We start from the raw sequence: 55,163 nt of genomic DNA, 5'->3' as shown, positions 1-55,163 counted from the left end.
ACCCGGACGGCATCGAGCCCTGGATGGTCAAGCTGGACGCCGACCCGGAGGCCGGCGGGCTGAGTGTCGACGAGCGCTTCTTCCCGCACGGCGCCGACTTCCGGGGCCTGCGCGTCCACCAGACCCACCTGGCGGGCGGCGACGCCTCCTCCGACTCCTACTGCTTCCGCTGAGCGGTCGTCACCAGCTGAGCCGACCTGACCGGACGGGCAGGCGTCACCGGTCAGGCGGGCGTCACCGGAACAGCGCCTGGTCGAACCGCACCTGCGCCGACGGCAGCCCCGCCGCCGTCAGCCGGGTGCGGACGGAGCCGACCATGCCGGCCGGCCCGGTGACGCAGGCCAGGTGCTCGCGCCAGTCGCCGGCCGTCGCGACGGCGTCGGCGAGTTCGCCGACGGTGACCGGGGTGACGGTCAACCACGGCTTATGCAGGCCGAGTTCGGACAGCGACTGCCAGTCGTAGAGGTCCCGGCGGTCCCGGGCGCCGACGAACAGGTGGACCCGGCGGCCGGTCGGCCGGTGGGCGGTCTGCTGCTCGATGATCGCCTTCATCGGGGCGAGGCCGGTGCCGCCCGCGACCAGCAGCAGGTCGCGGGCGTCGCCGTCGGGCAGCAGGCTGCCGCGCGGCGGGCCGAGGCGCAGCCGGTCGCCGATGCCCGTGTGCTCGACCAGGGCGGCGCTGACCCCGCCGGGGGCGGTGCGGCGGACGTGGAACTCCAGCTCGTTGTCGGCGCGCGGGGCGCAGCCCATCGAGTACTGCCGCCAGGTGTGCGGCAGCGCCGGGTGCTCGACGGTGCCGTACTGCCCGGCCCGGTACGGGTACGGTTCGCCGGTGCGCACCCGCAGCACGGCGAGGTCGGGGCGGCGGCGCTCGTGGCCGGTCACCACGGCGTGCCAGTACGGGGGTTCGGTGAGCGCGGAGTCGGCGCCGGCCACCATCGCGCCGACGGCGAAACGCAGCATCCGCACCCAGGCGCCCTCCAGCTCCTCCGTCCAGCGCTCGCCGGCCCGGTGCCGGACGGCCGCGCACAGGGCCTCCTCGAAGGCCTCGTAGTGCACCGGCCGGACACCCAGTTTCCGGTGGTCGCGGCCGAGTTGGCGGAGCGTCTGCTCCAGTTCGGCCGGCCGGTCGAGGTGGTCGATGAGATGGTGGAAGATCCGTTCCAGGTGGAGCTGCTGGAACTCCATCGAGGCGGGGAAAAGCGGTCGCAGGTACGGGCGGTGGCTGAACATCACCGCGTAGAGGTGGTCGATCAGGTCCGCGAGCGGGGAGATCAGGTCGAGGTCGCGCCGGATGACGTGCTGGTCCGCGGCGCCGTCGTAGCCGCCCTCCTCCCCGTACGCGTTGCACCCGAGGTCGCCGCCGGCCGAGGTGGAGGGGGCGAGGAGTTGGCGTCGCAGGCGCATCGCGTGATGGCGGGCGATCAGGCGGTCGTACTCGGCGGTGGCGGTGGCGGTGGCGGTGCCAGTGCTCATGCTGCTGCTGTTGTCCATGTCCCGCCCAGTGAACTGCCGGGCCGCCGGACACGAGAAGGGCCGATCGCCCCGGAGAGACCCGGGACCAACGACCCCTTGCGGTGGTACGTCCGGACCGGGACGCTTTTCGGCCACAGCGCGCACGGACCCCCACCGCGCGCACGCACCCCCACCGCGCACGGGCCCCATCGCGCGCACGCCCCCCCGGAACGGGCGGGGAGGACGGAAGGGTGCCCCGCGCCCCGGTGCTCTCCTACCACCAGGACCCGGGGCACCGCCGTCGTCAGACTCCTGCCCGGCGCGCCTCCCGGCGCTCCAGCCGCCGCTGCCGGCCCTGGCGCAGCGGCTGGTCGGGCAGCCACCCGAAGGTGAGACAGGCGCCGACCACCCCGAGCAGCATCCCGATCACGAAGCCGCCCAGGTTGGAGGTGACCCAGCTGGCCAGCGAGGCCAGCACGGCGAGGATGGAGTAGAACAGCCGCTGCGCCGGGTTGAACAGGATCAGCAGGCCGCACAGCAGCATCACCGCGGGCACCAGGTACCCGGCCAGCCCCTGCATCCCGATGTGCAGGATGACGGGCAGCGGGGCCTTCAGGGTGAACAGGACCTCGGCGCCGCCGAGTGTCACCAGCAGCCCGCCCCAGAACGGTCGCCGGCCCCGCCAGTCGCGTGTGACCGGGCGTGCGGCGGGCTCGGCGACGGGGGCCGCCACGGCCTGGGCGGGCGCGGCCGCCGTCCCCTCGGCGGCCACCCCCTCGGCCCGTGCCGCGGTGCCCTCGCCGGTGCCGGCCGGCTCCGGTACGGACTCCGCCATGCTCAGCAGCCCGTGGAGCTGAAGCTCAGCCGCAGGTTCGGCAGTTTGAACCCGACGGCGGTGCTCGCGTAGTTGTGCTGGTTCAGGTGGGTCAGCGTGACGTGGTCGGCCTGCTGGCCGAACACGCCGGGGTTGCCCTTCCCGACCGGGCCGGCCTTGGTGTACGTGCTGGCGTCGCCGCCGATCTCGATGTTCTTGAACTCCGCGTCGCCGGACAGCATGTCGGAGTCGGTGGTGAGGTCGGAGGCGGTGACGGGGGTGCCGCCGTCGCCCGCGTGGATCACCAGGTTGATGCCGCCGAGGTCGACGCTCTGGCACAGGTTGGTGATCTCGGCCTTCTTGATCGCCGACACCGCGACCAGCACCTGGCCGCCGGTGGAGCCCGCGTTGGGGCTGTCGGGGATCATCGAGTCCAGCGAGCCGAACTGGGCGAAGCCCTCGCCGTCCAGCTTGTCGGCGGTGATGGTGAACGGCATGCCGGAGATGGAGAACTGGGCGGCGAGCACGCCCTGGGCGGTGAGCGCCATCAGGACGCCACCGGCCGCGATGGCCGGTACGGCCATCAGGGCGCTGCGCTTCAGCCGGACCCGTCCTCTTCTCGGCCCGCTCGGCGTCTGCGGGGTCTCGGCCGCCGTGGCGGCGTCCTCGGACATGGCCATGTGTGTGCTCCCTGTGGGTGGAATGGGTGTGCAGGCACTTGGCACGTTGTCCTGGCGCGGACAGCGTTCCCCGGCCCGACCGGGCTGTCCGCCCCTCGGCAGCGGGGCGGACCGGTCGGCGCCGGTAGGTAACTGGGAAGCTACTGCCCGGTATTGGCCGGGTCAATACAGGTGCACGAAGGATCTTCACCAATCCGCGACCCGCTTCGGCCAGTCCCGCACCCCCAGCCGCTCGGCCGCTTCCGCCGGGCCGAGGAAGGGCGACAGGCAGAACAGGCTCAACAGCGGTAGGAGCTCCAGTAGTTGTTCGGTCCGGCCGGAGTCGATCCGCCGGTAGATCGCGCTGTAGACGCCGCCGACCACGGCGTCCACCATCTCCTTCGACCCGACCCCGCCCGGAAGTTGGGGCACCTCTGCGAAGAACGAGCGGAACCTGGTCAGCAGTTGGGCCCGCTCCCGGCGGCCGGCCGGACCGACAGCCTCGATCTCGATCACCGCCATCGTGGCGAACGCCGGTGTCCCCGCCAGCAGTTGCAGCATCACGCCGAGCGCCTTCCGGATGCCCCGGCACCAGTCGGATTCGGCCGCGAAGGCGGCCGCCATCCGCCGGATCACCACACCGGTGCCGTGCCGGTGCGCGGCCAGGAAGGCGTCCTCCTTGCCGTTGAACAGCTCGTAGAAGACCGGCCTGGTCACGCCCGCCGCGCGGCAGATGTCGCTGATCGTCGCGTGCTGGTAGCCGCGCTCGGCGACGGTCCGCACCAGCCCGTCCAGGAGTCGATCGCGCTGGGTCGCGGCGACCACGCCGGCGGGCAGCCGGCGCGGGCCCGGCTTGATCGAGCGGGCCGGATCGCGGCCGGTCCGGGCACCCGGCAGCAGGACCACGTCGGCTCCGCGGAGGTGTTTCCGATCCATCACCAACTCCTGTGTCCTGTATTGACATTGATGGAACACCGGGTTTACAACACTGACAGGTTTCCAACCGGCGGGCCAGCAGGCGCCCACCGGCCGGACCTCCGGGGGCTCCGCGGACCGGGGCGAAAGCCCGGGCCACGGGACCACGGCGGGGACGGGACCGCGACGGTGGCAGTCGTCGAGGGCCCCGACGGCACCGCACGTCCCCGACCGAACGGCGCGGTGCCGCGGTGTTCCACGCCGCCGTCCGTACGCAAGGCCGCACCGCAGCTCCACCGCACCGCCGTACCACCGCAGTTCCACCGCACCGCCGTACGCCCACCCTCGCGTACGTCCGCACCGCCGTACCGCACGGACGGGCCCGTGGCGCCGGGCCCGCCCGCCCTCGGCATGGGCCGAGGCATCCGGTGTGAAGACCGGAGCGCGGCCCGGAGCGCGACCCGGGGAACGGTACGAAATCTCCGGTGCGAAGCCTCCGGCACCCGCCACGCCCCTCCCCCGTCGTGCACACCACCACACCCGCACGCCGGGTTTCCCCCACCCCCGTCCACCGGACGGAGAGAGGTACCCTCATGCGCATCAGCCGCACCCTCGCCACCGCCGCCCTGGCCGCACTCGCCCTCACCGGCGCGGCCGTGACCCCCGCCCAGGCCGCCGGCGCGGTCCTGACCACCGGAAGTCCGAGTGGCCCGGACGTCGCCGTCGGCGACGTGCTGACCGCCAACCTGGTCTCCGGCACCACCGCGAACTTCAACAACAGCGCCACCGGGTCGACCGGCGTCAAGTGTGCCGCCTCCTCCTTCTCGGCGACCGTCACCGCCAACCCGGCCGCGCCGGGCAGCGCCGTCGAGCGGCTCGACACCCAGACCTTCGGCTCCTGCACCTCCAACGTCATCGGTGTCACCGGCGTCAAGAGCGTCACGGTCACCAGCCTGCCGTTCACCAACACGGTCAGCGACGCCCCTGGCAACCCGGTCAAGCTCACCCCCGGCGCGGCCGGCGTGATGGGCACCACCGTGGTGCTCAACACCATCCTGGGCAGCATCAGCTGCAACTACCAGAACAGCACCGGGATCAACGGCACCACCTCGAACACCGGCAACACCATCGGTTTCGCCGGCCAGCCGTTCGCCCTGGTGTCCGGGCCGAGCCTGTGCTTCTCGACGGGCTACTTCAGCGCCACCTACGGCCCGGTTCTCGACAGCTCCGTCGCCGGCAGCCCGGCGCTCTTCGTCAACTGACGCCGGGGCCCCCGCGGCCCGTCCTGACGACGGCGGCGTACGGCACCCTCACCGGGCCGTACGCCGCTGCGCCGGACCCGTCCCCGAACCGGAACGCCCGCCCCCGACCCCGGACGCCCGCCCCCGAGACAGCGAAGTGACCGGCCGGTAGGGTGGCGCCGCACGGAGACGGCGAACCGGATCGGGGCAGACGGATGAGCGACGACGGCGGGCACGGCACGGGCTTCTTCACCTCGGTGGCGGACGCCGCCGAGCAGTTGGCCGCCACCGGCTACCTGGCCTCCACCTCCGTGGCCACCACCGTCTTCCTCGCCGACCGGCTCGGCAAGCCGCTGCTGGTCGAGGGCCCGGCCGGGGTCGGAAAGACCGAACTCGCCAAGGCGGTGGCGGCGATCGGCCGCGCCCGGCTGGTCCGGCTCCAGTGCTACGAGGGCATCGACGAGGCCCGCGCGCTCTACGAGTGGAACCACGCCAAGCAGCTGCTGCGGATCACCGCCGGCCGCGACGAGGGCTGGCAGGAGGCCCGCACCGACATCTTCGGCGAGGAGTTCCTGCTCGCCCGCCCGCTGCTCACCGCGATCCGCGGCGAGGAGCCGACCGTGCTGCTGATCGACGAGATGGACAAGGCCGACGTCGAGGTGGAGGCGCTGCTGCTGGAGGTGCTCAGCGACTTCCAGGTCACCGTCCCCGAGCTGGGCACCATCACCGCCGAGCGCCGCCCCTTCGTGCTGCTCACCTCGAACGCCACCCGCGAGCTCTCCGAGGCGCTGCGCCGCCGCTGCCTCTTCCTCCACCTCGACTACCCCGAGGCCGAGTTGGAGCGCCGCATCGTCCGGCTCAAGGTGCCCGGACTGGACGAGACGCTGGCCGAGTCGCTGGTCCGGGTGGTCGGCGCGCTGCGCGCGATGGAGCTGCGCAAGGCCCCGTCCGTCGCCGAGACCATCGACTGGGCCCGCACCCTGCTGGCGCTCGGCGCCGGCACCCTGGACGAGACGGTCGTCCGGGACACCCTCGGCGTGATCCTCAAGCACCAGGACGACGTCCGCAAGGCCGCCCAGAAGCTCACCCTCGCATGACGACGCCCCGGGAGGCCGACACCGCCGCCCGCCTCACCGGCCTGGTCCGCGCCCTGCGCGGGCACGGCCTGCGGATCGGCCCGGCCGAGACGGTGGACGCCGCCGCCGTCCTGGACGTCCTCGGCTTCGCCGACCGCGAGCAGATGCGGGCCGGCCTGGCCGCCGCCCTGCTCCGCTCGGAAGCCCAACGGACCGTCTACGACGCCGCCTTCGACCTGTTCTTCCCGCTCGGCGTCGGCACCCCGGAGGCCGTCCGGGCCGACCCGCCGCCCGTCCCCGACGACCCCGAACCGCCGCGCTTCGGCCGCCCCGACCCGCTGCGCGAGCAGCTGCGCGAGCGCCTCGCCGCCGCGCTGGCCGCCGACGACCGCGCCGCCCAGGCCCGGCTGGCCGGCGAGCTGATCGAGGCCTTCGGCCGGTACGGCGCCGGAGGCTCCCCCGGCAGCGGGGGCTCCCCCGGCTCCGGCGGCTGGTCCGCCCAGCAGGCGCTCGGCCGGCTCGCCCCCGAGACGCTGCTCGCCCGCGTCCTCGCCGCCCTGCGCGAGCGGCCCGGCGCCCGGGACCCCGCCGACCGGGACCTCTCCGACCGGGTGCTCGCCGACGAGATCCGCCGCCGCATCCGGGACTTCCGCGCCATGGCCGCCGGCGAGGCCCGCCGCCGGGTCGCCGAGCTGCGCGGCCCCGAGCGGATCGCCGAACGCGCCGTCGCCCCTACCGCCGACCGGGTCGACTTCCTCTACGCCGGCCGCGACCAGCTCGCCGAACTGCGCCGCACCGTCCACCCGTTGGCCCGCAAACTGGCCACCCGGCTGGCCGCCCGGCGCCGGCGCGCCGCCCGCGGCGAGATCGACCTGCGCCGCACCCTGCGCCGCTCGCTGGGCACCGGCGGGGTGCCGCTGCGCCCCGCGTACCGGCGGCGCCGCCCGGCCCGCCCGGAGCTGGTGCTGCTGTGCGACGTCTCCGGCTCGGTGGCGGGCTTCGCCGACTTCACCATGCTGCTGGTGCAGGCGATGGGCGAACAGTTCAGCAAGGTCCGGGTGTTCGCCTTCGTCAACCGCACCGCCGAGGTGACCGGCCTGCTGCGCGGCGGCGACGACCCGGCACGCCTGGCCGCCCGGATCCTCGCCGAGGCCGAGGTCACGGGCTACCACGGCAACAGCGACTACGGCTCCGCACTCGGGGAGTTCGCCGAACGGCACCTGGACGCCGTCGGCCCGCGCACCTGCGTGCTGGTCCTCGGCGACGCCAGGAACAACCACCGCGACCCCAACCCGGACGCGCTGCGCCGGATCGCCGCCCGGGCCCGCCGGGTGTTCTGGCTCAACCCCGAGCAGCCCTCGCTCTGGCCGACCGGCGACTCCGCCGCCCTCGCCTACGCGGGCGTGGTGGAGATGCACTCCTGCCGCAACGCCCGCCGCCTCGGCGAGCTGATCGCCCGCCTGCTGCCGGTCTGACACCGGGCGCGGCCCCCGAGGCCGCGCCCGGTGCCCCGGCCGGCTACTTGTCCAGGTGCGCCAGGAAGTCCAGCAGCGCCTCGGTGACCTCGGCCGGGCGCTCCTGCTGCGTCCAGTGGCCGGTGTCCGGCAGCCGGACGTGCCGGTGCAGCCGGGGCGTCAGGTGCGTCAGCAGGTACTGGACCGCCTCCGGCGCGATCATCGCGTTCACCAGGTCCCGCTCGCCGACCACGAACAGCGCGGGCACGTCGATCCGCTGGCCGACGAACGCCGTCATCAGCTCGCTGTTCCGGTCGATGTTGCGGTACCAGTTGAGGCCCCCGGTGAAGGCGTTCTCGCCGTGCCGGGCGTAGTCGGCGGCGAACACGTCGAGGTCCTCGTCGGTGAGCCAGTCCGGCAGGCTCTCCGGCTCCGGGACGGTGTCCAGCAGCTTCTTGCCCTCGGGGACGATCCACGGTCGCGGCTCGCCGTCGGGCTGGATGCCGCAGAGGATGCGGCGCAGGCTGGACTTGACGTCGGCCGCCAGCTCGGCGTCGGCCCGGCCCGGCTCCTGGAAGTAGATCTGGTAGAAGCCCTCGCCGAAGTTCTCCCGGGCCGCGGACAGGGTGCCGGGCCCGGCCGGCAGCGGCGGCACGCTCAGCCCGGCCACCCCGCGCACCAGGTCCGGCCGCAGCGCCGCGGCGGCCCAGGCCACCGGCGCGCCCCAGTCGTGCCCGACCACGACGGCCTTCTCCTCGCCGAGCGCGGCGATCAGCGCCGTCACGTCGCCGACCAGGTGCAGCAGGGTGTAGGCGTCGATCCGCTCGGGCTGCTCGCTGCGGGCGTACCCGCGCTGGTCCGGCGCGACGACCCGGTAGCCGGCCTCGGCGAGCGGCGCGAACTGGTGGCGCCAGGAGTACCAGCTCTCCGGGAAGCCGTGCAGCAGCAGGACCAGCGGCCCCTCGCCCTGCTCCGCGTAGTGCAGCCGTACGCCGTTCACCACGACCTCGCCGTGCTTGATCGCGTCGTTCAACTCGCAACTCCCCATCCGGTGACAACATCCGGTGACAACATCCGTTCACTCCCGACCCTGCCCAGTCGGCCGCCCCCGGAACCCCGGCCGCCGAACGCGGCCGAGGCCGCCCCGGAACCCCGGGACGGCCTCGGCCTGACGTCGGCTGACGTGGCGTCAGTTCACGGTGTAGCTGTACGGGATCGCCGCGAGCACCGAACCGGTGGTGTTCAGGGCGTTGTTGGCGGTGGCCACGCCGGTCGGGCCGGACACCAGGTACAGCACGCCCTTGACGGTGCTGCCCTTCGGGCCGGTCGGGGTCAGCGTCACCTGGAGCGTGCCGGTGGCGCCGGGGGCGACGGTCACCGGGGTGGCGGCCGCGGCCGAGGCGTTCACCGAGGCGGCGTACGGGTCACCGGTGCTGGAGGTCAGCGCCGGGTCGAAGGCCTGGGTGTGCGCGGTGGCCGTGATGGTGGAGGTGCCGGCCGGCGCGCCGCCGGTGCCGAACGGGCCGATCTGCTGGACGAAGGTGCTCCAGGTGCCGGGGACGACCGGCTGCTCGGCGGTGCCGTTGTCGGTGACGACCGAGACGGTGGAGCCGTCCTGGGCCTTCTTCAGGTCGCCGAACAGGTCCGGCGAGCCGGTGGTGGCGCTCAGCTCGATCTGCGCCGGCGTCGAGGACGCCGCCACGGCCTTGAGCCGGTCGGTGCCCGGCGGCACCAGGAAGGACGGCACCGCGGAGCTGAGGCTCAGCGGCAGGGTGACGGTCGCCGAGGTGCCCTGCGGCACCAGCGGCACGTCCACCCGGCGGTCCAGCCGGCCGTCGGCCGCGATCCGCTGGGTCGCGACGGTGTTGTTGGTGTAGTTCACCTGGACGGTGACCGGCTTGCCGGCCGCCAGCTTGCTGCGGGCGTCGTTGGGCAGACCGGCCGCGGTGGCCTGGTTCTGGTTGAACGCGATGGTGCCGGTGAAGTCCTGGGCGAGCTCCTGGCCGCTGACCGGGCCGAGCACGTTCAGGACGAACCGCCAGCGGCCGGCGGCCGGGTTGACGGCGGTGGCCGAGACGCCGTTGCCGGTGCCCGCCAGGTTGCCCTGGGCGTCGAACTGCCCGTTGCCCTCGATGTCGACCGGGGTGCCGTTCGGGCTGATCAGCGCACCCTGCATGAGCAGCTTCGGGTCCTTGCCGACGGTCAGGCCGACCCGCAGGTCCTTCTGGCCCTTCGGGACGTCGAAGGCGTACGAGAAGCTCTGCGTCGGCGAGGCGCTGCGGCCGTTGCCGCCGGTGATGGTGCCGGTGAAGGTGCCCTTGCCCTGGTTGACCGGGACGAGGCTGCGCAGCACGACCGGGACGCTGGTGGTGTTGCCGTTGGAGCCGGAGACCAGGACGGCCTCGCTGGAGTCGCCGCTGGTGGCCGGGGTGGTGAGCTGGACCTTGAGGGTCTTGGTCTGGCCCGGCTTCAGGTCGGTGGTGCCGGGGCTCACGGCGCCGGCCGGCACCGCGCGCTGGGTGGCGGTGCCGAGCTCGACGGCGCCGTTGTAGCCGGCCTGGCCGGCCGGGGTGTAGAGGACGGCGGTCCACTCGCCGGCCACCGGGTGCGGGACGTCCACCAGGCCGAAGTTGGCCGGGGTGGCGCCGCCCTGCGGACGGGTGTTGGTCTCGAAGCGGCCCGAGGGGTCGAGCAGCGTCATCCGGACCACCGGCCCGTTGGTGACCGGGTTGGGCGCGCCCTGCCAGGCGATCGAGGCCGCGAGGCGGTCGGCGCCGGCCGGGACGGTGAACTTGACCTGCTTCTGCACCCAGTCCGCGCCGTTGGTCGCGTACTTGAAGGTGTCCTTCGAGGACGGGTCCAGCTGGACGGTCTGCCGGTTGCTCGACTGCGGCGCGAAGCCGCGGGTCGTGGCGCTCACCGTCTGGGTGCTGTCACTGGTGTTGGTGACGGACACCTCGGCGGTGTGGGTCGAGCCGGGGGCGCCGGCGATGTCGACCTGGCCGGTGTTGACCACGACGGTCTTCGCACCGTCGGTGCCGTCCCCGTCGTCGTAGCCGCGGGCGGCCTCGACGGCGGCGCGGACGTTCAGCAGGCCGGCGCCCTGCTCCTCGGCCGGAACGCCGAGGTCGGTGGCGGTGCCGGTGAGGAACTTCTTCACCAGCGCCGGGGCGGGCGAGTCGCCGCCGTGGGTGTCGCGGTAGGCCTGGATGACCAGGGCCGCGGCGCCGGTGACGAACGGGGCCGACTGGCTGGTGCCGCCGAACGGCTGGATCGGCGAGGGCTGCCCGTTGTAGCCCGTGCAGTCCGTGTACTTGCTGGTGTCGGGCGTGCACAGCGCCCAGTCCGACTCGCCCGGCGCGACCAGGTCGACGGTCCGGCCGGCCTGGGTGAAGCCGCCCGAGGAGAGCGCGGAGATGCGACTGTTGCTCCAGGTCTTGTTGGAGAACTGGGAGGCCGCGTAACCGGTCTGCTGGTAGTTCTGGTTGTCCGTCGAGGCGCCGACCGCGATCACGGACGGGTCGGTGGCCGGGGTGCCGATCGTGCCGCTGAGGCCGGCGTCACCGGTGGAGACCGCGACGGTGACACCGGCCTTGACGGCCTGCTCGTTGAAGAGCGAGATGGTGTCGTGCGCGCCGCTGTCCGGGGTGACGTTGCCGCCGAAGGACTCGTTCAGCACGTCCACGTGGGCGACCCGCACCGCGTAGTCGATCGACTGGAGGATCGACGAGTTGGACATCATCTCGCCGCCGGCCTTCAGCGCGACCAGGTCGGCGTCCGGGGCGAGGCCGCGGATGCGGATGTTGCAGCCGGCCGGCAGCGGGTGCGAGGAGTTGACGAACTTGGAGACGTCGTAGACCTGGCGGCCCTGGGCGATGACCGCCGAGGCGTCGCCGAAGGCCTCGGCCGCGCCGGTCGGCGCGTCCCAGCCGTCGCCCGCGAAGTCCTGGTAGTCGACCACGGCGTGCGAGCCGTCGGCCCGGATGAAGTCCGGGTTGTTCGGGTCGAGGCCGTCCGCGATGTAGGCGACCTTGACGCCCTTGCCGGTGGCCAGGTCCTCAACGCCGGGCTTGCCGTTGCCGGTGACGGCCCGGGTCGAGTAGAGGCCCTCGGGCTCCAGCAGCGGCTTGGCCGGGTCGGCGGGGCAGACCGTGTTGGTCGCGTTCTCCTCCGCCCCCTGGCCGTTACTGCCCGAAACGGCCTGCGGAGCGGCGTCGGCCTTGGGCGCCTTGGCGGCGGCGGTGTCCTTGGCCGCCTTCGCCTTGGCGGCGGCCGGCGGGGCGACCTGGACCTGGGCGTCCGCCACCACGGAGGAGACGGCCGGGTCGGCCTGGAGCTGGGCCCGCAGGGCGGGGCTGACCGTGGCCGAGAAGGCGTTGCCGACCACGAAACTCTTGATATCGGTGCCGCCGCCGGCCTTGACCTTGTTCAGCAGCGGCGCCTGTGCGTCGGCGGTCTTCTGCTGCCGGGCGCCGAGGTGGCCGTGGTCGGCCGGGGCGTCCGCGATCTGGTCCTTCATGATGACGATCACCGGCACCGGGGACCCGTCCGTGGACGCCGCCTGGGCGTTCTGCGGTTCGGGGGCCGGGGCCGCGGTCGCGATGGTCCCGAGGCTCAGGACCATGGACGCGGCGGTCACCGTGACGGCGGCCGCTAGCTGGGTTTTCCGCCAGCCGATCATATAAATCCTCTCGTCAGATGGACAGCTGACGCATTCCAACGCACCTGAGAGGATCACGACAAGGGGGTAAATCCCCATCAGAAAGTAAAGTTGACCATCAATCAGTAAAATTCGGAGAGGAAATCGGGTCGAATCCGCATCTTTCAGCCGATCGGCCCTTACCGGATCCGGACGGCCGGCACGGGAGAGCCCCGGCGGACTCCCTTCCCACGGCGCCGCCCGGCGAAACGGCCGCCACGGCGCCCGGGCGTCCCGCGGCGGGAGCCGCGGCGGGACGCCCGGCCCGGTCTCAGGTGCCGGCCAGCCGCTCCTGAGCGTCCGCCAGGTCCTCGGCGGTGGGCGCGTCATCCTGGGTCAACCGGTGGCGCCAGTAGCCGGTGAAGTCGATGTCCTCCTTCGGCACCCCCTGCTCCTCGATCAGGAGCCGGCGGACCTCCCGGACCGCCCCCGCCTCCCCGGCCAGCCAGACGAAGGGCTCACCCCCCGGCAGCACGCCGTCCCGGAACGCCTCGGTCAGCACGGTGCCCGGGGCCGCGCCGTCGCGGTACAGCCACTCCACCTCCAGCTCGGCGCGGCTCTCCAGCTCCTGGCGTTCCGCCTGGTCGGCCACCTCGATCCACACGTACGCCCGCACCCCCTCGGGCAGCACCCCGAGCAGCGTCGCGAGCGCCGGCAGCGCGGTCTCGTCGCCGGCCAGCAGCACCCAGTCGGCCTCCGTGGCGGCCTCGACGAAGGGGACCTGCGGGGCGTACAGCGCGGAGGGGCCGACCATCCCGAGCCGGTCCCCCGGCGCGGCCCGCTCCGCCCAGGCGGCGGCCGGGCCGGAGTCCCCGTGCAGCACGAAGTCGATCTCGACCAGCCGGGTGCCGGGCCGCCGGCCGCGCAGGGTGAAGCTGCGCAGCAGCGGGCGCTCGGCCTCCGGGATCGCCAGGTAGGCCTGGTACCAGCCCATCGGGTCGTCCTGCCGGGCGGGCAGCACCGGCTCGCGCTGCCCGGGGCGCGGGAAGCAGAGCTTCAGCTGCTGGTCCGGGGCGGTCCCGACGGCGTCGGGGAGTTCCTCGGCGGCGAAGGTGATCCGGGCGGTGCGCGGTGTGATCCGGCGGACCTCGACGACCTCGACGAAGGTGACGGGCAATGTCATCGCGAAACCCCTTCGATTGGTAACCTTACGGCATAAAGAGTTGCCGTCGGAGCGATACTTTACGCCATAAGGAGATGTCGGATGACCGTCTACGCCGGGCAGGGCGACGCCCACCGCGCGCTCGCCCTGCTCTGGGGCGCGCCCGAGGAGCCGCGCGCCGGGCGCAGCGGCCCCAAGCCGGGTCTGAGCGTCGACGCGATCGTGTCCGCCGGAATCGCGGTGGCCGACGCCGAGGGCATGGCCGCGCTGTCGATGCGCGCCGTGGGCGAACGGCTCGGCCGCACCGCGATGGCGCTCTACACCTATGTGCCCGGCAAGGCCGAACTGCTCGACCTGATGCACGACCGGGCGCTCGCCGAACTCGCCACCGAACCCCCCTCGGGAGTTCCCGCCGAATTCCCCGGCGGACTCCCGGTGGCCGACACCTGGCGGGAAGCCGTCACCGCCTGGGCCGAGGCCCTGTACGCCTGCTACCTGCGCCACCCCTGGGTGCTCCAGGTCTCGCAGGCCCGCCCGGTCCTCGGCCCCGCCGAACTCGCCGCGATGGAGGCGCTGTTGCGCGCACTGCGGCCGGCCGGCCTGGCGCCGGCGCGGCTGCGCGGGGCGGTCGCCGCGCTCTGGCAGTTCGTCCGCGGCCTGGCCGCCACCACCGCCGACGCGCGCGGCGCGGCCGCCGCCACCGGGATCGCCGACGAGGACTGGTGGGCCACCCGCTCCGCCCGACTCGCCGAGCTGGCACCGGACTTCGCGGAACGCTTCCCCCTGCTCGTCGCCCTGCAGAGCACCGGCGGCGGCGCCCCCGAGGACGGCCACCGGGAGGCCTTCCGCGCCGGGCTCGCCGTGCTGCTCGACGGCATCGCGGCGGGGGCGCCCTCAGACGATCCGGGCGTGCGCTGACCGTGCCGGGCGCGTTCCAGCCCTGCCGCGCATCCCCTAACCGTGCCGGGCGGCGGGGAGCGCCAGCAGGACACCCAGCACCACCAGGGTGGAGTACCCGGCGATCTCGTGGCCGGCCGGCACCAGGACCCGGACGAAGCCGAACAGCCGGAAGCCCTCGATCCAGGTGGACAGCAGGCCGGAGGCGCCGCCGACGATCAACACGGAGCCGAGGTAGCCGAGCAGGGTCTTCATGCTCCCGAGCCTAGGAATCCGGCCCTCCGCCGGACATCCGACTTTCGGTGCGGGCCGGCACCACCAAAGTCGTCCCTTCCGCGCGGCTCCGACCCGGCTCCGGACGGTTCCTCACCGCCCGGCCCGACTCCGGACGGCTCAGCCCGACTCCGGACGGCTCAGCCCGGCTCCGGACGGAGCAGCAGGCCCGGCGGCCCGGCGGCGGCGCGGGTACGTTCGCCGTGTGTTCCCCACCCGCACACCCCTGAAGTCGCCCTCCGCCGCCGTGACCGCGGCCGGAGCCGCCGCCTGCGCCGTCCTGGTCCTCGCCGTCACCGCCCCGGCCTCCCTCGCCCAGGACTCCGTCCCCGCCGTCGGCGGGGAGCGGCTCGGCCGCCCGGCCGTCCAGGTCGCGCCGCTGGCCGGGGCGCCCGCGCTGCCGTCCGACCTGACCGGCCGCTCCTGGCTGGTCGCCGACGCGGCCACCGGCGAGGTGCTCGCCGCCCGCGACGCCCACCTGCCGCTGCCCCCGGCCAGCACCCTCAAGATGCTGTTCGCGGACACCGTGCTGCCCAAGTTCGACCGGGCCACCGAGCACAAGGTCACCACGACCGAGCTCGCCAGCCTCGGCGCCGGCAGCAGCCTGGTCGGCGTCAAGGAGAACCTGCCGTACCGGGTCGAGGACCTCTGGCGGGGCGTCTTCCTCAGCTCCGGCAACGACGCCGTCCACGTCCTCGCCCACATGAACGGCGGCATCCAGCAGACCGTCACCGAGATGCAGGAGCGCGCCCGGGCGCTCCAGGCCCGCGACACCAAGGTCGTCTCCCCGGACGGCTACGACATGGACGGCCAGGTCTCCTCCGCCTACGACCTCACGCTCTTCGCCCGGGCCGGGCTGCGCAACGCCGACTTCCGCTCCTACTGCGCCACCCGCACCGCAAGCTTCCCCGGCGGGCTGGACAAGCTCACCGGCCGGCGCACCAGCTTCGACATCGCCAACACCGACCGGCTGCTCGGCAAGTACCCCGGCCTGATCGGCGTCAAGAACGGCTACACCACCAACGCGGGCGCCACTTTCACCGGCGCCGCCGAACGCGACGGCCGCACCCTGCTGGTGACGGTGATGCACCCGGACGCGCAGGGCAGGGTCTACGACGAGGCCGCCAGCCTGCTCGACTGGGGCTTCGCGGCCGCCGGGAAGGTCCAGCCGGTCGGCAAGCTGGTCGACGACACCGCCGCCCCCGCCCCCGCCGGGCCGTCCGCCGCCGCCGACGGGGCCGAGGCCGGCGAGCAGCTGCCGCCCTGGTCCCGTCCGCCGCTGACCAGCGGCTCCGGCTCGGGCCTCGCCCCCGCCGTCTGGACCGCCGCCGTCCTCGCCACCGCCCTCGCCGCCTGGGCCACCGCCCGCGTCACCGCCCGCCGCCGCACCGCGTCCGCCGCGTCCGCCGCGTCCGCCGCGGCGTACGACGGGGGCGGGGCGACCGCCGTCGGGGGCGCCACCGGCGCCACCGGCGTCGGCGGCCACGGCCGGCACCGCCTCACCCGCCGCGCCCGCACCCTGCTCCGCACCGCCCGGACCCGCGGGCCCCGCTGACAGGACAGGGCGTTCCCGTGGAACTCTGGCTGCTGAACCACTTCTCCACCGCCCTGCTCGCCCTCCTGGTGGTCGGCGGCTTCGTCGTCCTCGCGGTGACCGCCAGCCTCGTCACCACCCGGCGCTTCCCCGCCCTCGTCGGAGGCGAGAACAACGACATGGTCGGCGTGGTGCTCGGCATGTTCGGGGCGATCTACGGGATCATCCTCGCCTTCGTCATCGTCAACCTGTGGACCGAGCTCCAGGACACCCAGAAGATCGTCTCCACCGAGGCGACGGCGGTCTCCCAGATCGCCCGCGACGCCAAGGCCTTCCCGCCCGACGTCCAGACCGCCGTGGACGCCTCGGTCCGCGGCTACGTGCACGGCGTCGTCGAGCTGCAGTGGCCGCTGATGCGGGCCGGCCACGGCGACTTCACCGTGACGGCCTCGAAGATGGACGCGATGTACACGGCGCTGCGCGCGTACGAGCCGCAGTCCCAGTCCGAGCAGGCCTTCTACACCGAGGCCCTGAGCAGCCTCAACGACGCGGTCGGCCAGCGCCGGGACCGGATCAACGCCAGCCGCGAGGAACTGCCCGTCCTGCTCCAGGTCCTGATCGTGGGCGGCGCGCTGGTGATCCTCGCGCTGACCCTGCTGTACGGCATCCGCAGCCTGAAGGTGCGGATGCTGTTCGTCGGCTCGGTGGCCGCCCTGATCGGGTTCAGCCTGCTGCTCGTCCTGGTGCTCGACCGGCCCTTCGCCGGGGAGCTCAGCGTCTCGCCGGCACCGTTCAAGGAGAGCGCGCTGGCCAGGTTCTGGTGACGTGGCCTCCAGGGCCTGTCTTCGAACTCCCGTCGTCCGCCCGGAGGGCGGGCGGGGCGGCGTTGGGGTGCGTGCATCGCAAGGCGGAGGAGGGAGCCACTGCGGAGCATTGGCGACCGACGACAACGCGGCGAGGTGCGTGCCCCGGCGTCGGCCCGCAGACGCGAGTTCGACGACAGGCCCTAGACTTCCGGCCATGACCACGCCCGACCCCTCCGCCGCGGACCGGCTCGCCCGGATCGTCCAGCTCTCCTCCGGGAGCTACCTGCTCGTCACCACGTACAGGAAGGACGGCACCGCCGTGCCGACCCCGGTGTGGGTGGTGCGCGACGGGGAGGCGCTCGGGGTCTGGACCGTCGCGGACTCCTGGAAGGTCAAGCGGATCCGCAACCGCGCCGACGTGCTGGTCGGCCCGTGCGACGTCAAGGGCCGCCCGACCGGCGAGCAGTACCCCGCCACCGCCGAGCTCCTCGGCCCCGAGCGCACCGCCGCCTACCGCACCCTGCTGCGCCAGAAGTACGGCCTGCTCGGCGTGCTCACCCTGCTCGGCAGCCGGCTGCGCCGCGGCGAGCGCGGCACCGTCGGCATCCGGATCACGCTGACGGACTGAGCGCTGACGGACCGGGCGCCGACGGACCGGGCTACGGGTGCGGGCCCGCCAGTGCGCTGGGCAGCCCGACGAACCCCGACTCCGGTCCGAACCGCTCCTCCAGCCCGTCCGCCAGGGCGGTCAGCGCGGCCGCGCCGTCGCCGTGGAAGGACGAACCGTGCATCACCGCCAGGGTGCGCGGGCGCAGCTCGGCGAGGGAGCGCAGCGCGGTCGCGGCGGCCGTCAGGCAGGAGGTCTGGCGGAACAGCCCCTCGGATTCCAGGGCCGATTCGACCAGGTCGGCGTCGGTGACGGCGGGCCCGTTGCCGAGGTGGGTGAACAGGTCGCCGCAGAACAGGGTGCGGGTCTGCTCCTCGAACAGCACCCGCGCCTCCCAGCCGTGCGGCACGTGCGCGGTGTTGATGTTGCGCACCCGGCGGCGTACCTGGCGCCCGCCGAGGTCCAGCACCTCGCCGTCGTCCATCGGCACCGGCGGGCGGTCGGCCAGGTCGTTCAGCGAGACCAGGCAGCCGAGCGTGTTGTGCGCGACCCGCGCGTGCGGGGCCGCGGCGAGGAACTCGTTCATCGCCCCGCACTCGTCCGCCTCGACGTGCCCGAAGGTCACCCACCGCAGCCGCTCCACCGGCAGCACCCGGCCGACCGCCTCGGACACCGCCGGGAACAGCGAGCGCATCCCGGTGTGGAAGATCAGCGGCTCCTCGGCGTCGACCAGGAACTGGTTGAAGGTGAACCCGGCGGGCGGGGCGATCTCCGGGACGAAGGTCGAGATCCGGTAGATGCGTTCGGCGATCTCGTCGATGCGTGTGTCCATGGGCCCGTTGCCTACCCGAGCCGCCCGGGGCCGGCGCTCAGGCGGCACCGGACATGCCGCCCGCGTCGCCGGTTCGGCCGAGCGGCGCGGCTCCGACCGGCCACCGCGGAACCCGGCCTGGCGGCGTGGCAGGCTGGCGGCCATGGACGAGAACGAGGCCGGGCCGCTCCCGCTGCTGGTGGTGGACGGCGCGAACGTGGTCGGATCGGTGCCGGACGGCTGGTGGCGCGACCGGCGGGGCGCCGCCGAGCGGCTGCGGGACGCGCTGGTGGCCGTCGCCGAGCGGGGCGTGCCGGAGCACCCCGGCCCGCTGGAGGTGGTGCTGGTCGTCGAGGGCGCGGCCCGGGGGGTGGACGGCGTGCCCGGAGTACGGGTGGTGGCGGCGAGCGGCAGCGGCGACGACCGGATCGTGGAGCTGGTCCGGGCCGAGAAGGCCCGGAACCCCGCCCGCACCTGCCTGGTCGCCACCGCCGACCGCGAACTGCGGGCCCGGGTCGGCGCGTCGGGTGCCGCCGCCATCGGGCCGCGCAGCGTTCGGCCGTAGCCCTGCGATATGTCTAGTCGGCCTGGGTGGCGTACATGCCCCAGTGGATCGACGGGTCCGAGGTGTGCGCGGTGAACAGCAGGTCCCGGCCCGGGCGGGCGGGGACCTCCACCGAACCGACGCCGGTGGAGTCGACCGGGCACTGGACCGTGAAGTCGACCGGCGCCGCGCCGCCGATGTGCACGTCCACCGAGCCGCCGCCCCGGCAGCCGAGCGTGAACGTGAACGGCTGCGACGGGTTCACCGAGGCCGTCACGGCGCCGCCGTCGCCGATCCAGTCCGGTATCCAGATCAGCCCCTCCGGCCCCGGGTGCGGCAGGATCTCGCCCGTCCCCGGCTGGCCGGGAACCGCGGCGGGCGCCTCGGCCCCGCTCCCGGCCGGCTGCGCCACCGCCGTCCCGGCGAGGGCGAGCACCGCCCCCACCGCCCCGGCCACCGCCGCGAAGCCGTGCTTCCCCGTACGCTTCATCGCTGGTTCCCCCTTCGGTGTTCCTCGGTCCGCACGCCCGGTGTTCGGCGTGCGGAGCAAACCTACGACGCCCCACTGACAAGGGACACCCGCCGGGGCGCCGCCCGGCGGAGCGGCCTGGCACCGCCGGTTCGGGAACGTACGGGAACCGGTTCCGGAACGTACGGGAACCAACCGCGTCGCCCGTCCGACTGCTGGGGGGTGAGTGCGAAGTCGCCGGGAGTCCGGCCGTTGAGTGTGCTGGCGGGGTTCGTCCTGCTGCTGGTGGTGGTGTTCGTGGTGGCCTACGGGGTGGGGCGCCAGGTCGGCCCGGTCGCGCCCGGGTTGCGGCCCAGTAGCGGGGGCGGCGGGTCGCCCGGGATGGACGGGCACGGCATGGGCGGGATGCGGTGAGCGCCGTCGCCGAGCCCGTGGTCGCCACCGATCTGGCGGTCGGCGGGATGACCTGCGCGGCGTGCGTGGGCCGGGTGGAGAAGCGGCTGGCCCGGATCGACGGGGTGACGGCCGGGGTGAACCTGGCGACCGGACGGGCCCGGGTGCTGCACCCGGCCGGGGTGCCGGTCGCGGAGCTGGTGGCGGCGGTCGAGCGGGCGGGCTACACCGCCGAGCCGCTGCCCGCGGGGGCGCCGGTCGGGGTGGCGGCGGAGGAGCCGGACGAGCGCTGGCGGCTGCTGGTCACCACCCTGCTGGCCGTCCCGGTGCTGGTGCTGTCGATGGTGCCGTCGGCGCAGTTCACCGCCTGGCAGTGGGTCTGCTTCGCGCTCGCCGTCCCCGTGGTGACCTGGGGGTCTGCCGGGTTCCACCTCCGCGCCCTGCGGGGGCTGCGGCACGCGGCGGCGACCATGGACACCCTGGTCAGCCTGGGTGTGGTGGCTTCCTTCGGCTGGTCCGCGTACGCGCTGTTCCTCGGCGGGGCGGGCGATCCGGACATGCGGATGCCGTTCTCGCTGACCGCCGACGGCGGCGGCACTGCGCACGTGTACCTGGAGGCGGCGGTCGGCGTGCCGCTGTTCGTGCTGGCCGGGCGGCTGCTGGAGGGCCGGGTGCGGCGGCGCAGCGGGTCCGCGCTGCGGGCCCTGGCCGAGCTGGGCGCCAAGCAGGTGTGCCTGCGGGGGGCGGACGGCGAGGAGCGCCTGGTGCCGATCGAACTGCTGCTGCCCGGGCAGGAGTTCGTGGTGCGGCCGGGCGAACGGGTGGCCACCGACGGGGTGGTGGTCGACGGGGGTTCGGCGCTCGACCTGAGCCTGCTGACCGGGGAGAGCGTGCCGGTCGAGGTCGGCCCCGGGGACCGGGTGGCGGGCGCGACGGTGAACGTGGGCGGCGCCCTGGTGGTGCGGGCCACGGCCGTCGGCGCGGACACCCAACTGGCCCGGATCACCGCGCTGGTGGCGGAGGCCCAGGCCGGCAAGGCGCGGGCGCAGCGGCTGGCGGACGCGGTAGCCGGGGTGTTCGTGCCCTGTGTGCTGGCGGTCGCGGCGAGCGTGCTGGGCTTCTGGCTGGGCGCGGGCGCGGCCCCGCAGGCGGCGGTGACGGCGGCGGTCGCGGTGCTGGTGGTGGCCTGCCCGTGCGCGCTCGGGCTGGCCACGCCGACGGCGCTGCTGGCGGCGACCGGGCGGGGCGCGGAGCTGGGCGTGCTGGTGCGCGGCCCGGAGGTGCTGGAGAGCCTGCGCCGGGTGGACACGGTGGTGATGGACAAGACCGGGACGCTGACCACCGGCCGGATGGAACTGGCCGCCGTCACCACCGCGGACGGTCCCACGCAGGACGAGGCCCTGCGGCTGGCCGGCGCGGTCGAGCACCGCTCCGAGCACCCGATCGGCCGGGCCGTCGCGGCGGCGGCCCGCGAGCGCTGCGGGCCGCCGCCGGCCGTGACCGGCTTCGCGGCCGCCACCGGGCTCGGGGTGTCCGGGACGGTCGAGGGCCGGGCCGTCCGGGTCGGGCGGCCGGACGACGCCGCGCTGCCGCCGGCCCTGGCCGAGGCGGTGGCGCAGGCCGGGGAGGCGGGCCGCACGGCCGTCGTGGTCGAGCTGGACGAGCGGCCGGCGGCCGTCCTGGCGGTCGGCGACACGGTGCGCTCGGGGAGCTGGCGGGCCCTGCACCGGCTGCGCGGGCTGGGCCTGGAGACCGTACTGCTGACCGGGGACGGCCCCGGCGCCGCCCGGGCGGTGGCCGCCGAGCTGGGCATCGAGCGGGTGCACTCCTCGGCCTCCCCCGAGCGCAAGGCCGAGGTGGTGGCCGAACTGCGCGCCGCCGGACGGACGGTCGCGGTGGTCGGCGACGGCGTCAACGACGCGGTGGCACTGGCCTCGGCGGACCTCGGGGTGGCGCTGGCCTCCGGCAGCGACGCCGCGATCGGCGCGGCCGGGCTGACCCTGGTGCGCGGCGACATCGAGGCGGTGGTGGACGCCGTACGGCTGGCCCGGCAGACCCTGGCGACCATCCGGGCCAACCTGCTCTGGGCCTTCGGCTACAACCTGGTGCTGATCCCGCTGGCGGCGGTCGGACTGCTCAACCCGATGCTGGCGGCGGTCGCCATGTCGCTCAGCTCGCTGCTCGTGGTGGGCAACAGCCTGCGGCTGCGCACCTGGGAACCGGGGCGGGGACAGCGCAGGGGCCAGGGACAGGGGCAGGGACGGGGACAGGGACAGCGCAAGGGAGGACGACGGTGATGGCCTGGCAGCGTCTCGGGGCGGTCGGCCCGCCGGTCGGCGCGGCGGCGCTGGCCCTGGTCCTGCTCACCGGCTGGACGGCGTTCGGCGGGGCCGGCCGCGACCGCCCGGTGGAGGCCGGCCCGGGCTGGGTGCTGCTGCCGACGGCCGGCGCGGCCTCCGCCACTGCGGCCTTCTTCACGATCCGCAACCCGGGCGACATACCGGACGAACTGACCGGTGCCAGCTGGGAGTTCGGCGGCCGGATCACCCTGAAGCGGCACCTGCACCAGGGCGCGGCGGGCCGCTGGGAGCCGGCCCCGGCGCTGCCGGTGCCGGGCCGCGGCGAGCTGCGGATGACCCCGGAGGACGCGGACCTGATGATCGCCGACCCGCCGCCGCTGCGGGCCGGCCAGTGGGTGGAGTTCACCCTCACCTTCCGGCACAGCCCGCCGCTGCGGCTCGCCGCCCAGGTGCTGCCGGCGGCCGAACGGCCGCGCTGAACGGGCGCGCTGAAAACGTCAGGGCGTGTCCCGCGGATCCTTCCGGTCCGCGGGACACGCCCTGACGTCATCGGCTCAGGAAGGCCGCTCCCCGAGCGTCTCCTCGACCGCCCGGCGCGGGGTGGCCGCCCCGGGCGGTCCGTACCCGGCCCGCAGGACCAGCTGGACGTGGCCCGGCCCGGCCGCCGGGTCGCGCAGCGCCCAGCGGGTGTCCGGCCACTCGATCGCCTGGTGCCAGACCGTGAGCCGGACGCCGTGCAGCGTGGCCAGCAGCCAGACCCGCTCCAGCGCCTGCCCGGTGCGCAGCCAGTCCGGCGGGCCGTCGCCGCGGGTGGTGAGGGTGCACAGCTGGGGCAGCGCCTCGAAGCGCTGCGAGGGCGGCTGCTCGGGGGCCTCCGGCGGGCGGCCGCCGAACTCGCGCATCGGCACCCGGGCGTCGTGGTCCTGCGGGCCGAGCGCCGACCGCGGGATGCCGTCCTCGGCGGTGCCGTCGTCGGGCCGCAGCCAGGCGCGGGACTCGGCGGACCTGGCCGGGTCGGCGGCGTTGCGGCGCTCGGCGTCGGCGGTGAGCTCCTGCACCCGCCGTACGCCCTCCTCCTCCAGCGCGGCCAGGGTGACGCCCTCCTCCCGGGCGGCGGCCATCAGCTCGCCGATCACCGCCTCGGGCACGTCGCGCTGGGTGAAGGGCTCGCGGCTGGAGTGCCGGGCGGCGATGGCGGGGTAGAGGTCGCGACCGAAGGGCGCCTCCGCGACGGCCGGGCGGGAGAGGTCGAGCACGGCGAGCAGCCCGGGCTCGGCGACGTCCGGCAGCAGCCGGACCAGCGGTTCCCGGTCCAGCCGCCCGGCCGCCACCCGCAGGTTGAACACGGCCGCGCCGACCGCGATGTGCACGGCCGCGCCGGCCGGGTCGGCCAGCGGTACGGAGCGATCGGTGTCGGCGTACACGGCGAGCCCGCGCCCGTCCGGGGTCGGCACGAAGCGCCAGGGCTGGCTGTTGTGCAGCGACGGCGCCGCGCCGCCGGCGGCGGCGAGCAGGCGCAGGTCGGCCGCGCTGAGCATCTGGGTGAGAGCCGGGTCGAGCGTCATGGCGATCCACTCCTTCAGCCGCTGGGCTTCGGCATCAACCGCGGGGTCAGGACGGGCCCGGAGGTCCCGCTGCTTCCGAGCGTGCGCGCCCGGCCGCGCGGACGACAGGGCCCTTGGGCCCGTCCTCACGACGGCCGGGCCGGGGGCCTTGGCGGGCACAGGCCCGTCCGGTGGATCGGGACGGGGGCGGATCCACCGGACGGGCGTCCGTCACCCGTGCGGGACGACCGCGACGGGAGCCTCGGCGTGGTGCAGGACGGCGTGCGCGACCCGGCCGAGCCGGGGGCCGAACTCGATCGGGCGGCGGCCCCGGCCGACCACCACCAGGGCGGCGCCCGCGGAGGCCTCGACCAGGGCGCGGGCGGCCCCGAGCTGCACGTCCTCGACCACCTCGACGTCTGGGTACCGCTCGCGCGGTCCGGCCAGGGCGAGCGAGAGCAGCTCGGCCTCCAGCGCCTCCAGCTGGCCGAGCTCGGCGGCCGGGACGGCGCCGCCCGCGTAGCCGAACACCGGCGGCAGGTCCCAGCCGTGCACCGCCCGGACCCGGGCGCCGCGCAGGGCCGCCGCGCGGAAGGCGAAGTCGAGCACCTCCGGCTCCGGGGTGTGGGCGTCCACGCCGACCACCACCTCGCCCTTGCCGCTCTCGCCCGCCGTTCCGGCCTCGCGCACCACGACCAGCGGCACGGTGCTGCGCCCGGCCACCGAGATGCTGACCGAGCCCAGCAGCAGCCCAGTGAAGCCGCCGCGGCCGCGCGAGCCGAGCACCAGCAGCTCCGCCTCCGCGGCGGCGGCCAGCAGACCGTCCACCGGCGCGTCCAGGACGGCGTCGGTCTCCACGGTCAGGTCCGGGTACAGGCCGCGGACGTCCTCGGCGGCCTCGGCCAGGGTGCGGCGGACGGCCTCGGGCAGGTCGTCCGACTCCGCGAAGGAGGACACCCCGTCGGTCAGCCACGGCCAGGCGTGCACCAGGCGCAGCGAGGCGCCCCGGCGCACCGCCTCGGCGGCGGCCCAGTGAACGGCCGCGGTGCTCTGCGGCGACCCGTCGACCCCGGCCAGCACGGTTGACGTCATGTCTCTTCCTCCACACTGTCGACACGCTGTCGACGCTCGGCGGTTCGGTGCGGGCCGCGGTGCGCTCTGACGCCCCGTCCGCTCCTCCCCCACCCTGGCACCCGCACACGGCCCGGCGGCAGAGGCCGCAGGACCCTCCGCGACGGGACGAAAGGCCCGCCCGACGGAGCCTACGGCCGACCCCGCCGTCCCGGCCACCGACACCGGGGCACTACCTTGAACACGGCAATCCCGCTGGTCGGACGGCACCCGAGTCGGGTCGGGCGGCGGGGGCCGTCCGGACGGTGGGCGGGGTGCGTCCGGACGGTGGACGGGCTGGTCAGGGCAGGACGACGAGGAGGACAGCGGTGGGCGGAGCGGACGGCGGCGCGGCGGGTGGCGGCGCGCGGATGCCACGGCTGCGCCTGGACGAGCTGCTGGAGGAGCTCCAGTGGCGGATCGACGCGGCGCGCGGCACGCAGAACCGGGTGCACAGCCTGTTGGAGGCGGTGCTGGCGGTCGGGCGTGAGCTGGACCTGGCGCAGGCGCTGCACCGGATCGTGGAGGCCGCCGCCGACCTGGTGGACGCCCGCTACGGGGCGCTCGGCGTGATCGGGCCGGACGGGCACACCCTGTCGCAGTTCCTGACGGTGGGCCTGAGCGAGGAGGAGATCGCCGAGATCGGCCCGCCGCCGTCGGGCCGGGGCATCCTGGGCGAGCTGATCCGCGAGCCGCGGCCGCTGCGCTGCCCGGTGCTGTCCGACCACCCGGCCTCGGCCGGCTTCCCGGCGAACCACCCGCCGATGCACACCTTCCTGGGGGTGCCGGTGCGGGTGCACGGCGAGGTGTTCGGCAACCTCTACCTGACCGACAAGCGCGGCGGGCTGGACTTCGACGAGGACGACGAGGCGGTGATCTCGACCCTGGCGGTCGCGGCCGGGGTGGCGATCGACAACGCCCGGCTGTACGAGGAGGCGCAGCTGCGCCAGCGCTGGCTGCGGGCGAGCACCGAGATCACCCGCAGCCTGCTGTCGGGGGCGCCGCGGCTGGAGGTGGTCGAGCTGATCGCCCGCCGGGCCCGGGAGATCTCCGGCGCCGAGCTGGCGGACGTCTCGGTGGCGCTGGCCGGCCCGGAGGAGCGGGCCGAGGAGCTGACGGTGGAGGTCGCGCTCGGCGCCGATCCCTCCGCGCGGCTGGGGGTGACGGTGCCGGTGGACGGCACGCTGTCCGGCGCCGCGTACGCCTCCGGTTCGCCGGCCACCAGTGACGAGCTGGCCTCCGACACCCGCTTCCCGGCCGGTCCGGCGGGCCGCTTCGACGGGCTGGGCGCGGCGGTGGCCGTGCCGCTGGGCACCGGTGCCGGGTACGGGCGGGGCGTGCTGCTGCTGGCCCGGGCACAGGGGCAGCCGGCCTTCGGGCCGGAGGAGACGGGCCCGCTGCTGGGCTTCGCCGACCAGGCCGCGCTGGCCCTGGAGCTGGCCGAACGGCGGCGCGACGCCGAGCAGTTGAACCTGCTGGAGGATCGTGACCGGATCGCCCGGGACCTGCACGACCTGGCCATCCAGCGGCTGTTCGCGACCGGGATGACGCTGCAGAGCGCGGGCCGGCTGATCGAGAGCCAGGCCGCGGCGGACCGGGTGGCCCGGGCAGTGGCCGACCTGGACGAGACCATCAAGATCATCCGCTCGACCATCTTCGGCCTGCGCGCCCACAGCGAGCCGGACCGCGGCCTGCGCGCCCGGGCCACCCGGGTGGTCACCGAGGCCCAGGGGCCGCTCGGCTTCGCGCCCCGGCTGAGCATGGAGGGCCTGCTGGACACCGACGTGCCGCAGGAGCTGGCCGGGCACGTGGTCGCGGTCCTCGCCGAGGCGCTCAGCAACGCCGCCCGGCACGCCGGGGCGTCCCGGGTCGAGGTGACGCTGCGCGCGCTGGCCGGGCGGGTGGCGCTGACCGTGACGGACGACGGCGTCGGCGTGCCCGAGGGCGGGCGGCGCAGCGGGCTGCGCAACCTGGCCGAGCGCGCCGACCGGGTCGGCGGCTCGTTCACCGTCGACCCGGCCGAGGGCGGCGGCACCCGGCTGGCGTGGGAGGCCCCGGTCGGGTCCTGAGGCCTGCTCCCCGCGGGGCGGTCAGCCCCGCAGGGCGCCCAGGAAGGCGAGCAGGTGGGCGTTGAACTCCGCCGGCCGCTCCATGTTCGGGTAGTGCCCGGTGCCCTCGACGGTCACCGCGCGGCCGTCGACGACGGTGCGGACGACCCGTTCGGCCAGGTTGACGTGGTCCGCCGAGTCGATGCCGCCGTTGATCGCCAGGAGCGGGACGGTGATCCCGGTCAGCCGCTTCCAGGTGTCGGTGACCGGCACCAGGTACTGGGGGTCGTCGGGGGTGTGCTTGGAAATGGTGTTCCGGGTCATCTCCTTGAGCCTGCGCACCACCTCCGGGTCGACCTCGTCCAGGCGGCGGTGCGGCCCGGAGGCGAGCCGGGTGAAGGAGTCGATCCAGCCCTCGCCGTCGCCCTCGGCGAGGGCCGCGGTCTGGTCGGCGGCGAGTTCGCCGAGCCACGGGTCGGTGAACTCGGACTCGCTGGTGCCGTTGCCGCTGATCACCAACGCGCGGACCAGCTCCGGGTGTTCGAGCGCCAGGTCGAGGGCGATCGTCCCGCCCATGGACAGCCCGATCACCGTCAGCGGGCCGAGGCCGAGGTGGCGCAGCAGGTCCGCCAGGTCGTCGGCGGGCCGGAACGGCCGGCTCGCGTTGTCGGAGGCGCCGTGGCCGCGGGTGTCCAGCGCGATCACCCGGTACGAGGGCAGCAGGGCGGGGAGCTGGTCCGCCCAGCTCCGGTGGTCCAGCAGGCCGCCGTGCAGCAGCACCAGCGGCTCGCCCGTACCGGCGTCGAGGTAGGCGAGGCGGCCGTGGCCGCTGTCGAAGAAGCACAGGTCATCGGTGGAACCGGTAACAGTGGATTCAGTCATGACGACAATTTTAGGTCGTGTGACCTATATTTGTCTCCATGAGCACCGAACCCGTTTCCGGCGGCATCCCCGTGCACCCCACCTTCCCCTCCGACCGCCTCCGTCACAACCCCGACGGCCCCGTCCTGCTGGTCGGCGGCTACGGCACCGTCGGCACCGAACTCGCCCGGCTCGCCTCCCCCTCCTGGCCGCTGCTGCTCACCGGCCGCTCCGAGCAGCGCGGCGGCGCCCTCGCCGCCGAACTGGACGACGCCACCGCCCGCCGCTGGGACCTCGCCGACCCCGAGCCGTTCACCGCCGCCGTACGGGCGGTGGTCGGGGTGGTCAACGACCCGGACGACCGGGTGCTGCGGGCCGCCGTCCGCGCGGGCGTCCCGTACGTGGACGTCACCCGCTGGACCGCCCGGCTCCAGCGGGCCGCCACGCTCGCCGCCCTGCTGCGCCCGACCGCCCCGGTGCTGCTCTCCTCGGCCTGGATGGGCGGGGTGACCAGCCTGGTCGCCGCCGCCCTGGCGGACCGGCTGGGCGGGGCCGAGCGGATCGAGACCGCCATCCGCTGGGACCTCGCGGACCGGGCCGGCGCCGACTCAGTCGAGTTCATGGACCGCCTGGGGCTCGACTACGAGGTGGTGCAGGACGGCCGGCGCCGCTCCGTCGTGCCGCTCAGCCGCCCGCGGACCGTCCGCATCGGCGACGCCCCGACGCTGGTCGCCGGGATCGACACCCCCGAGCAGTTCACCCTCCCGCTCACCCTGGGCACCACCACCGCCGCCACCCGGATCGGCTTCAGCTCGCGCTCCTCCACCACCGCCCTGCTCGCGGCCCGGCACGCCGGCTTCTTCCGCTGGGGCCGCGGTGACCGCTGGGAGCCGGCCCGCCGCGCCCTGCTCTACTCCCCCGGCGAGGGCGGCACCGCCCTGCTGCGCACCGACGTCACCTCCGGCGGACGCACCCTCACCGCCACCGTCGAGGACCGGGCCGGCCAGGCCAGACTCACCGCCGTCGGCGCCCTGCTGGCGCTGCGCCGGGCGCTCGGCACGGACGGCGCCCCGCCGCCCGCCGGGGTGGCCTTCCCGGAGCAGACCCCGCGCCCCGGGCGGGTGCTGGAGGACCTGGCGGCCCTCGGCGTCACCGTCACGGTCACCGCGGCCGACGGCGCGCGCGGCGGGGAGGCGGCGGCATGAGCAGCGTCCGGGGCCTGAGCGGCAAGGGTGCCCAGAAGCGGGAGCAACTGCTGGACACGGCGGAGGAGTTGCTGGTCACCACGGGCAGCGGCGAGCTGTCCATGCGGGCGGTGGCCGCCGCCGCGGGCGTCCGCCTCGGGCACCTCCAGCACTACTTCCCGACCCACGCAGAGCTGGTGGCCGCCGTGCTGGAGCGCGTCCTCGCCCGCTCGGTGGAACGGCTCGCGCCGCTGCTCGACCCGGGCCGCGACGAGGACGCCCTGCTCCGCGAACTGCTCGCCGAGCAGCAGGACGCGCGCCTGGTCCGCCTGTTCGCCGAACTGTGGGCGCTGGCCGCCCGCGACCCCTCGGTGGCCGCCGCCGTCCGGGCCTTCTACGACCGCTACCAGGAGCTGGTCGCCTGCTTCCTCGCCGAACGCCGCCCGGCCCTGACGGAGGAGGAACGGCGTTCCCGCGCCCGGGTGTTCGTGATGCTGATCGAGGGCGCCTCGCTCTTCCGCTCCGGCCTGGCCGGCACCGCGGACGCGGCGGCGGACGCCGAACTCCTGCGCACCGCCAGGGCGTTGCTGGGCCCGTAGGCCCTTTCAGGCCAGGCAGCGGCCGATGACGAGTTCCGGGCGGATGCGGATGCGGACCGTGCCGCCCGGGTCGGCCGCCCTGGTGGCCGGGCGGACCTGGGCGCGGCCGAGGACGGTGACGAACCAGCCGGAGCCGTCCCGGCCGTCCACCTCGTCGGCCTCGAAGGCGATCACGGCGCCGTCCACCGCCCGGGCCAGTTCGGAGCCGGCCGGGGCCGAGAGCAGCACGCCGCCGGGGGCCAGCCGGAACGGCACCGGCAGGACGGCCGGGAGGGCGTCCACGGTGTAGACCACCCGGCCGACCTCGGCCCGGGCCAGCAGCTCCAGCGACCGCTTCCGGTCGAGTTCGCGCAGTTCCGGAAGGTCGGGACGGTCGGCCGGGCCGGGGCGGTCGTGCGGAACGGGCCGGGGGGACGGGACGGGCCGGGGAGACGGGACGTGGTCGCGGTTCATGCGAGCGATGCTCGCCCGGGCCCGGGCCGGGCCGCGAGGGCCGATGGTCCCGGCGGGGCCCGGCGAGGGCCCCGCCCGGGCGGGCCGTCGGCCCCGGGCCCCACGGCCCACGGCCCCGCCCGACAGGACCCGGAGGACCCGCCGGGCAGGGCCCGGGATCAGTACCGGCCGGAGCGCAGCACGGAGGGCTGCGGGGCGGCGGAGGCCTGGCGCAGCTCGGTGGCGATCAGGGCGGCCTGCACCCGGCGCTCGACGCCGAGCTTGGCGAGCAGCCGCGAGACGTGGTTCTTGACGGTCTTCTCGGCGAGGTAGAGCCGCTCGCCGATCTGCCGGTTGGTCAGGCCCTCGCCGATGAGTTCGAGGACCTCCTGCTCACGTACGGTCAGGCCCGGTCCGGTGGTGACCGGCTGGGCGGGCTCGGCGTCGCTGCGCAGGCGGTTCAGCAGGCGGGTCGCGGCGCCGGGGTCGAGCATCGAGCGCCCGGAGGCGACGGTGCGGACGGCGGCGACCAGGTCGGTCCCGCTGATCTGCTTGAGCACGTACCCGGCGGCGCCCGCCATCACGGCGTCCAGCAGCGCCTCCTCGTCGTCGAAGGAGGTCAGCATCAGGCAGGCCAGCCCGGGCATCCGCGAGCGCAGCTCACGGCAGACCGAGACGCCGTCGCCGTCGCCCAGCCGGACGTCCAGCACGGCCACGTCGGGCCGCAGGGCCGGCACCCGGACGAGCGCCTGCTCGGCCGTCGCCGCCTCGCCGACCACCTCCAGGTCCGGCTCGCCGTCCAGCAGGTCGTGCACCCCGCGGCGCACCACCTCGTGGTCGTCCAGCAGGAACACCCGGACCGGTGCCGAGGCCTCGGCACCCTCCGTCTTGGTCGCCATCACGCGGCTCCACCTTCGTCACCCCCGCACACTCCCAGCGGGGCCCAGGGCATCATCCCCCCGCGACCGGCCGCGGGCCCAGGGCCCAACGGCCCCATTCGGACCGGGCCGCAGGACCCGTACGGGCCCCGACCCCGACCGGGCCGGTCCGGGCGCCCTCAGCGCCCCTGCCGCCGGACGTTCCCCAGCCCCATCAGCAGGAAGGCGAGCGCGACGCCCGCGCCGCTGACCGCCGCGAGCACCACCCGGGGCACGACCTCGCCGCCGCCGGACAGCAGGATGGCCGCCGCTCCGAGCAGGGCGACGGCCGCACCGACCACCAGCCAGCCCGCCAGGGCCAGCGCCGGCGGCCGCTGGGAGCGCGGGGCGGGCCCCGCGTCCAGGGCGGCCCAGCGGACCGCCGTCTCCCGTACCTCCCGGCGGCGGTCCACCAGGGCCCGCACCCGCAGCGCCGCGCCGCCCACCAGTCCGGCGAGCGCGATCTGGGCGGCGGGCCGCCAGTCCGACAGGACGAGCAGCAGCCCGCCCGCGAGCGCGAGCCCGGCCCACCAGAGCACGCAGGCCGCGGCGGCCGTACGGGTGGAGCGGGGCCGGTCGGCGCCGGCCTGGAGGTCGGCGATGGCGGGCAGGTACCAGACACAGCCGCTCGCGGTGAGGGCGGCGGTGCCGATGGCGAGAACGGTGTGGTTCACGACCCGGCCTTCCTGGTCACGAAGGGGTGAGGAGGGTGAGGAGCGGAGCGGACGGGGCCGTCCCCGCCCGCCCGGGGGCAGCGACGCGGGCGGGGACGGCGTTCGGGGGGAGCGGACTCAGCCGTCCGAGGAGGGCGAGTCGGCGGAGGCGGACGCCACCCGCGCCCGGTCGGCCCGGCTCAGCGGCCGGTCGTACTTCGCCGGCTCCACGTCGCCCAGGTGCGTGGCGGGCTTGCCGCTGTGCTCCAGGACGTCCCGGGCCGCGATGTCCGGGTGGTGGAGGTCGAAGGCCGGGGATTCGGAGCGGATCCGCGGCAGCTTGACGAAGTTGTGCCGCGGCGGCGGGCAGGAGGTCGCCCACTCCAGCGAGCGTCCCCAGCCCCACGGGTCGTCCTCGGTGACCTTCTCGCCGTACTTGGCGGTCTTCCAGACGTTGTAGAGGAACGGCAGGATCGACAGGCCGAGCAGGAACGAGCCGATGGTGGAGACGGTGTTCAGGGTGGTGAAGCCGTCCGAGGCCAGGTAGTCGGCGTAGCGGCGCGGCATGCCCTGGGCGCCCAGCCAGTGCTGGACCAGGAAGGTCGCGTGGAAGCCGACGGTCAGGGTCCAGAAGGTGATCCGGCCGAGCCGCTCGTCGAGCTTCTTGCCGGTCATCTTCGGCCACCAGAAGTGGAAGCCGGCGAACATCGCGTAGACCACGGTGCCGAACAGCGTGTAGTGGAAGTGCGCGACCACGAAGTACGAGTCGGAGACGTGGAAGTCGATCGGCGGGGCCGCGAGCAGCACGCCGGTCAGGCCGCCGAAGAGGAAGGTGACCAGGAAGCCGACCGTCCAGAGCATCGGGGTCTCGAAACTCAGTGAGCCCCTCCACATGGTGCCGACCCAGTTGAAGAACTTCACCCCGGTCGGGACCGCGATCAGGAAGGTCATGAAGGAGAAGAACGGCAGCAGGACCTGCCCGGTGACGTACATGTGGTGCGCCCACACCGTCACCGACAGGCCGGCGATCGCGATGGTGGCCGCGATCAGGCCGGAGTAGCCGAACATCGGCTTGCGGCTGAACACCGGGATGACCTCCGAGACGATGCCGAAGAACGGCAGCGCCAGGATGTACACCTCGGGATGGCCGAAGAACCAGAACAGGTGTTGCCAGAGCATCGCCCCGCCGTTGGCCGGGTCGAAGACGTGCGAGCCGAACTTGCGGTCGCACTCCAGCGCCAGCAGCGCGGCGGCCAGCACCGGGAAGACCAGCAGCACCAGCACCGAGGTCAGCAGCACGTTCCAGCAGAAGATGGACATCCGGAACATGGTCATTCCGGGCGCGCGCATGCAGATGATGGTGGTGATGAAGTTGACGGCGCCGAAGATGCTGCCGAAGCCGGACAGCGTCACGCCCATGATCCACATGTCGGCGCCGACGCCGGGCGAGTGGATCGCGTCGGACAGCGGCGCGTAGAGGAACCAGCCGAAGTCGGCGGCGCCCTGCGGGGTCGCGAAGCCGGCCGCGGCGATCAGCGAGCCGAACATGAACAGCCAGTAGGACAGCATGTTCAGCCGCGGGAAGGCGACGTCCGGCGCGCCGAGCTGGAGCGGCATGATCCAGTTGGCGAAGCCGGTGAACAGCGGCATCGCGAACAGCAGCAGCATCACCGAGCCGTGCATGGTGAACGCCTGGTTGAACTGCTCGTTGGAGAGGATCTGCGTTCCGGGCCGGGCGAGTTCGGCGCGCATGACCAGGGCGAGGATGCCGCCGATCAGGAAGAACGCGAACGAGGACACCAGGTACATGGTGCCGATCGTCTTGTGGTCGGTGGTGGTCAGCAGTCTGACCAGGGCCGAACCGGGCCTCCTGGCCCTGACCGCCCCTGCGGGGAGGGTCGTCGGCGGTGAGGTGGGGTCGCCCTGTGCCTGGGTGGCGCTCAAGGACGCACTCCTTCGGAACGTCGTGCGAATGGGTGGCGCTCCATGATCCGAACAGGCCGCCTCCGCGCCCCAGGGCCCTTCGGCCCGCCCGTCCGGGGCCGCTGGGCCCGAGTTCCCGGCCCCCGACCGGGACCTCCCGACCGCGCGACCGGGACCTCCTGTCCGCTCGCCCACCGCCTGTCGTCCGCGCGGACGCCGCCTCCTGACCGGCCGTCGGGCCGCCTCCCGCGACCGCGCCGCCCGCTCGGGCCGCGCTCGCCGCGGCGCTGAGCCCGGGTCGAGAACCGCCGGAACGCGCCCCTCCCCGCCGCCCCGCGCACCCGTCCGGCGGCGCCCCGCGCGGCGTCCGTCCGCCCGGCCCGGCCGGCCCCCGCCACCGCACCCGACCTGCCGGAACGCCGTCCGCACAGTCGTACGAAACCCCCCGTCGATCCCAGCTTTCGGCACCCCGGTTGTGCGGCCGATGTGACCGAAGCCGGTCGATTCCGTGGCCTTCAACGCCGATCGGCCGTCAAGTAGCCTGCGCCCACCACCGCACGGCCCCCACCACCTGCTACACCGCCGCACTGCCGCCGCCCACGCCCCGGAGGTACGCCGATGCCCCTGGCCCAGCCCGCCACCCCCACCCGGCTGCGCTTCGCCGTCCTCGGCCCGCTCACCGGCGAGGCCGGCGGCCGCCCGCTGGCCCTCGGCCCGCTGAAGCAGCGGCTGGTCCTGGCCGTCCTGCTGAGCCGCGCCAACACCGCCGTCCCGGTCGACCTGCTCACCGACGCGGTCTGGCCCGAGGAGCCGCCGCGCACCGCCCGGAAGAACCTCCAGGTCTACATCTGCACCCTGCGCACCCTGCTCGGCCGCGAGGAGGGGCCCGACCGGCTGTCGCACTCGGCGGCCGGCTACCTGCTGCGGGTCGCCGAGCCCGAGCTGGACCTGCTCCGGTTCCGGGCCCTCGCCCGGGCCGGCCGGGCCGCCGCCGACGGCGGGGCGCTCGCCCCCGCCGCCCGGCTGCTGCGCCAGGCCCTCGACCTCTGGCAGGGCCCGCCGCTCGCCGACCTGCGCCGCTCCCCCGCCGTCGCGGCGGAGGCCGACCGGCTGGAGGCCCGCTGCCTGGGCGTCCACGAGGACTGGGCGGAGACCGAGTTGGAGCTCGGCAACGCCGGCGCCGTCGCCGAGGACCTGGCCGAACTCGCCGAGCGTCACCCGCTGCGCGAGCGCCTCCAGGCCGCCCGGATGAACGCCCTCCACCTCTCCGGCCGGCAGGCCGAGGCGCTCGCCGTCTACGACACCCACCGCCAGCTGCTCGCCCGGGAGTTGGGCCTGGAGCCGAGCCCCGCGCTGACCGCCCGCTACCGCGAACTGCTGGCCCGCGGCCGCTCCCTGCCCACCGCCGCCCGCCCGGACCGCGGCACCGGCCCGGGCGGCTCCCTGCTGCCCGCCGACACCGCCGACTTCACCGGGAGAACCGACGAACTACGCCAGCTCGTCGACGAGTTGGGCTCCGGCGGCGGACGTGTCGCGGTACTCACCGGCCCGGCCGGCAGCGGCAAGACCGCGCTCGCCGTACACGCCGGCCACCTGCTCGCCGACCGCTTCCCGGACGGCCGGGTACTGGTCCGGTTGCGCACCGAGGACGGCGCCGCCCGCCCGCTGCCCGAGGTGCTCGCCGAACTCGCCGCCCTCACCGGCCGCCCGGGCGCCGCACCGGCCGGGGCCGACCGGACCGCCCCCGGCCCCGCCGACCCGGCCCAGCCCGACACCGCCCGGGCCGACACCGCACCGGCCGACACCGCCCGGGCCGCCGCGCTCTGGCGCGCCTCGCTCGCCGGCCGCCGCCTGCTGCTGGTCCTGGACGACGCCCCCGGCGAGGCCGTGGTCCGCGAGCTGCTGCCGGGCTTCGGCCCGAGCGCCGTGCTGGTCACCTCCCGCGGCCAGCTGGCCGGCCTCGCCTCGGTGCGCCGCATCGCCGTCCCGCCGCTCGCCCCCGCCGAGGCCCTGGACCTGCTCGGCCGCATCGTCGGCACCGGACGCACCGGCGCCGACCGCGCCGCCGCCGCCCGGATCGCGGCCGCCTGCGGGCTGCTGCCGCTCGCCGTACGGGTCGCGGGCACCCGGCTGGCCGTGCTGCGCCACCTCCCGCTGGCCGAATACGCGGCCCGGCTGGAGGACCCGGCGGGCGCCCTGGACGAACTGGTCGCCGGGGACGTCACCGTCCGGGCCCGGCTGGACTCCGGCTGGCGCGACCTCACCGACCAGGGCCGGCTCGCCCTGGCCCGGCTCGCCGCCCTGCCGCTCGCCCTGCTCTTCACCCTCCCGGAGGCCGCCGCCGCCCTCGGCCGGCCCGAACGGCTCGCCCTGCGCACCCTGGAGGCGCTCACCGACACCGGGGCGGTCACCTCCCCCACCGGCGAGGTCACCGCCCACGCCGCGCTGTACGCCCTGCCCCGGCTCACCCATCTGCACGCCCGGGAGCGGGCGGTGCGGACCGCCGTCGGGGCGCCGGAGACCGTCGGGGCACCGCAGACCGCCGTCGCGGCGCCCGCGCGGTCCCCGGAACCCGTGTGACAGCCCCGGGCCCCGCTCACCCCAGGGTCAGCAGGTCCAGCACGTCCGCCCGCTCCGCCCCGCGCCCCTCCGTCAGCCCGGACAGCGCCAGCAGCACCCCGGCCGCGCCCGTGTGCAGGTCCGCCGAGAAGCGGCGCAGCCGCATCCCCGGCACCAGCAGCCCCTCCGGCCGGGCCACCAGGTGCCACTGGAGCCGGCCCACCTGGCCGAGCACCGCCTCCCGGGCCGGCGCCCCGCCCAGCCGGTCCAGCGCCAGCGTCAGCCCGACCCGGCCCCGGAACAGCCCCGGCTCCCGGATGAACCCGGGCGCGCAGACCTTCCGCACGTCGGCCAGGAAGGCCTCCCCGCCCGGCAGTTCGCCGTGCTCCAGGTACTCCCGCAGCACCAGTGCGATCCCGCTGCTGCCCCGGTCCAGGTAGGCCAGCCTGCGCCCGGACTCCAGCACCTGCGCGGACCCGTCGGGCACCCGGACGCACCGCGCCACCGCCCGCTCCAGCGCCACCCGCCCGGAGTCCAGCAGCCACCGCTCCCCGGTCCGCCGGTACAGCCGCAGCTGGAGCAGCGCGACGCCCGCCAGCCCGTACAGCAGCCCGGCGGCCGCGGGCTCGTCCAGCCCGGGCACCGGCGCGCCGCCCAGCACCGCGGCCAACTCCCGTGCGTCGTCCAGCGCGTGGGCCAGATCCCGGGGGCTGTCCAGCGCGTCCGCCAGCCGCAGCCGGGCCAGCGCCGCGCCGGCCCGGCCGCCGAACAGGCCCGCCGCGCGCGCCGGGAGGGCGGTACGGGCGCGCCCGGCCAGCTCCTCGGCCGCCTCCGTCCGGCCGATCCGGGCCAGCGCCAGCGCGATGCCGAGCGGGCCGTCGTACAGCCCGCCGGCGGCCGGGCGGTCGGCCCGCCGGCGCACCGCCGCGACCAGCCAGTCCGCGTACTCCTGCGGCCAGTCGGCCCCGGCGCGGTGCAGCGCGTACAGCACCCCGGCCGCGCCGTGCGACACGCCCGTCCCGCCGTCGGCGAAGCCGGCCACGTCCCCGGGGAAGAGCCGGTCCGGGCGGTCCGGGGTGGCGCCCGCGTGGATGCCCGCGACCAGCTCCCGGCACACCGGGTCGAGCGAGGGCCCGGCCAGCAGCTCCCGGCCGCGCCGCTCGCTCGCCGACTCCACCCGTGCCACCGCCGCGGGCCGCACCGGCCCCTCCTCCGGCCCCAGTCCGAACCACTCCCGCGCCCGCCGTTCCAGCGCCGGGAGCTTGCCCGGGTCGCAGTCGGCGAGCTCCATCACCGGCATCAGCAGCATCAGCCAGGTGGCCCACAGCAGGTAGCGGTCGGCCTCGGCGCCGCCCAGCCCGGGCGGGACGTGCTGCCCGGCGGCGCCGGCCGTCGGCACCCGCCGGTCGTCCAGCTCGGCCGCGTACTCGAAGTCCACCAGCACCACCGACCCGTCCGGCCGGAGCACCACGTTGGCCGGGTGGAGGTCCCCGAACCGCACGCCCCGCGCGTGCAGGGCGTCGAGCGCCTCCGCCAGCCCGTCCACCACCCCGCCGACCCACCGCGCGTACGCGGCGCGCTGCTCGGCGGTGCAGTTCTGGTGCACCAGCGGGTAGCGCCGGATCGCCTCGGCGAACAGCTGGACGCCCTCGATGTGCTCCTGCACCAGGAAGGTGTGCTCCCACACCGTGCGCACCTCGTGCAGCCGGGGCACGCACGCCAGCCCGGCCAGCCGCTCCAGCGCCCACCGCTCGCGCCGCAGCCGGGTCAGGGCGTCCGCCCCGGTGCCGTCCAGCCCGGCGTACGGGCGGGCCTCGCGCAGCACCACCCGCTCGCCCGTGCCGTGCTTCTCGGCCAGGTAGATCCCGCCCGCGTTGGAGACCTGGAGCACCTCGACGATCCGGTACGGCAGCTCCCCGCCGGCCGCCTCCCGGGCGGCCAGGTGCGGGCGCAGCGCCGCCGGCGGCTCGACCCAGGCGGGCAGCCGGAAGACCGGCTCGCGCGGGTCCGGCACCAGCGTGCCGGCCGGGTCCCGCAGGGCCGGGACGGTCCCGCCCCGCGCGTCCCGGCACCAGAGTTCGACGAAGGCCCCGTAGCGGGCGTACACCGGGGCATCGCCGATCCGCAGGTCGGTGAGCACGTACGGCCCGGGGAAGCCCGCCAGCGCCTCGGCCAACTCCTCCGCCAGGGAGACGAATTCACCGTCCGTGGCCGGGTAGACGGTGACGAACTTGCCGCTGCCGCCGCGCCCCGCGTACTTGCCGTTGGCCACCCGCAGCGCCACCGGGCTGCGCAGGAACTTGAACGCCACCCGGCGGGCGGTGCAGATCCCCGCGACGACGGCCAGCGTCCGCTCGGCGCCGTCCTGCGCCGCCGACACGTGCAGCTTCCAGCCCTGCTCGGGCAGGTGGCCGCCGTCGGGCCGCAGCACCGTCCACAGCCCGCGCTGCTCCCGCCGCCAGCCCTCGGGCGGCTCGCCGAGGCCCAGCGGGTAGCGGCTGTCCCCGTCCCGCAGCCGTCCGGGGGTGTCGTAGTACGTCGGGTCGGCGAGGCAGTAGAGCTGGGTCTCGTGGACGTCGGCCATCGTGGGCCTCCTGTTCCGAAGTCTTCCGGGGTCGTCCGGGAGCGGGCCGCGCCTCGGCGGGCGGTGCGTCGGCGGGCGGTGCGTCAGACGGCGGGGCTGAGCACCGGTCCGCGCCGGACCGGCGGCGCCCAGGTGACCACGGCCGCGCAGAGCGCGATGGCGAGGGCCAGCAGGGCGAAGGTCCGGGTGCCGCCGAGCGAGCCGAGCAGGACGCCGCCGGCCAGCGGGCCGAACGGCTGGACCAGGGTGGACAGGAAGCCGGCCGCGCTCTGCACCCGGCCGATCCGGTCGGGCGGCGCGGCGGTCAGCATGCCGGAGACGAAGCCGATGCTGGCGACGGTGGACAGGCACATGCAGACGGCGCAGAGCAGTCCGATCACCAGCGGGGCCCTGGTCAGCACCAGCACCCCGGCGGTGAGCGCGCAGGCCCAGCAGGCGAGCGCGACCAGGCTGCCGTCGCGGGCCCGGGCGGCGATCCTCGGGGCGAGCAGCGCGCCGGCCAGGGCGCCGGCCGCGGTGCAGGAGACGACGGTGCCGCCGCCGAGGCCGGAGCGGCCGCCGTCGGAGGCGACGGCCAGGGTGGTGAACATCAGCGCGCTGAACGCGAAGTTCATCCCGAGGCCGAAGACCAGCAGCAGGGTGCGCAGGTAGGGCCGGTGCCAGACGAAGGCCAGTCCGGCGGTCAGTTCGGCCCGGCTGAACGCCGGTCCGCCCGTCGTGGCGGGCTTCGCGCGGGTCCGGATCAGCGCCACGCAGACGGTGGACAGCAGCAGGCCGACGCCCTCGGCGAGGAACGGCAGCACCGGGTGCCAGGCGAACAGCGCCCCGCCGCCGAGCGGTCCGGCCAGCCGGGCGGCGGCGCCGCGCGCCTGCATCCGGGAGGAGGCCTCGCGGGCCTGCCCGGTGGGCACCACCGCGCGCAGCAGGGCGCCGGCGGCCGGCCCGTAGACGCTGGAGATCAGCGCCCCGGCGGCGGCGACCAGCAGGACCAGCGGCAGCGGGGTGTGCCCGCGCAGCACCGCGACGACCAGGGCGGCGACCGCGAGCAGGCTGAGGACGTCGCAGATCCGCATCAGCCGGCGCCGCTCGATCCGGTCGGCGAGCACCCCGCCGGGCAGCGTGGTGATCAGCAGCGCGCCGACCGAGACGGTGCCGATGGCGCCCGCCCGGGCCGCCGACCCGGTCTCCCGCAGGACCAGCAACGGCAGGGCGATCGAGGCGAGTTGGGAGCCGAGGGAGGCCAGCAGGCCGCCGGCCCAGAGCAGCCGGAAGTCCCGGTTGCGGGAGAGCGGGGTGGGGTCCATGGCCGTCCTCCGTGGTCGGCGGGGGCACCCGGGGGTGCGGATCGGGCCGGGGCGGCCCCGTCTCGGCGGGACCGCCCCGGAAGCCTTGCGGTGACCGGTGACCGGTGACCGGTGACCGGTGAACCAGTGACCGGGAACCGGCGGCCGGCGACCGGGTGTCGGCGGCCGGGTGTCGGCGGCCGGGGGCGGCGGTGCGTCCGCCCCCGCGCACGGCCCGGCGTCCGGACTCCGGTCAGACCGTGGTCTCGGCGCCGTGGACGTAGCTGATCAGGCTGAAGCAGAGGCCGTCCGAGGACTCGCTCAGGACCTTCATCGCCTGGAGGTCCAGGATGTTGGCGACGTGCGCCTCGACCTCCGGGGTCTCCTCGCCGCTCTCGCCGACGTTCTGCTGCTCCATGTTCTCGGCCATGGTCGAACTCCCTTCCGCACGGGGGTGGTTACGGCTCCGGCGGGCGGCTGCCCGCCGTTGCCGACCACCGTGGCCCGAGCCGCCTGCGCCCGGCTTCGGAACCGGTTGGAAACCGGTATGGCCGCAGGTCGGAGCGGCCGCGCCGGCCCGCCGGGCCCTCAGCGGGCCCGCCCGGGAGGCGCCCGCACCCCGTCCCGCCTGCGGCCATACCGCCTGCCAGGCGTTCCCGAACCGGGCCCGAAGCCGCGCCCGCGACCCTGGCCCGGAACGCTCGCGCCCCCGTACCACCGCCCCGCCGCGCACGCCCCGCACCACCGGCCGGCCCGCACCACCGGGCCGCGCCAACCGCCCCGCCGCGCACACCCGTTCCGCTTCGCCGCGCACGCCCCGCACCGCGAAGGACGACCGAAGGACGGCCACCATGCCCTGCCCACTCTGCGCCCAACTCGTCGGCACCAACGACCAGTTCTGCCCCTCCTGCGGCACCCCCCGGGCCGCCGCCCTCGACCTGGCCGCCGAGGAGCGCAAGCTGGTCACGGTGGTCTTCTGCGACCTGGTCGACTCCACCGCCCTGTCCGGCGCGCTCGACCCGGAGACCCTGCGCGAGGTGGTCCTGCGCTACTTCGAGCGGATGCACCACCGGATCGAGGCGCACGGCGGCACCCTGGAGAAGTTCATCGGGGACGCCGTGATGGCCGTCTTCGGCGTCCCGGTGATCCGCGAGGACGACGCCCACCGGGCGCTGGCCGCCGCGCTCGCCATGCTGGAGGACGTGGAGGACCTCAACACCGAGCTGGACGCCACCCTCGGCGTCCGACTGGACGTCCGGATCGGCGTCAACACCGGCCAGGTGGTGGCGGGTTCGGACGCCTCGGCGCGCCAGGCGCTGATCTCCGGCGAGACCGTGAACATCGCCGCCCGGCTGCAGACCCGGGCCGCCCCCGGCCAGGTGCTGATCGGCCCGCAGACGCTGCGCGCGGCCGGCCCGGCCGCCCAGGTGGACGAGGTCGGCCCGCTGCACCTCAAGGGCAAGGCCGAGCCGGTCACCGCCTACCGCCTGGTCGGCCTGGACGAGGACGACCCGGAGCTGCTGCGCCGCTTCGACGTCCCACTGGTCGGCCGGGAGCGCGAACTGGCCCTGCTGGACGCCGCGTTGGCCCGGGTGGCGGGCGGTCAGGGGGCCGAGCTGCTGCTGGTGGCCGGCGAGGCGGGCATCGGCAAGACCCGGCTGGTGCGCGACTGGCGCGAGCGGGTCGGCCGGCGCACCGCGCGCTGCGGCACCGCCCGCTGCCGCAGCTTCGGCGGGCAGGGCGTGCTGGCGCCGCTCGCCGAGGCGGTCCGGACCCTGCTGGACGAGCCCGAGGGCGCCGCCCCCGCCGAGGCGCTGGCCCGGCTGGACGAGGCGACGGCGCCGGGCATCGACGCCGGCCGCTCGCTGGAGCTGCTGGCCGCGATCCTGCGCGGCCGCACCGTCGAGCGCCCGGCCGTCCTGGTCCTGGACGACTGCCAGTGGGCCGGCCCGGTGCTGCTGGACGCCGTCGAGCGGCTGGCCGCCGAACTCGGCGCGGCCCCCGTGCTGCTGCTCTGCCTGACCCGCCCCGAGCTCCCGGCCGCCCGCCCGGAGCTGCCGACGCTGCCGGTCGGCGGCCTGTCCTGGGACGAATCCGCCCTGCTGGCCGCCCAGTTGACCGAGCTGAGCGCCCACCAGGACGCGGTGCCCACCCGGCTGCTGGAGCGCGCCGAGGGCAACCCGCTGCACCTGGAGGAGCTGCTGGCCGCCCTCACCGAGACCGAGGGCCCCGCATTGACGGACGAACTGCCGCCCACCGGACGGGCGTTGCTCAGCGCCCAGATCGACGGGCTGGAGCGCGACGAGCGCGCCACCCTCGACCTCGCCGCCGTCCTCGGCCGCGCCTTCACCGCCGCCGAACTCGCCGAACTCGCCCACGGCGGCAGCGACCAGGACGCCTTCGCCGACCCGCAGGACGACGTCTTCACCGGCCCGATCGACGGCCTGCCGGCCGGCCCGTCCACCTGGGTCGACGACACCCCGCCGCGGCTGCATGCCGCGCTGGCCCGACTGGCCGAGCTGTGGCTGGTCGAACCGACCGGCACCGGCTACCGGTTCAGCAGCGGCCTGGTCCAGGAGTCGGTCTACCAGTCCATGTCCAAGCGGGCCCGCGCCGAGCGCCACGAGCGCGCCGCCGACCTGCCGGCCGTCCGCTCCACCGGGGACGCCGCCGTCGGCGGCCACCTGGAGCGCGCCCACCGCTACCGGCTGGAACTCGGCCTGCTGGACACCCGCACCGACGTGCTGCGCACCCGCGCGGCCACCGCCCTCGGCACCGCCGGGGCCGGTGCGCTGGCCCGCGCCGACCTGCCCGCCGCCACCGACCTGCTGGAGCGCGCGGTGCGGCTGCACTACCCGGGCGAGCGCGCCACCGGCCCGGTGCTGCGCCGCCTCGGCGAGGCCCGGCTGGCGCTCGGCCGCGCCGAGGAGGCGCTGCCCGTCCTCGCCCAGGTGCGGGACGCGGCCGCCGACCCGCTGGACGCCGCGCACGCCCGGCTCGCGCTGGCCGCCCGCGGCCTGCCGCCCGGCCAGGACCAGCCCGCCGCGACGGCCCGCGCCGTGCTGCCGCTGTTCACCGACACCGGGGACGACCTCGGCCAGGCCCGGGCCGGGCTGCGGCTGGCCGAGGAGCACCTGCTGGCCGGCCGCCACACCGAGGCCGAGCAGCTGCTGGACCGGGCGCTCGGCCAGGTCTCCCGCACCGACGCCGAGCTGGACCGGGCCGCCGTGCTGGCCGCGCTGGCCGCCTCGCTGCTGGCCGGCCCCGAGCCCGTCCCGAACGCGACCTTCCGGCTGCGCGCCCTGCTCGCCGAGCACGGCACCGGCCGGCGGACCGTCCGGGTCGCGCTGAACGGCCCGCTGGCCGTCCTGCTGGCGCTGCGCGACCGCCCCGAGGAGGCCGAGCTGCTGCTCGCCGAGGCCAACGGCCTGGCCGGGGAGCTGTCGCTGGCCGAGGCGATGATCGCGCTGCCCGCGCTGACCGCCCAGGCGGCGGCCGCGCTCGGGCAGGGCGGCCAGGCGCTGGACCTGCTCGCCGACGCCGCCGAGATCGCCCGCCACCAGGGCAGCGCCGCCCCGCTGCCGCGCCTCGCCCTGACCACCGCCCGGGTCCTGCTGGACACCGACCGCCCGGCCCAGGCCGCCCGGCACCTGGACGGCGCGGACGCCGTCGCCGCGCTGCCGCCGGTGCTCGCGATCGAGCTGGACGCGCTGCGCGGCCGGCTCGCGGCCGCCCGGGGCGAGGCCGCGCCGGCGCTGGACCTGACCGCCGCCGCGCTGTCCGCCGCCGAGGCCACCGAGTCGCTGCTGCTCCAGGCGCTGACCGCGCTCGACCGGGCGCACGCCCTGCTGCTGCTCGACCGCCCCGCCGAGGCCGCGGCGGCCGCCGCCACCGCCCGGGACCGGTTCGCCGCCAAGGGCCACCTGCCGGGCGTTCGGCGCGCCGAGCGGCTCGGGGGCACCCGGTGAGCGGCCCGGCCGGCCTCACCTGGAGCCTGCGCGACCGCAGGCCCGCCGACCTCCCGGTGCTCGCCGACGCCGTCGCCACCGACGCCGTCGCCACCGACGCCGGGGCCTCCGACGCCGGGGGCACCGGCAAGGGCGTCCGGGTCTGCGTGGTCGACTCCGGGATCGAGCCCGACCACCCGCTGGTCGGGCCGGTGCAGGGCTCCTGGGCGGTGGTCAAGGACCCGGTCACCCGGGAGCTGACCGTCCGCCCCGACAGCGCCGGCGACACCTGCGGGCACGGCACCGCCTGCGCGGGCATCATCCGCCGCACCGCCCCGGACTGCGAGCTCTACAGCGTCCGGGTCCTCGGCGAGCGCTTCACCGGCACCGGCGACATGCTGATCGCCGGGCTGCGCTGGGCCGTCGGGCAGGGCTTCGACGTGGTCAACCTCAGCCTCTCCACCACCCGGACCCGCTTCCTGGAGCAGCTGCACGCGATCGCCGACGACGCCTTCTTCGCCCGCACCGCGATCGTCGCCTCCGCCCACAACACCCCGGTGGAGAGCTACCCGTGGCGCTTCTCCTCGGTCATCTCGGTGGGCAGCCACCAGGAGGAGGACCCGGAGCTGCACCTGTACAACCCGGCGCCGCCGGTGGAGTTCTTCGCCCCCGGCCAGAACGTCCGGGTGCCCTGGCTCGGCGGCGCCACCATCCGCACCACCGGCAACAGCTTCGCGACCCCGTACGTGGCCGGGCTCTGCGCCCGCATCCTGTCCCGGCGGCCGAGGCTGACCACCTTCCAGCTGAAGAGCGCGCTCTACCTCACCGCGGCCAACGTCCAGGTCCCTTCCACCCCCACCCCGGAGGCGCCCGATGACCCTCAGCACTGACCCCGCCGTCGACCCGCTGGCCCGCGAGCTGCTCCAGTCCGTGGTGGACGTCGCCCGGGCGATCTTCGGCGCCCAGGCCGGCTCGGTGTGCCTGCTCGACGAGGCGGCCGGGGAGCTGGTCTTCCAGGCCGTCTCCGGCCGGGGCGAGGAGTCGCTGGTGGGCCGCCGCTTCCCGGCCGGCCGGGGGATCGCCGGCTGGGTGGCCGCCTCGGGCGAGCCGATGGTGGTGGACGACCTGGGCGCCAACCGCACCTTCGACCGGGACTTCGCCGAGTCCACCGCGTACGTCCCGACCGCCCTGATGGCCGCCCCGCTCACCCACGGCAGCCGGGTGCTCGGCGTCCTGGAGGTGCTGGACCCGGCCCCGCAGGCCCGCGCCAGCCTGCCCGAGCTGGACCTGCTGGCCATGTTCGCCCGCCAGGCGGCCGCCGCCCTGCGGGTGATCGCCGAGCGCTCCCCCGCCCCGGAGCCGGCCCCCGACCGGGCCGCCGCCCTCGGCCTGCTCGCCGACCTGGAGGAGCTGCTGCGCCGTCAGCCCTGACCGGGCGCGCCGTCCAGCCGGGCGAGCTGCCCGCGCTCCAGCGCCGCGTACACCGCGCCGTCCGGGGCGACGGCGATGCCGTGCGGCTCGGCGCCCCCGCCCGGGAGGGGGTGGCCGCCGAGCCGCCCGTCCGGGCCGAGCACCCCGATCCGGCCGGCGCCCCACTCGGTGAACCAGAGCCGGCCGTCCGGCCCGGCCGCGATCGCGTGCGGGCGGGCCGCGCGGTCGGCCAGCGGGTACTCGGTCACCTCGCCGTCCACGGTGATCCGCCCGACCAGCCCGCCGCCGATGCCGACGTACCAGAGCGCGCCGTCCGTCCCGGCGGTGATGCCGACCGGCGCGGTGCCCCCGGTGGGCAGCCCGTGGACGGTCACCCGGCCGTCGACGGTGATCCGGGCGACGGCGTCGGCCTGGTTGAGCGTGCACCACAGCGCCCCGTCCGGCCCGGCCGTGATCAGCGACGGGAAGGCCCCGGCGAGCGGCAGCGGGAACTCCGTGACCTCACCGGCCACGGTGATCCGCCCGACCCGGCCGGCGTTCAGCTCGGTGAACCAGAGCGCCCCGTCGGGCCCGGCGGCGATCCCGTACGGCCCGGCCTCCTCCGTCGGCAGCGCGTAGGACGTCGCCGTCCCGTCCACGGTGATCCGTCCGATCCGGTGGTCCCGCATCCGGCTGAACCAGAGCGCCCCGTCCGGCCCCGCGGTGATCACCGCGGGCCCGCACTCCGGCGCGCCGAGGCCGAAGCGCTCGACCGTCCCGTCCGCCGCCAGCCGTCCGATCTCCCCGGTGTGCACCAGGGTGAACCACACGCCCCCGTCGGGCCCCACGGCCACCCCGTACGGCCCGGCCCCCGCCTCGGCCACCTCGAACAGTTCCACGCAACCCCTCCGCCTCACTATCGCGACCTAAATCGCATTAGTGATGCTCGCACAACGGTTCACGCCCCGGCAACCGACTTCTCCCGCGCGTCCGGGTCGCCCCGCAGCACCGAGATGACGCCCATCACGGCGGCGCAGACCGGCACCGCGAGCAGGGCGCCGATGATCCCGGCGATGCCCGAGCCGGCCACCACGGCGACCATGATGGTGGCCGGATGCAGCTCCACCGTCCGGCTCTGGATGACCGGCTGGAGGACGTTGCCCTCGATCATCTGCACCGCGAGCACCACGCCCAGCGCCCAGAGCGCCGTACCGAGCCCGCCGTCGGCGAGCGCCACCAGCACGGCCACCGTGCCGGACAGGAAGGCCCCGACGAAGGGGATGTAGGCGCCCATGAAGACCAGCGCGCCGAGCCCGGGCGCGCCCGGCACCCCGAGGGCGATCAGGCCGATGGTGATGAAGCCCGCGTCGATCAGCGCGATCAGGGTGGTGCCCCGCATGAACCCGGCCATCGCGTCGAAGGCCCGCTCCGCGCAGGCGATCACCGTCGTGGCGCTGCGCTCGGGCAGGTAGGAGCGGATGGCGTCGCCGGTGCGGTGGCCGTCCCGGAGGAAGAAGAACACCAGGGCCAGCGCCAGCACCCCGCCGGTGACCAGCTGGGTGAGCAGGCCGAGCCCGGAGAGCACGCCGTTGGTGAGGGTGGAGACCAGCGAGTTGGTCTCGCCCTTGGCGTTGTCCAGACCGTGCCGGATCTTCGCCCCCAGCGGGCCCAGCCAGTCGGCCAGCCGCTGCCCGGCCTCCTGGAGCGAGGAGGCGATCTGCGGGGCGCTGTGCACCAGCGAGTTGACCAGCAGCGCGATCACCCCGCTGACCGCGACCACCAGCACCACGCAGGTCAGCCCGGCCGCCAGGCTCCGGCTCACGCCCCGGCCCACCAGCCACGGCACCACCGGGTAGAGCAGCGAGGCCCCGAGCAGCGCCAGGACGAACGGCACGGTCGCGGCCCGCAGTTCGACCAGCGCGAAGACCACCAGCGAGGCGACGGCGATCAGCAGGATCACCGCCACCGACCAGGCCGCCGCCTGCCGCAGCCCGGGCGGCAGCATCAGGTACGGCCTGCGGTCGTCCGGCTGCCGCTGCTCGCCGGGCGCGCGCTCCACGGACACGGCCACCTCCGCCGGGGGTCGTCGACGATTCCGAACCGCCCCAGCTCAGCAGAGGTTCCGACGGGCCGCGCGGCGGATCGGCCGGGAGCACCCGAACGGGCGACCCGGGCGCCCTCCGGCCGAGCACCGCTCCGGTCAGCGGCGGCCGTCCAGCACCGAGCGCAGGACGCCGATCCGGTTGGAGGTGATGGAGGCGACCCCGGTGTCGCGCAGCCGGCGCATGGTGCGGCGCAGGTCGGCGGTCCAGGTGGAGACGGCGAGCCCCCGCTCCGCCGCGGCGGCCGTGAACTCGGGGGTGACCAGGCCGAACGGCGGGTTGAGGTAGCGCGGGCGGAGGTCGTCCAGCAGGGCGCGCACCGGCATCCGGGGTTGCTTCCAGGTGAGCGCGATCTCGGCGTCCGGGCTCAGTTCGCGCACCGCGAGCATGGCGGTGGTGGGGCCGCAGAAGGCGACCGCCGCCTCGGCGCCGAGCCCGGTGACGACCGACCAGGCGGCGGCGGCCGGGCCCGCGTCGTCCAGGTCGATCAGCAGCCGGCGGCCCTCGACGGCCGTCACCGCCTTGACCGCCTCGGCCAGGGTGGGGACGGCGAGCGGCCCCTGCCGCAGCTCCTCCAGCTGTTCGGCGGTGACCCGGTCGATCGACCGCGCGTCGCCCCAGAGCCGCTCCAGGGTGCGGTCGTGCAGCAGGACGGGCACCCGGTCGCGGGTGAGCTGGACGTCCACCTCGACGGCGTCGGCCCCGGCGGCGAGCGCGGACTCGACAGAGGGCAGGGTGTTCTCGCGGAACCGGTACGGGTCGCCCCGGTGGGCGACGGCCAGCGGCTTGGCGGCGAGCGTTCCGGCGGCGAGCGGCTTGGCGGCGGCGTTCATCGGATCCTTCCCGAGAGCCAGGGGGTGAGGTCGTGGACGCCGATGTCCTCGCGGTAGCTCGGCTCCCCGGGGACGGTGACGATCAGCGTGGTGGACGGCGGGAAGGTGCGCGCCTTGACGTGCACCAGGTCGGACCAGACGGCGTTCAGGAAGCCGGGGACGCGGTCGCGGTCGACGTCGAAGGCGATGCCCTCGACGGTCACGGCGACCTCGTCGTGGGTGAACAGCCGGACGGTGACGGCGGGGCGGCCGTCGAACTCCAGCAGCGCCTCGTGCGGGATGGCGTCCAGTTCCCCGAGCGAGCCGCCCGAGCCGCCCGAGCCGCCCGGACCGTCCGGGCCGACCAGCCCGGCGAAGGTCCGGTCGCGGCCGATGTCGTGCTGGGCGCGGACGGTGCGGCCGTGCCGGGCGGCCACGGCCTCGATCGCGAGCACGGCGCTCTGGGTGGTCGGCAGGTGCGGGGGTGGCATCCGGGCGCCTCTCGGTTCGTTCCGGGACTCGTACGAAGGGGGTTACAGGGGGCTGCGGAGGGATCCGCGGGGATCCACCGGGCCGGCTAGCGGCGTTCGATCATCACATTGGTGGACTTGATGACCGCCGTGGCGGGCGCACCGGGGACCAGGTTGAGTTCCACCGCCGAGTCCCGGCTGATCAGGGACACCACCCGGAACGGCCCGGCCTGGATCTCCACCTGCGCGGCCACGTCGCCCAGCACCACGTCGGTGACGATCCCCGGGAAGCGGTTGCGCGCCGAGGACGGCCGGCCCTCCGCCTCGGCGTTCTCCGGCCGGGCCAACTCCCGGGCGAAGGCGGCGAGTTCGGCCCCCGGGATGATCCGGTGCCCGTGCTCGTCCCGCGCGGCGGCGACCCGCCCGGCGTCCACCCAGCGCCGCATGGTGTCGGCGCTGACGCCGAGCAGCGCCGCGGCCTCGCCGATGCGGTACGGGTTGGCCGGCACCTCGGGCTGGCCCATGTGCGTCTCCTGACGGTGGTTCGGGTTCTCGGGGCGGGCGCCCCCGCGCCATCCTGCCGTACCGGCGGTACGGACGATCATGTGAGGGCCGCCCCACGGCATACCTTATGGCTCGCCGAAGAGGTCGCGCCGTGCCGCGTCCCCGGCGGTGAGCACCGCCCCGGCGAGCACCGCGCCGCCGCCCGCCGTACCGGCCCGCACCTCGGTGCTCAGCGGGGAGAGCAGCGCCAGCCGCCGCTCGACCCGGCCGGCCAGCTCCGGCCCGCCGGCCCGGCCTATCTCGCCGCCGAGCACCACGCAGCCGGGGTCCAGCACCACGCAGACGCTCGCCGCGCCGATCGCGATCCGCTCGGCCAGCTCGTCCAGGAAGCCCCCGCCCGCCTCGCCGGCCGCGAGGGCGGCCCGGACGGCGGCCTCGGCGGCGGGGGCGTCCCCGGCCGGGTCGGCGGGCAGCCCGTGGGCGCGGGCCAGCGCGCAGATCGCGGCGCTGCCGACCAGGCCGTGGAAGCCGCCCTCGCAGCTGTCGGCGCTGGGCAGGCCGACGGTGCCGGGGACGGGCAGGAAGCAGATCTCGCCGGTGCCGCCGGAGAAGCCCCGGCGCAGCCGCCCGTCCAGGATCACGGCGGCGCCGACGCTGTGGCCCAGCCAGAGCAGGACGAAGGTGTCGCGGTCGCGCGCGGCGCCGACCCGGTACTCGGCCCGCCCGGCCAGGTTGACCTCGTTCTCCAGGATCACCTCGGTGCCGGGCAGCTCCCGCAGCGCGGCGAGGAGTTCGGCATGCCAGGCGGGGAGCTTGCCGGTGCTCTGCAGCCGCCCGGTGGCCGGGTCGACCAGCCCGGGGGCGCCGACCGCGACGGTGTGCAGCCGGTCGACGCCGGCGCCGCGCGCGGTCTCCAGCAGGGTGGCGACGATCTCCCCGGCGGTGTCCGGCCCGCCGTCGCCCTCGACCGGGACCTCGGCGGTGGCCAGGCTGCGGCCGGCCAGGTCGGCGACGACCAGGCTGACGCCGCCGGAGCGGACGTCGAAGGCGGCGAGGTGGGCCCGGGAGGCGACCAGCGCGTAGAGCCGGGCGTTGGGGCCGCGCCGCTGTTCCCCGCGCTCGCCGACGACGGCCACCAGGCCGGTGCGCTGGAGCCGTTCGAGCAGGTCGGCGACGGTCGGCCGGGACAGGCCGGTGAGGCCGCGCAACTCGGTCGCGGTCAGCGGACCCTGTTCGAGCAGGAGGTTGAGTGCCAGCCGGTCGTTGATCGCCCGGGCGGTGCTCGGCGTGGCCGTACGCGCGATGGTCATGGCGGATCATCCTTCCAGAGTGTTTCTATCAGGGTCCCTTCCTGATAGTTTATCGACCGTCACAGGGCACTGTCGCGCCCCACACCGCGCGACCGGGAGGGAACACCCCATGAACGGGACCACCGCGCCACCACCGCCACCACCGCCGGAACCGCTGAGCGCACCCCGCCGCGCCCGGGCCGGCATCGCCCTGGTCTTCTGCGTGCACGGGGCCGTCAGCGGCAGCTTCGTCACCCGCATCCCGTGGCTCCAGGACCGCCTCGACCTCTCCACCGGCCAGCTCGGCCTGGCCCTGGTCATGCCCGCCATCGGCTCCTCCCTCGCCATGCCGCTGGCCGGCCGCTTCGTCCACCGCTACGGCGGCCGGGCCGCGGTGCGCGGGCTGATCTCGCTCTGGTGCCTGGCCCTCGCCCTGCCCGCGCTCGCCCCCTCGCTGCCGGTGCTGTGCGCGGCCCTGCTGGTGTACGGCGCCGCGGCCGGGATGGCGGACGTCGCGATGAACGCCCAGGGCGTGGAGATCGAGGAGCGGCTCGGCCGCTCGATCATGTCCGGACTGCACGGGATGTGGAGCGCGGGCGGCCTGCTGGCCTCCGCCTTCGGCATCCTCGCCGCCCACCTGGACCTCGACGCCCGGCTCCAGCTGGCCGTCACCGCGCTGGTCCTGCTCGCCCTCGCCCAGCCGGTCTGCCGCGGCCTGCCCGACATCCGGGCGCACGAGGGCGCGGAGGAGCCGCCGCGGTTCGCGCTGCCGCCGCGCAGTTCGCTGGTGATCGGGCTGGTCGGCTTCTGCGCGGTCTTCGCCGAGGGCGCCTCGATGGACTGGAGCGGCGTCTACCTGCGGGACGTCACCGGCGCCTCGGCCACCGTCGCCGCCGCCTCGTACACCGCCTTCTCGCTCACCATGGCGGTCAGCCGGCTCGCCGGGGACGCGGCGATCCGCCGGCTCGGCGCCGTCCGCACCACCCGCGTCGGCGGCGCCGTGGCCACCGTCGGCGGCCTGCTGGTGGTCGCCGCCGACAGCCCGGCGCTGGCCATCCCCGGGTTCGCCCTCCTCGGCATCGGCATCGCGGTGATCGTCCCGCTCGCCTTCGCCGCGGCCGGCCGGATCGGCAGCAACCCCAGCCAGGCCATCGCGGGCGTCGCCACCGTCACCTACACCTCCGGCCTGATCGCCCCCGCGGTCATCGGCGCCCTCGCCCAGGCCACCTCGCTGACCGTCTCCTTCGGACTGGTCACCGCGCTCGCCTTCGCCCTGCTGCTGAGCGCCGGGGCGCTGCGGCTGGCCGAACGGAATTCCGGCGGCGAGAACGTGACCGCAACGTCACCGGAAAAGCCTTCCGGAAAAGACCTCTCCACGATATGATGGTGAATTCCTGAGGGAATTCCCCGCTAAAGTCTCGAACCGCCGGGCGCGCCGCGTCCGGCGGTTTTCGTGCTCCGCGAGAGGGATTCCCCGTGTGCTACGACCCGGACGCCGCCCCGCCCGCCCCCGGTCCCGCCCTGTGGCCGCTGGCCGAGGCCGCCCCACTGACCCTGACCTCGGCCGACGGCACCCGGTTCGGCGCCTTCCTGGCCCGCCCGGAGGTCGCCACCGGAGTCGGCGTGCTCGTCCTGCCGGACAACAGGGGCCTTTCCCCGTTCTACCGGCAGACCGCCGCCCGGCTCGCCGAACAGGGCCACCCGGCGCTCGTCCTCGACTATTACGGCCGCACCGCCGGAGCCTTCCCGGAAAAGCGCCCGGCGGAATTCGGCGAACTGCCGGACCTGCTCCCCCACCTGCTCGCGCTCACCCCCGACGGATTGGACGCCGACATCACCGCCGCGCTGGAACGGCTGCGCGCCGCCGGGCCCGCCGAGGTGGTCGCGCTCGGCTTCTGCTTCGGCGGCCGGCAGGCCTTCCGGACCGCCGCGCCGCGCTTCGGCCTGGCCGGCGCGGTCGGCTTCTACGGCTACCCGGACGTCATCCACGGCGCCCCGGGGCCGACCCAGCTCGCGGCGGAGCTGACCGCCCCGGTCCTCGCCCTCTGGGGCGGCGCGGACGAGCACATCCCGGCCGCCGCCGTCGAGGCCTTCGACGCCGCGCTCACCGCGGCCGGCTGCCCGCACACCTTCGTCACCTATCCGGGGGCGCCGCACAACTTCTTCGAGCTCGCCGCGGTCGACCACACCGACGCGGCCCGGGACGCGTGGCAGCGCCTGCTGGGCTTCCTCGCCCGGCCGCGCTGAACCCGGATCCCGGCCCCCGCCCCAGGCCTTGGACCGGGGCGTGGACGGCGGCGGGGCCGGGGCCCGGGACCGGTTAGGCTCGGGCGGTGTTCGAGCCCGATGCCGTTCCCGTCCCGCCCCTCGCACCGCAGGTGCCCGCCGTCGCGCCGCGTTCCCCGTGGTGGCGGTTCGCCCTGCTGGTCGCGGCGCTCGCGGCGGCGGCCGGCTCGCTCCTGCTGTGGAGCCCGACGGAGCTGCTGTCCGGCGGGCTGGCGGACCGGATGCCGGGCTACTGGTTCGGCCCGCTGTTCGCCCTGGTCTACGCGGTGGGGACGCTCGCCTTCGTGCCCCGGCCGGCCCTGAACGCCGCGGCCGGGCTGCTGCTCGGCATCCAGCAGGGCGTGCTGCTGGCGGTGCTCGGCACCACGGTCGGCGCCGCCCTGGCCTTCGTGCTCGGCCGGGGCCTCGGCCGCGAGGCGCTCCGCCCGTACCTGCGCGGGAAGGTGCTCGGGGCGCTGGACCGGCGGTTCACCGAACAGGGCTTCCGCAGCGTGCTGGTGCTGCGGCTGCTGCCCGGCATGCCGTTCCAGGCGGCCAACTACGGCGCGGCCTTCTCCAGGGTCCGCTTCCTGCCCTTCGTGCTCGCCACCGCGATCGGCGTGGTGCCGACCACGGCGGTGTACGTCACGGCGGCGGCCAGCGCGGGCCGGCCGGGCTCGGCGGCCTTCCTGCTGTCGGCGGGGGTGATCGCGCTGCTGGTGCTGGGCAGCGTGGTGGGCCTGTGGCGGGCGGCCCGGACCCGCCGCCGGGCGACGGCCGGCTGAACCCGGCCCGTCCGTCCGCTCCGGCTCCCCCGGCCCGGCCCACCAGGACAAAATCGTTCGCGCCGGTGCGCCGCCGGAGGCCAGGATGGCGCGCATGACTGCACCGGACCCGCGGGTGGACCCGCCGATGACGGCCGACGAGGCCGCCACCCTGCACGCCTTCCTCGACTACCACCGCCACACCCTCGCGCTGAAGACCGAGGGCCTGACGGACGACCAGCTGCGGCTGCGCTCCGTCCCGCCGTCCAACCTCTCGCTGCTGGGCCTGGTCCGGCACATGGCCGAGGTGGAGCAGTACTGGTTCCAGTCCGTCCTGCTCGGCCAGGAGATCGCCGAGGGGCACTTCTGGACCAAGGAGAACGAGGACGGCGACTTCGACTATGTCGACACCGCCGACGTCGCGGCCGACTTCGCCGTCTGGCGCGCCGAGGTCGAGGCCTCCCGCAGCGCCGCCGCCGGCCTGCCGCTGGAGACCGTCGGCAAGAAGCCGCGCCGGGGCCAACCGGTGACGCTGCGCTGGATCCTCACCCACATGATCGAGGAGTACGCCCGACACAACGGCCACGCGGATCTTCTGCGCGAATTGATCGACGGATCGACCGGCGAGTGACCCTGCGGGTGACACCGCGGGTGAAATCGTTTCCGCATTGTTGACAGAAGGTCAATTACGCCGTGACCGCGACCGATAAGGTCAACGCGCGCAACCGTACGGCGCTGCGCCGCGTCAGTGGGAGTGCCCGGGTTCGCCCGGGTTTCCGGCGCGGCACGACTCGTACGGGGGTTGCGAGCGGGCACGGGACCGGTGAACAGTGCGATACTCGGACAGTTCCGACGAGTGGATGACGTGTCAAGAACGGCACGCACCCCCGGGGGACCAGGACGGGACGAGGCAGGGAGGCGCGGCATGGGAGCACTTCGCGACGAGCACCACAACGGGTGGCTGATGCCCTCGGGGAACTACCCGGCCGCGGTGTACGACGACGAGTGGGTCGATCAGGAGACGGTTCCGGCCGCCCCCGCGCCCACGAAGATCGTCTCCCTGCGGCCGACGGGCTTCGAGGCGGCCCGGACGGTCGGTGAGCACATCCGGGCGAGCATCCCGGTGGTCATGGACCTCACCGAGATGTCGGAGGCCGAGGCCAAGCGCATGGTCGACTTCGCCTCCGGGCTGATCTTCGGCACCCGGGGCGGCATCGAGCGGATCGCCCGGAGGGTCTTCCTGCTCACCCCGGCCGACGTCGAGGTCATGGTGATCGACCGCCCGATGGACGACACCGGCTTCTACAACCAGAGCTGAGCCGCCGCCCCGCGAGGGCTCACAGGCACCCCGGAACCGGGGACGGTACACCCACCGTCCCCGGTTTTTTGCTGCCCGGGCACCGAGAGCCCGCGCCTCACCTGAGAGCTCGAACAAAAGAATGAGACATCTGTGTCTCACATGAACTAGACTCGGTCCATGGCCACCGACCGCGACACCGTCCTCGAAGCCGCCGTCGGCGTGCTCTCCCGCCGCCCGACCGCCCACCTGGACGAGATCGCGCGCGCCGCCGGCATCAGCCGCGCCACGCTGCACCGGCTCTTCCCGGGGCGCGACGCGCTGATCCGCGAGGTCGGCCTGCTCGGGCTGCGCCGGTTCGCCGCCGCACTGGACACCGCCGAGGTCGAAGAGGGCGACGCCGAGGCCGCGCTGCGCCGCCTGGTGGACGCCTCCGTGCCGGACGCCATGCTCTGCGCCTTCCTGGCCGGCGAGAACCAGCTCTACGAGAACGACGACATCAACGACCTCTGGGAGGTCCAGATCGCCCGGCTGCACGCGCTCTTCCTGCGCGGCCA

At 75.5% G+C, this 55,163-nt stretch carries 50 protein-coding genes and 1 pseudogene (2 of these 51 running past the window's edge); 25 read left to right on the top strand and 26 right to left on the bottom strand.

The window, feature by feature from the left end; translation table 11 throughout:
* Positions 1-173, top strand: partial view of a selenium-binding protein SBP56-related protein gene (locus ACWDD9_RS16320; protein ID WP_375873675.1) — the final stretch only. The gene continues 1,231 nt to the left of window position 1, outside the view; the window shows 173 of its 1,404 coding nt (coding positions 1,232-1,404); the start codon falls outside the window, past its left edge; its stop codon occupies positions 171-173.
* A 61-nt stretch (positions 174-234) separates the two neighbouring features.
* On the opposite strand, the gene ACWDD9_RS16315 is transcribed toward ACWDD9_RS16320, so the two are convergent.
* The 4 genes from ACWDD9_RS16315 to ACWDD9_RS16300 form a co-directional block, all read right to left on the bottom strand.
* Positions 235-1,476, bottom strand: a complete 1,242-nt coding sequence (locus tag ACWDD9_RS16315) for a globin domain-containing protein (protein WP_380780567.1) — start codon at positions 1,474-1,476, stop codon at positions 235-237.
* A gap of 283 nt (positions 1,477-1,759) precedes the next feature.
* On the bottom strand, positions 1,760-2,290 hold the full coding sequence (locus ACWDD9_RS16310) for a DUF6114 domain-containing protein (protein WP_241852985.1): 531 nt from the start codon (positions 2,288-2,290) through the stop codon (positions 1,760-1,762).
* A 2-nt stretch (positions 2,291-2,292) separates the two neighbouring features.
* Positions 2,293-2,949, bottom strand: a complete 657-nt coding sequence (locus tag ACWDD9_RS16305; protein WP_049650672.1) for a DUF6230 family protein — start codon at positions 2,947-2,949, stop codon at positions 2,293-2,295.
* A 186-nt stretch (positions 2,950-3,135) separates the two neighbouring features.
* Entirely contained in the window at positions 3,136-3,864 is a 729-nt protein-coding gene (locus ACWDD9_RS16300) for a TetR/AcrR family transcriptional regulator (RefSeq protein ID WP_049650671.1), read from the bottom strand.
* 572 nt (positions 3,865-4,436) lie between these two features.
* On the opposite strand from ACWDD9_RS16300, the gene ACWDD9_RS16295 reads away from it, so the two are divergent.
* From ACWDD9_RS16295 to ACWDD9_RS16285, 3 genes are all read left to right on the top strand, one after another.
* On the top strand, positions 4,437-5,105 hold the full coding sequence (locus tag ACWDD9_RS16295) for a hypothetical protein (RefSeq protein WP_049650670.1): 669 nt from the start codon (positions 4,437-4,439) through the stop codon (positions 5,103-5,105).
* A 194-nt stretch (positions 5,106-5,299) separates the two neighbouring features.
* Positions 5,300-6,181 carry an AAA family ATPase gene (locus ACWDD9_RS16290; protein WP_416874085.1) on the top strand — a complete coding sequence of 294 codons (882 nt, stop codon included), beginning with the start codon at positions 5,300-5,302 and terminating at the stop codon, positions 6,179-6,181.
* Complete coding sequence (locus ACWDD9_RS16285; protein ID WP_449811885.1) at positions 6,178-7,635, top strand: VWA domain-containing protein; 1,458 nt, start codon at positions 6,178-6,180, stop codon at positions 7,633-7,635. The genes ACWDD9_RS16290 and ACWDD9_RS16285 overlap by 4 nt, the downstream gene beginning before the upstream one ends.
* Positions 7,636-7,678: 43 nt before the next feature.
* Here ACWDD9_RS16285 and ACWDD9_RS16280 read toward each other — a convergent pair whose 3' ends face one another.
* The 3 genes from ACWDD9_RS16280 to ACWDD9_RS16270 form a co-directional block, all read right to left on the bottom strand.
* Positions 7,679-8,647 carry an alpha/beta fold hydrolase gene (locus ACWDD9_RS16280; RefSeq protein WP_380739456.1) on the bottom strand — a complete coding sequence of 323 codons (969 nt, stop codon included), beginning with the start codon at positions 8,645-8,647 and terminating at the stop codon, positions 7,679-7,681.
* 156 nt (positions 8,648-8,803) lie between these two features.
* Positions 8,804-12,295: a S8 family serine peptidase gene (locus tag ACWDD9_RS16275; RefSeq protein WP_449811884.1), complete on the bottom strand. Its 3,492-nt coding sequence runs from the start codon at positions 12,293-12,295 to the stop codon at positions 8,804-8,806.
* A gap of 289 nt (positions 12,296-12,584) precedes the next feature.
* Positions 12,585-13,436: a siderophore-interacting protein gene (locus ACWDD9_RS16270; protein WP_449811883.1), complete on the bottom strand. Its 852-nt coding sequence runs from the start codon at positions 13,434-13,436 to the stop codon at positions 12,585-12,587.
* Positions 13,437-13,517: 81 nt separating this feature from the next.
* Here ACWDD9_RS16270 and ACWDD9_RS16265 point away from each other — a divergent pair, with 81 nt between their 5' ends.
* Positions 13,518-14,333 (top strand): TetR/AcrR family transcriptional regulator, encoded by an 816-nt coding sequence (locus tag ACWDD9_RS16265; protein WP_387824045.1) that lies wholly within the window; start codon positions 13,518-13,520, stop codon positions 14,331-14,333.
* Between the two features lie 36 nt (positions 14,334-14,369).
* On the opposite strand, the gene ACWDD9_RS16260 is transcribed toward ACWDD9_RS16265, so the two are convergent.
* Positions 14,370-14,567 carry a hypothetical protein gene (locus tag ACWDD9_RS16260; RefSeq protein ID WP_049660802.1) on the bottom strand — a complete coding sequence of 66 codons (198 nt, stop codon included), beginning with the start codon at positions 14,565-14,567 and terminating at the stop codon, positions 14,370-14,372.
* A gap of 223 nt (positions 14,568-14,790) precedes the next feature.
* On the opposite strand from ACWDD9_RS16260, the gene ACWDD9_RS16255 reads away from it, so the two are divergent.
* The 3 genes from ACWDD9_RS16255 (at position 14,791) to ACWDD9_RS16245 (ending at position 17,553) form a co-directional block, all read left to right on the top strand.
* On the top strand, positions 14,791-16,140 hold the full coding sequence (locus tag ACWDD9_RS16255; protein WP_449811882.1) for a D-alanyl-D-alanine carboxypeptidase family protein: 1,350 nt from the start codon (positions 14,791-14,793) through the stop codon (positions 16,138-16,140).
* Positions 16,141-16,157: 17 nt separating this feature from the next.
* On the top strand, positions 16,158-16,943 hold the full coding sequence (locus ACWDD9_RS16250; RefSeq protein ID WP_375873667.1) for a bestrophin-like domain: 786 nt from the start codon (positions 16,158-16,160) through the stop codon (positions 16,941-16,943).
* 196 nt (positions 16,944-17,139) lie between these two features.
* On the top strand, positions 17,140-17,553 hold the full coding sequence (locus ACWDD9_RS16245; protein WP_117486643.1) for a PPOX class F420-dependent oxidoreductase: 414 nt from the start codon (positions 17,140-17,142) through the stop codon (positions 17,551-17,553).
* Between the two features lie 31 nt (positions 17,554-17,584).
* Here the strand turns inward: ACWDD9_RS16245 and ACWDD9_RS16240 are convergent, their stop codons facing one another.
* Complete coding sequence (locus ACWDD9_RS16240) at positions 17,585-18,364, bottom strand: oxygen-binding di-iron domain-containing protein (RefSeq protein WP_375873666.1); 780 nt, start codon at positions 18,362-18,364, stop codon at positions 17,585-17,587.
* A 142-nt stretch (positions 18,365-18,506) separates the two neighbouring features.
* Here ACWDD9_RS16240 and ACWDD9_RS16235 point away from each other — a divergent pair, with 142 nt between their 5' ends.
* Positions 18,507-18,908 carry an NTP pyrophosphohydrolase gene (locus tag ACWDD9_RS16235; protein WP_449811881.1) on the top strand — a complete coding sequence of 134 codons (402 nt, stop codon included), beginning with the start codon at positions 18,507-18,509 and terminating at the stop codon, positions 18,906-18,908.
* A gap of 13 nt (positions 18,909-18,921) precedes the next feature.
* Here ACWDD9_RS16235 and ACWDD9_RS16230 read toward each other — a convergent pair whose 3' ends face one another.
* The gene (locus tag ACWDD9_RS16230; protein ID WP_074003709.1) at positions 18,922-19,377 is read right to left on the bottom strand and encodes a hypothetical protein; all 456 of its coding nucleotides are present in this window, start codon (positions 19,375-19,377) and stop codon (positions 18,922-18,924) included.
* A gap of 231 nt (positions 19,378-19,608) precedes the next feature.
* Between ACWDD9_RS16230 and ACWDD9_RS16225 the strand changes: the two genes are divergently transcribed.
* Genes ACWDD9_RS16225 through ACWDD9_RS16215 form a run of 3 tightly spaced genes read left to right on the top strand, consistent with a single transcriptional unit; the run spans position 19,609 to position 22,528 of the window.
* Positions 19,609-19,770, top strand: coding sequence for a hypothetical protein (locus tag ACWDD9_RS16225; protein WP_380781129.1), 162 nt, complete (start codon positions 19,609-19,611; stop codon positions 19,768-19,770).
* On the top strand, positions 19,767-22,046 hold the full coding sequence (locus tag ACWDD9_RS16220) for a heavy metal translocating P-type ATPase (protein ID WP_449811880.1): 2,280 nt from the start codon (positions 19,767-19,769) through the stop codon (positions 22,044-22,046). Before ACWDD9_RS16225 ends, ACWDD9_RS16220 begins: the two co-directional genes overlap by 4 nt.
* Positions 22,046-22,528, top strand: coding sequence for a copper chaperone PCu(A)C (locus ACWDD9_RS16215; protein WP_074003710.1), 483 nt, complete (start codon positions 22,046-22,048; stop codon positions 22,526-22,528). Before ACWDD9_RS16220 ends, ACWDD9_RS16215 begins: the two co-directional genes overlap by 1 nt.
* Before the next feature lie 75 nt (positions 22,529-22,603).
* Here ACWDD9_RS16215 and ACWDD9_RS16210 read toward each other — a convergent pair whose 3' ends face one another.
* Positions 22,604-23,614: an Acg family FMN-binding oxidoreductase gene (locus ACWDD9_RS16210; RefSeq protein ID WP_380778259.1), complete on the bottom strand. Its 1,011-nt coding sequence runs from the start codon at positions 23,612-23,614 to the stop codon at positions 22,604-22,606.
* A 210-nt stretch (positions 23,615-23,824) separates the two neighbouring features.
* A complete protein-coding gene (locus tag ACWDD9_RS16205; RefSeq protein ID WP_416874076.1) occupies positions 23,825-24,685 on the bottom strand; it encodes a universal stress protein in 861 nt (286 codons plus the stop codon).
* Positions 24,686-25,074: 389 nt separating this feature from the next.
* Between ACWDD9_RS16205 and ACWDD9_RS16200 the strand changes: the two genes are divergently transcribed.
* On the top strand, positions 25,075-26,772 hold the full coding sequence (locus tag ACWDD9_RS16200; protein WP_074003842.1) for a sensor histidine kinase: 1,698 nt from the start codon (positions 25,075-25,077) through the stop codon (positions 26,770-26,772).
* Between the two features lie 21 nt (positions 26,773-26,793).
* Here ACWDD9_RS16200 and ACWDD9_RS16195 read toward each other — a convergent pair whose 3' ends face one another.
* Positions 26,794-27,633, bottom strand: coding sequence for an alpha/beta fold hydrolase (locus ACWDD9_RS16195; protein WP_449811879.1), 840 nt, complete (start codon positions 27,631-27,633; stop codon positions 26,794-26,796).
* A 38-nt stretch (positions 27,634-27,671) separates the two neighbouring features.
* Here ACWDD9_RS16195 and ACWDD9_RS16190 point away from each other — a divergent pair, with 38 nt between their 5' ends.
* Both ACWDD9_RS16190 and ACWDD9_RS16185 read left to right on the top strand, forming a co-directional pair.
* Positions 27,672-28,817 (top strand): saccharopine dehydrogenase family protein, encoded by a 1,146-nt coding sequence (locus ACWDD9_RS16190; protein WP_117486648.1) that lies wholly within the window; start codon positions 27,672-27,674, stop codon positions 28,815-28,817.
* Positions 28,814-29,395, top strand: coding sequence for a TetR/AcrR family transcriptional regulator (locus ACWDD9_RS16185; RefSeq protein ID WP_449811878.1), 582 nt, complete (start codon positions 28,814-28,816; stop codon positions 29,393-29,395). Before ACWDD9_RS16190 ends, ACWDD9_RS16185 begins: the two co-directional genes overlap by 4 nt.
* Before the next feature lie 6 nt (positions 29,396-29,401).
* Here the strand turns inward: ACWDD9_RS16185 and ACWDD9_RS16180 are convergent, their stop codons facing one another.
* From ACWDD9_RS16180 to ctaD, 4 genes are all read right to left on the bottom strand, one after another.
* A complete protein-coding gene (locus ACWDD9_RS16180) occupies positions 29,402-29,848 on the bottom strand; it encodes a pyridoxamine 5'-phosphate oxidase family protein (RefSeq protein ID WP_449811877.1) in 447 nt (148 codons plus the stop codon).
* Positions 29,849-30,006: 158 nt separating this feature from the next.
* Positions 30,007-30,726 (bottom strand): response regulator, encoded by a 720-nt coding sequence (locus tag ACWDD9_RS16175; protein WP_074003716.1) that lies wholly within the window; start codon positions 30,724-30,726, stop codon positions 30,007-30,009.
* 158 nt (positions 30,727-30,884) lie between these two features.
* Complete coding sequence (locus tag ACWDD9_RS16170; RefSeq protein ID WP_388045733.1) at positions 30,885-31,418, bottom strand: hypothetical protein; 534 nt, start codon at positions 31,416-31,418, stop codon at positions 30,885-30,887.
* A gap of 117 nt (positions 31,419-31,535) precedes the next feature.
* Positions 31,536-33,341: an aa3-type cytochrome oxidase subunit I gene (ctaD, locus tag ACWDD9_RS16165; protein ID WP_449811876.1), complete on the bottom strand. Its 1,806-nt coding sequence runs from the start codon at positions 33,339-33,341 to the stop codon at positions 31,536-31,538.
* Positions 33,342-33,938: 597 nt separating this feature from the next.
* Here ctaD and ACWDD9_RS16160 point away from each other — a divergent pair.
* On the top strand, positions 33,939-35,900 hold the full coding sequence (locus ACWDD9_RS16160; protein ID WP_449811875.1) for a BTAD domain-containing putative transcriptional regulator: 1,962 nt from the start codon (positions 33,939-33,941) through the stop codon (positions 35,898-35,900).
* A gap of 16 nt (positions 35,901-35,916) precedes the next feature.
* Here the strand turns inward: ACWDD9_RS16160 and lanKC are convergent, their stop codons facing one another.
* The 3 genes from lanKC to ACWDD9_RS16145 form a co-directional block, all read right to left on the bottom strand.
* Positions 35,917-38,463, bottom strand: coding sequence for a class III lanthionine synthetase LanKC (gene lanKC / locus ACWDD9_RS16155; RefSeq protein ID WP_449811874.1), 2,547 nt, complete (start codon positions 38,461-38,463; stop codon positions 35,917-35,919).
* 83 nt (positions 38,464-38,546) lie between these two features.
* Positions 38,547-39,767, bottom strand: a complete 1,221-nt coding sequence (locus tag ACWDD9_RS16150) for an MFS transporter (protein ID WP_449811873.1) — start codon at positions 39,765-39,767, stop codon at positions 38,547-38,549.
* Positions 39,768-39,999: 232 nt separating this feature from the next.
* Positions 40,000-40,176 (bottom strand): hypothetical protein, encoded by a 177-nt coding sequence (locus ACWDD9_RS16145; protein ID WP_158077737.1) that lies wholly within the window; start codon positions 40,174-40,176, stop codon positions 40,000-40,002.
* 421 nt (positions 40,177-40,597) lie between these two features.
* Between ACWDD9_RS16145 and ACWDD9_RS16140 the strand changes: the two genes are divergently transcribed.
* The 3 genes from ACWDD9_RS16140 to ACWDD9_RS16130 are packed head-to-tail and all read left to right on the top strand — an operon-like array spanning position 40,598 to position 45,124.
* A complete protein-coding gene (locus ACWDD9_RS16140; protein WP_449811872.1) occupies positions 40,598-43,714 on the top strand; it encodes an adenylate/guanylate cyclase domain-containing protein in 3,117 nt (1,038 codons plus the stop codon).
* Entirely contained in the window at positions 43,711-44,583 is an 873-nt protein-coding gene (locus tag ACWDD9_RS16135; RefSeq protein WP_449811871.1) for a S8 family peptidase, read from the top strand. The genes ACWDD9_RS16140 and ACWDD9_RS16135 overlap by 4 nt, the downstream gene beginning before the upstream one ends.
* On the top strand, positions 44,567-45,124 hold the full coding sequence (locus tag ACWDD9_RS16130) for a GAF domain-containing protein (RefSeq protein WP_049661076.1): 558 nt from the start codon (positions 44,567-44,569) through the stop codon (positions 45,122-45,124). Before ACWDD9_RS16135 ends, ACWDD9_RS16130 begins: the two co-directional genes overlap by 17 nt.
* Here ACWDD9_RS16130 and ACWDD9_RS16125 read toward each other — a convergent pair.
* From ACWDD9_RS16125 to ACWDD9_RS16100, 6 genes are all read right to left on the bottom strand, one after another.
* A complete protein-coding gene (locus ACWDD9_RS16125) occupies positions 45,115-46,002 on the bottom strand; it encodes a virginiamycin B lyase family protein (protein ID WP_449811870.1) in 888 nt (295 codons plus the stop codon). The two genes, ACWDD9_RS16130 and ACWDD9_RS16125, sit on opposite strands and share 10 nt — an antisense overlap.
* Before the next feature lie 59 nt (positions 46,003-46,061).
* Entirely contained in the window at positions 46,062-47,168 is a 1,107-nt protein-coding gene (locus ACWDD9_RS16120; protein ID WP_449811869.1) for an AI-2E family transporter, read from the bottom strand.
* 135 nt (positions 47,169-47,303) lie between these two features.
* Positions 47,304-48,038 (bottom strand): glycerophosphodiester phosphodiesterase, encoded by a 735-nt coding sequence (locus ACWDD9_RS16115; protein ID WP_117486656.1) that lies wholly within the window; start codon positions 48,036-48,038, stop codon positions 47,304-47,306.
* On the bottom strand, positions 48,035-48,508 hold the full coding sequence (locus ACWDD9_RS16110; protein WP_449811868.1) for a hypothetical protein: 474 nt from the start codon (positions 48,506-48,508) through the stop codon (positions 48,035-48,037). Before ACWDD9_RS16110 ends, ACWDD9_RS16115 begins: the two co-directional genes overlap by 4 nt.
* A gap of 86 nt (positions 48,509-48,594) precedes the next feature.
* Complete coding sequence (locus ACWDD9_RS16105; protein WP_181970475.1) at positions 48,595-49,011, bottom strand: TOBE domain-containing protein; 417 nt, start codon at positions 49,009-49,011, stop codon at positions 48,595-48,597.
* 105 nt (positions 49,012-49,116) lie between these two features.
* Complete coding sequence (locus tag ACWDD9_RS16100; RefSeq protein WP_117486658.1) at positions 49,117-50,301, bottom strand: ROK family transcriptional regulator; 1,185 nt, start codon at positions 50,299-50,301, stop codon at positions 49,117-49,119.
* A gap of 109 nt (positions 50,302-50,410) precedes the next feature.
* Here ACWDD9_RS16100 and ACWDD9_RS16095 point away from each other — a divergent pair, with 109 nt between their 5' ends.
* The 6 genes and pseudogenes from ACWDD9_RS16095 to ACWDD9_RS16070 form a co-directional block, all read left to right on the top strand.
* Positions 50,411-51,664, top strand: a complete 1,254-nt coding sequence (locus tag ACWDD9_RS16095) for an MFS transporter (RefSeq protein ID WP_449811867.1) — start codon at positions 50,411-50,413, stop codon at positions 51,662-51,664.
* 92 nt (positions 51,665-51,756) lie between these two features.
* On the top strand, positions 51,757-52,527 hold the full coding sequence (locus ACWDD9_RS16090) for a dienelactone hydrolase family protein (RefSeq protein ID WP_449811866.1): 771 nt from the start codon (positions 51,757-51,759) through the stop codon (positions 52,525-52,527).
* An 86-nt stretch (positions 52,528-52,613) separates the two neighbouring features.
* A complete protein-coding gene (locus ACWDD9_RS16085) occupies positions 52,614-53,330 on the top strand; it encodes a TVP38/TMEM64 family protein (protein WP_449811865.1) in 717 nt (238 codons plus the stop codon).
* 94 nt (positions 53,331-53,424) lie between these two features.
* Complete coding sequence (locus ACWDD9_RS16080; protein ID WP_449811864.1) at positions 53,425-53,940, top strand: DinB family protein; 516 nt, start codon at positions 53,425-53,427, stop codon at positions 53,938-53,940.
* 294 nt (positions 53,941-54,234) lie between these two features.
* Complete coding sequence (locus tag ACWDD9_RS16075) at positions 54,235-54,627, top strand: cell division protein SepF (protein WP_053112231.1); 393 nt, start codon at positions 54,235-54,237, stop codon at positions 54,625-54,627.
* Positions 54,628-54,786: 159 nt separating this feature from the next.
* Positions 54,787-55,163, top strand: a pseudogene (locus ACWDD9_RS16070) (TetR/AcrR family transcriptional regulator) (its annotated part continues 160 nt past the right edge of the window); the annotation flags it as partial.

The organism is Kitasatospora sp. NPDC001119 (assembly GCF_053598475.1).
This window is presented reverse-complemented; position numbering and strand designations above follow the sequence as displayed.

What these genes read in the sequence shown, in the direction of transcription:
- ACWDD9_RS16315 (WP_380780567.1), bottom strand. Translation starts at nt 1,476, where the DNA reads ATGAGCACTGGCACCGCCACCGCCACCGCCACCGCCGAGTACGACCGC.
- ACWDD9_RS16310 (WP_241852985.1), bottom strand. Translation starts at nt 2,290, where the DNA reads ATGGCGGAGTCCGTACCGGAGCCGGCCGGCACCGGCGAGGGCACCGCG.
- ACWDD9_RS16305 (WP_049650672.1), bottom strand. Translation starts at nt 2,949, where the DNA reads ATGGCCATGTCCGAGGACGCCGCCACGGCGGCCGAGACCCCGCAGACG.
- ACWDD9_RS16300 (WP_049650671.1), bottom strand. Translation starts at nt 3,864, where the DNA reads ATGGATCGGAAACACCTCCGCGGAGCCGACGTGGTCCTGCTGCCGGGT.
- ACWDD9_RS16295 (WP_049650670.1), top strand. Translation starts at nt 4,437, where the DNA reads ATGCGCATCAGCCGCACCCTCGCCACCGCCGCCCTGGCCGCACTCGCC.
- ACWDD9_RS16290 (WP_416874085.1), top strand. Translation starts at nt 5,300, where the DNA reads ATGAGCGACGACGGCGGGCACGGCACGGGCTTCTTCACCTCGGTGGCG.
- ACWDD9_RS16285 (WP_449811885.1), top strand. Translation starts at nt 6,178, where the DNA reads ATGACGACGCCCCGGGAGGCCGACACCGCCGCCCGCCTCACCGGCCTG.
- ACWDD9_RS16275 (WP_449811884.1), bottom strand. Translation starts at nt 12,295, where the DNA reads ATGATCGGCTGGCGGAAAACCCAGCTAGCGGCCGCCGTCACGGTGACC.
- ACWDD9_RS16270 (WP_449811883.1), bottom strand. Translation starts at nt 13,436, where the DNA reads ATGACATTGCCCGTCACCTTCGTCGAGGTCGTCGAGGTCCGCCGGATC.
- ACWDD9_RS16265 (WP_387824045.1), top strand. Translation starts at nt 13,518, where the DNA reads ATGACCGTCTACGCCGGGCAGGGCGACGCCCACCGCGCGCTCGCCCTG.
- ACWDD9_RS16260 (WP_049660802.1), bottom strand. Translation starts at nt 14,567, where the DNA reads ATGAAGACCCTGCTCGGCTACCTCGGCTCCGTGTTGATCGTCGGCGGC.
- ACWDD9_RS16245 (WP_117486643.1), top strand. Translation starts at nt 17,140, where the DNA reads ATGACCACGCCCGACCCCTCCGCCGCGGACCGGCTCGCCCGGATCGTC.
- ACWDD9_RS16240 (WP_375873666.1), bottom strand. Translation starts at nt 18,364, where the DNA reads ATGGACACACGCATCGACGAGATCGCCGAACGCATCTACCGGATCTCG.
- ACWDD9_RS16235 (WP_449811881.1), top strand. Translation starts at nt 18,507, where the DNA reads ATGGACGAGAACGAGGCCGGGCCGCTCCCGCTGCTGGTGGTGGACGGC.
- ACWDD9_RS16230 (WP_074003709.1), bottom strand. Translation starts at nt 19,377, where the DNA reads ATGAAGCGTACGGGGAAGCACGGCTTCGCGGCGGTGGCCGGGGCGGTG.
- ACWDD9_RS16215 (WP_074003710.1), top strand. Translation starts at nt 22,046, where the DNA reads ATGGCCTGGCAGCGTCTCGGGGCGGTCGGCCCGCCGGTCGGCGCGGCG.
- ACWDD9_RS16210 (WP_380778259.1), bottom strand. Translation starts at nt 23,614, where the DNA reads ATGACGCTCGACCCGGCTCTCACCCAGATGCTCAGCGCGGCCGACCTG.
- ACWDD9_RS16205 (WP_416874076.1), bottom strand. Translation starts at nt 24,685, where the DNA reads ATGACGTCAACCGTGCTGGCCGGGGTCGACGGGTCGCCGCAGAGCACC.
- ACWDD9_RS16200 (WP_074003842.1), top strand. Translation starts at nt 25,075, where the DNA reads ATGCCACGGCTGCGCCTGGACGAGCTGCTGGAGGAGCTCCAGTGGCGG.
- ACWDD9_RS16195 (WP_449811879.1), bottom strand. Translation starts at nt 27,633, where the DNA reads ATGACTGAATCCACTGTTACCGGTTCCACCGATGACCTGTGCTTCTTC.
- ACWDD9_RS16190 (WP_117486648.1), top strand. Translation starts at nt 27,672, where the DNA reads ATGAGCACCGAACCCGTTTCCGGCGGCATCCCCGTGCACCCCACCTTC.
- ACWDD9_RS16185 (WP_449811878.1), top strand. Translation starts at nt 28,814, where the DNA reads ATGAGCAGCGTCCGGGGCCTGAGCGGCAAGGGTGCCCAGAAGCGGGAG.
- ACWDD9_RS16180 (WP_449811877.1), bottom strand. Translation starts at nt 29,848, where the DNA reads ATGAACCGCGACCACGTCCCGTCTCCCCGGCCCGTCCCGTCCCCCCGG.
- ACWDD9_RS16175 (WP_074003716.1), bottom strand. Translation starts at nt 30,726, where the DNA reads ATGGCGACCAAGACGGAGGGTGCCGAGGCCTCGGCACCGGTCCGGGTG.
- ACWDD9_RS16160 (WP_449811875.1), top strand. Translation starts at nt 33,939, where the DNA reads ATGCCCCTGGCCCAGCCCGCCACCCCCACCCGGCTGCGCTTCGCCGTC.
- lanKC (WP_449811874.1), bottom strand. Translation starts at nt 38,463, where the DNA reads ATGGCCGACGTCCACGAGACCCAGCTCTACTGCCTCGCCGACCCGACG.
- ACWDD9_RS16150 (WP_449811873.1), bottom strand. Translation starts at nt 39,767, where the DNA reads ATGGACCCCACCCCGCTCTCCCGCAACCGGGACTTCCGGCTGCTCTGG.
- ACWDD9_RS16145 (WP_158077737.1), bottom strand. Translation starts at nt 40,176, where the DNA reads ATGGCCGAGAACATGGAGCAGCAGAACGTCGGCGAGAGCGGCGAGGAG.
- ACWDD9_RS16140 (WP_449811872.1), top strand. Translation starts at nt 40,598, where the DNA reads ATGCCCTGCCCACTCTGCGCCCAACTCGTCGGCACCAACGACCAGTTC.
- ACWDD9_RS16130 (WP_049661076.1), top strand. Translation starts at nt 44,567, where the DNA reads ATGACCCTCAGCACTGACCCCGCCGTCGACCCGCTGGCCCGCGAGCTG.
- ACWDD9_RS16115 (WP_117486656.1), bottom strand. Translation starts at nt 48,038, where the DNA reads ATGAACGCCGCCGCCAAGCCGCTCGCCGCCGGAACGCTCGCCGCCAAG.
- ACWDD9_RS16110 (WP_449811868.1), bottom strand. Translation starts at nt 48,508, where the DNA reads ATGCCACCCCCGCACCTGCCGACCACCCAGAGCGCCGTGCTCGCGATC.
- ACWDD9_RS16105 (WP_181970475.1), bottom strand. Translation starts at nt 49,011, where the DNA reads ATGGGCCAGCCCGAGGTGCCGGCCAACCCGTACCGCATCGGCGAGGCC.
- ACWDD9_RS16100 (WP_117486658.1), bottom strand. Translation starts at nt 50,301, where the DNA reads ATGACCATCGCGCGTACGGCCACGCCGAGCACCGCCCGGGCGATCAAC.
- ACWDD9_RS16095 (WP_449811867.1), top strand. Translation starts at nt 50,411, where the DNA reads ATGAACGGGACCACCGCGCCACCACCGCCACCACCGCCGGAACCGCTG.
- ACWDD9_RS16080 (WP_449811864.1), top strand. Translation starts at nt 53,425, where the DNA reads ATGACTGCACCGGACCCGCGGGTGGACCCGCCGATGACGGCCGACGAG.
- ACWDD9_RS16075 (WP_053112231.1), top strand. Translation starts at nt 54,235, where the DNA reads ATGGGAGCACTTCGCGACGAGCACCACAACGGGTGGCTGATGCCCTCG.